Genomic DNA, 57671 nt, shown 5'->3' on the forward strand with positions numbered 1-57671 from the left:
TATTTACTAAGCGTAATTGCTATAGTAGCGATTACTAAAGATAGCTTTGCGCAATACTCACAGGATGCCATCAGGTTTTCCACCTTCCAAACCGGATCAACATCACGTATCAAGGCTATCGGCAACGCAGGTACAGCCATAGGCGGCGATCTGAGCTCGGTAAGCGGTAACCCGGCAGGTTTGGGCTTTTTCACCCACTCGGAGGTGAGCATTACCCCCGAGTATGATAACTCAAAAATAAGCTCCAGCTTTTTTGGTCAGGCAGGCAGCGCAAACCGTAACGATGTAAACATGAGCAACGCCGCTATCGTGTTTTATCAGCAGCTTAGCAGCGGCAGGCGCGACAAAAGCAAAGGCTGGTTAAGTATCAATTATGGCGCAGGCTACAGCCGTACCAATAATTTTTATGAAAACGTGGGTTACGGCGGTACAAACCAAACAAGCTCTATTTCTGATTATTATGCCGGTATAGCCAAACGCGAAGTATCCCAATACGGCAGCGTCAATCCCAACGGGCTTGACGGCTGGGCATATGACCATATATTGATCGATAATTTTGGCTCTGCTTCAGATCCAAACTCTTATTCAAGCACCGTGAACGTTCCGGTAAGGCAGTTGGCAGGTATTACCCGTACCGGCGGTCAGTCGGAATTTAACCTTTCATTTGGTGCCAATTATAGCAATAAGCTTTATGTAGGTTTAGGTTTGGCTATTACCGATATCCGGTATAACTCGCATTCCCGGTTTACAGAAAACGGTAATGCTATAATTAGCAACGGCGGTAACCCTACCGATTTTTCATCAACATTTGCTCAGGATCAAAGCACTAAAGGCTCAGGTTTTAACGCCAAATTAGGTATTATATATAAACCGGTACAGGCCGTACGATTGGGCTTTGTATTCACTTCACCAACGTTTTATAACATTGACGATTCATACACCGAGGGACTTGCCACACAATATACCGGCGGAAATAGCTATCGCAATGTATCCGATCAATATCAGTTAAGCTATAACCTGCGCACTCCGCTAAAACTGGCAGGTGGTGCAGCAGTATTTATAGATAAATACGGCTTTATCAGCGGCGATGTTGAATATATTGATTATACCACCACACACTTAAGCAGCAATGACAGCTATACTGCCGATGGCGATAACAGCGATATCAAATCACTTTACCGTTCAACAGTGAACCTGCACGTTGGTGCCGAAATAAATGTAAACAGCCTGGTTTATCTTCGCGGAGGTTACAGCCAGCAGGGCAACCCGATGAAAGATCTGGGTAGCGATATTAAAACAGTGAGCGGCGGTATAGGCGTGCACTTTGGCGCTTATTTTATTGATGCAACTTACGCAAGGGCAACCGGTAACCAAACTATTTTCCCTTATGATGTAGGCGCAACAAGTCCGTTTGCCGATTTGAAGAAAACAAACAACAACGCGTTCCTTACCTTAGGGTACCGCTTTTAACCGTTGAGTCTTTTTTATTGATTACGCTGATTGCGTTGATCTGTTCAGCCTCTCTTTTCGTTATGAAAAGACAGGCTGTTTCATTTAAGCACCATCGTTGCGCCGTTGTTGGTATTGTCACCAACGATAGCGACAAAGTCAAAATGTGCTATTATCTGCGAAATCAACGTAATCAAATAAATCAGTGGTCAAAATCAACGCAATCAAAACAAATCAACGGTCAAAATAGCTAACTTGCCCTTCATAATTTAAATTGACCATGAACAAAAACCTACTAAAAAGTACAGGTATTTTAGTGCTGCTGACCGGTATCTGCTTTAACGCAGTTGCCCAGCAATCGGCCGAAACAAAAGCCTGGGTAGCCAAATCAAACGAGTACACTAAAATCATCATTGATCTGGACAAAAAATACTCGCCCGAGTATGGCTCATCACAAGGCCTGGCAGAATATGATAGTGACATTGCAGTACCTACATTGCAAACTATATTGGCCGAACGTAAGGATGAAGAAGCTGTTGTTGCCAAACTTACCGAAGCCCTTAAAACTGAAAAAAACACTTTTATCCAGCAGGATATCAATATCATTATAACCCATCTTAAATTAGGCTTTCGCCAGCAGGACTTTGAGCTGAGCCGCCAGGTGCCATTTTTAAATGCTTCATCAACTATTTACAGCGGACTGGAAACATTGCTTGATGACCAAACGCCCGAGGCCCGCCGCCAGGCAGCCGTAATGCGCATTCGTAAATATGCAGGATTGGAGAAAGGATATAAACCTTTGGCAACTATTTACAGGGAACGTGTACAGCACCAGATGGCAGGCAAAAACATGATCTATCCGTCAAAACAGCGCATGGAAACCGATCTGTCACGCAATGCAAGCATCGTAAGCGGCATTGCCGAGCTTTGCACCAAATACAAGGTGACCGGCTGGGAACAACCTTACGCTACGCTTAAAAAACAACTGGAAGATTATGATCAATGGGTAAAAGCAAACGTGCTGGTAAAAGCCCGTACGGATTTCCGCCTGCCGCCCGAAGAGTATGCTATGAATTTAGAAGCCTACGGCATTGATATCCCACTGGCAAAAGTAGCTGAAATGGCCCATGCGCTGTTCAACCAGATTCAGGAGGAAATGAAACCCATTGCCGAGCAGATAGCAAAAAAACGCAATCTACCATCAAGTGATTATCGTGCTGTGATCCGCGAGCTTAAAAAAGAGCAGATCCATGGCGATTCTATTATCCCACTTTATGAGCAACATCTAAAAGATATTGAAGGAATCATCCGTGAGCACCAACTGGTAACACTGCCAAGCCGCCCGGCTATTATCCGTTTAGCATCGGCTGCCGAAACCGCACAAAGCCCTGCCCCGCACATGGTACCGCCGCCATTCCTGAACAATACCGGTCAGCGCGGTGTATTTGTGCTACCGTTGAATATGCCTGCATCGCCGGGTGAAAAAGCTACCGATAAATATGACGACTTCACTTTCGATGCCGCATCATGGACTATCATAGCTCACGAAGCAAGGCCAGGGCACGAGCTACAGTTTGACAAAATGGTGGAAGAAGGGGTATCGCAAGCCCGTGCACTATATGCCTTTAACTCAACCAACGTAGAAGGCTGGGGATTATATTCTGAATACATTACCCGCCCCTACATGCCGTTGGAAGGTCAGCTGGTATCGTTGGATTACCGTTTGTTAAGAGCTGCCCGCGCTTTCCTTGATCCTGAATTGCAAGCCGGTAAAATAACCCAGCAGCAGGCACTTGATGTATTAATGAACGATGTGGTACAATCGCGCGCATTTGCCCGCCAGGAAGTTGAGCGTTATACCATTAACGCCCCAGGCCAGGCTAACAGTTATTTTTATGGCTTTACTAAGATGATAGCGCTGCGCAAGGACACTGAAGCCGCATTAGGCAGTAAGTTTAACGCTTTGCATTTCCATGATTTCATCTTATCGCAAGGTATTTTGCCACCGGCATTGATCCGCGAAGCAGTAATGAATGATTTTGTGCCGAAGGAGAAGGCTTTGTAAGTTGGACTTTAGATAGCTCCTTCAGGCGTCACAAATACTCACCGTCATTGCGAGGTACGAAGCAATCCCCTATTTGCAGGTCCGCCCTGTATAGTTCGCGATTGCTTCGTACCTCGCAATGACGGTTATTAATTATTTCTTAGCCTGCTTTAACAGCCATTGCGCTATATCATTCACCGCCTTGTCATTCTCATACCCCGCAGGCAACCTGCCGTTTACATATTCATTGTAAAGCCACGGATCTCCAACAGCTATAACCGTTCCTTTGCCATATTTGGCAGATGCTATAATAGTTGCACCTTCTTTGTTTTTAAGTACAGGTACAGCAGTCCCTATTAAACCTATTGAACAGGCATCCTTCATAAAAACTTTGGTCGCTGTTTTTAGTACAGGGTTATTTTTTACATACATGGCTCCATCTTCAAAATGGGCATCATCAATTACATGGTTTTGCAAATCGTTATTGAAGTGCATCCCGAATTTAGCAGCAAGGTTATTGAAATGCGGCAGCTCTACGTTCACACTGTCGTTCGCCATCATCAATAAAACACCACCCTTTTTCACCCATGCGCTTATCTGCTCAATATCATCCTCCTGGATATAATTAGGGTTTGGACTTTCCTTTTTCGTATCCGGATCAACTATGATATAAACAGACGATCCTTTCAGGTTATCCAAAGTTGGTGCTGTACCAAGCGTATCCAGCTTAGCACCGCGACTTGTAAAAGCCTCGCCAAAGATCTTGAAACCGTTATTATCCGTTTCATCCCAAAGGTAATGGAACCGTTCCGGTTGCCCGCTTGCCCCTTTATGTACTTCGTGATTGAAATAATAATCGAGGGTTACGGTTTGAGCGTTTGCGGCAAAGCCAACAAGGGAGAACAGGGTTATTAATGATGATCTTAGTTTCATAGTAGGTTTATTATTTAGTTAGCTTCTGGTCAATGTTATCACCACAGACTTAACTTTTCTATCTATTTTCCCGGTGTTCAGTTTTTTTAGGTGTAAACACTTGCACTTATTTTCAAAAAAAACAACATTAATAATCAACAAGTTAACTTTAGTAAAAACTACCTCTTTAGCAAAAATAAACACATATCCATTGATAATCAATAAGTTAATTTTTCGCGAGATCAAAAACTGAACACCCTGTTTTTTGAAAAACTGAACACTTGTGTTTGGGTTCGGTTTCGCAGCTTGTTCACGTCCCCTCAGGGTCTCTCGCAGAGGACCCTGAGGTTCACTGCATTCTAAATATCTACCGGGATACTCAGAACAGCGAATCAGCTTGGCGTATACCTCAGGGTCCTCTGCGAGAGACCCTGATGAGACGTTAAAATGATATTTGCCCCTTTGTCATGCTGAGGTACGAAGCATCTTCTTCGCCCTCTATAGCGACCATGCTTGTTGAAGAGGATCCTTCGTACCTCAGGATGACAGTTTTTTTGTAAATTATATCATCGGTAACTTGTTTCAGCACCCCACTTGCTAAGTCTGACGATAACCTTGCATGTGGGGTCCCGAAACAAGTTCGGGATGACGACGTTTTTATTTCCCTACACTCCCCCAAAAATCGAGAACCCGCCATCAACGCAGATCATCGAACCGGTTACAAATGCGGAGGCATCGCTTAACAACCATACCAATGCGCCTTTAAGCTCATCAGCATGACCAAAGCGTTTAAATGGTGTTTGTTTAATTACCAGCTCGCCCCTTTGGGTATAACCGCCTTCGGGTTTGGTGAGCAGGTTGCGGTTTTGTTCGGTAAGGAAAAAGCCAGGGGCCAATGCATTCATCCTGATGCTATCGCCGTAACGATTAGCCAATTCAACCGCAAACCATTGATTGTAGCAATCAACAGCTGCCTTGCCCATATTATAACCAAGTACTTTGGTTATGGCCCTTTTGCTGTTCATTGAAGATATATTAACAATACTGCCTTTACCTGTTTGAGCAATGGCTTCGCCGAAGACCTGCGTAGGAATCAATGTCCCCCAAAGGTTCAGGTCCATCACTTTTTTCATCCCGTCGATGTTCATTTTAAAAATATCCTCATCGGGCTGTAAAACACCTTCGGGCATGTTGCCCCCAGCACCGTTCACCAGGCCATCTATCCTGCCGAAAGCTGCTAACAACTTATCTTTGGCTGCCACCAGTTCGACCTCGTTCATTACATCGGCAACCAGCGCTATGGCTTTACCGCCGGCTTCATTTATTGCGTTTGCGCGTTCTTCGGCTACCTGGGCGTTACGACCAAGGATGCCTACCGCACCACCGGCCTCAACAATGCCGTCAATAAATGCTTTGCCTAATATGCCTGTTCCGCCGGTTACTACAATTACTTTACCCGCTAATGAAAATTGATTATCCACTTATTTATGTTTTCTGTTGATGTATGATTATTTCAGATCAGTTATCGCTATCGCGTCCATATCGGTATAGTCGAGGTTTTCTCCGGCCATACCCCAAATAAAGCTGTAATTTGATGTACCACTCCCCGAATGAATACTCCATGGCGGCGACACCACGGCATCGTAATTATCCATGGTGATATGCCTTGTCTCCTGCCCCTCGCCCATATAGTGGAAGATCTTTTGACCTGCTGGCACATCGAAATAGAAATAAGCCTCCATACGCCTGTCGTGCACGTGGGCTGGCATGGTGTTCCAAACGCTGCCTTCGTGCAGTATGGTTAAGCCCATCACCAGCTGGCAGCTGCGTACACCTTCCAGGTGGATATATTTATTAATGGTGCGTTTGTTTGCTGTTGCTACCGAACCCAGCTCAACTTTAACCGCATCAGCATGGGTAAGCAGGGTTGTTGGGTATACCGCATGCGCCGGCGAGGAGAGCAGATAAAATACAGCAGGTACCGAGGGATCGGCACTTTCAAAAGTTACCGTTTTAGTTCCTTTACCAATGTAAAGACAATCCAGCTTGTTCACTTCAAAAGCTTGTCCGTCGGCTTTTACTACGCCAGCGCCGGCCACGTTAATGATCCCGATCTCACGGCGTTCTAAAAAATAATCGGCACGCAGATTTGGGTAGTTTGGTAATTCGAGTGTTTTGCTTACCGGGTTAGCCATGCCAACAATCATCCTGTCGTAATGCGTATAGGTGCAATTGATCTCGTCAGGCTGTACCTGTTTATCAATCAAAAACCGCTCGCGTATGGTGGTGGTATCGTAGCTTTTAAAATCCGTAGGATGTACGCTGTGTATTGTTTTCAAAGCAAATGTTATTTTAGAAATCTATGGTTAATAAATACAATTCTACAACCTTAAAAAATATTAAAAAAGGTATTCAGGCCTTATTTTCACTTCAACGTTATAGTTTATCTACCTACCTTAGCATTAATAAAAATCGAACTATAACGTTAAAGTAAATATTTAACGGTTAGGATATTGTTTTATTTATTTAAGCTTGTATAATTGAATGCATTAACCGGAGCCGAAAGCTGCGCTACCAATTCAATAACCTGGAAAATAACTAAAACTATGAAACATTTAACAACTTATAAAAATATCATGTTGGTAATTCTTCTTTCGCTTACAACTGCGGGTGTTTCGGCCCAACAGCAGGAGATCACTGCTAAAAGTGCTAAAGCCTGGGTTAAAGACCGTGTTTGGGCCAATGGTTTGAAATTAAAGCTAAACTCATCAACAAATAATGTCGAGTTTGCCAAACAATACGCTGCCAATAAAGCTGCATGGGATAAAGCATTCGAATTTCTTCGCGAACGTAACCTCGAAACTATCGAACCGGGAAAATACCCTTTAGATGGCGATAATGTTTATGCATCTATCACCGAAGGCCCGTCAAAAGAACCGGAACATGCCTTATGGGAATCGCACCAAAACTATATCGATCTACAATATGTGATCAAAGGCAAGGAGAAGATCGGCGTTGCCCCTATTGAAAGCCTTACTGTTACCAAACCTTATGATCCGGAAAAAGACTTTGCCAATTACAGCGGAGATGGTAAATACTTTACCGCCACGCCCGACGAGTTTTTCCTGTTTTTCCCAAGCGATGGTCACAGGCCTAATATGAAGGTTGATGGTTATGATAAAGTGAAGAAACTGGTTATTAAGATAAAGGAGATTAAGTAGTCTGAATCAGAATTTACAGAATTATACAATTAACAGAATTGAAAAGGCCTGCAATCCATATTAGCAGGCCTTTTCATTTATTCTGAAAATCCTTTAATTCTGTAAATTCTGATTCAGACCTGCACTGTTTTCACCAGCTTCCGTACATCAAAGCCCTGCCCTGCGGCTTGTACCAATAACTGGTTATAGATCTGCTCATCAAGCGTTGAGCGCCGGCTCAAGATCCACAAATAGTTACGATTAGGGTGCCCTACCATGGCGTAGCTATAATCGTGGGCCAAAGCTATGATCCAGTACTTACCTTTAAAGGGCCACTGAAACTGGACTTCGAGTTTGGCATTACTCGTTCTATCGGCCACAATTGCGCGCCCTTCGGCAATTTTTATTTTATTTTCTTTTATACAACGATTTTTAACAATAATACCTCCATCAGGTGCCAAACCGTAAGCTGCCGAGGTAAAGGAGCATCCAGATTCAAACCATTGCGGGAAAGCTGCAATTTCAAACCAGGAGCCAACATATTTTTTCAGGTCGACGTAAGGGACTGTTTCAAGTGGCTTACAGCGGGCAGCCTGCAAGGCCAAAGCAGTTAAACCTAATACTACAGAGGTTGCGATGATCTCTTTCTTCATAAAACAATAACGCCCGGTATGCCTAAAAAGTTTAAAACAAAAGCACATTACCAGTATCCAAACGCCATATCATTATTTAATTACCTTTGCGCCAAAGCGTTATTTTGTAATATGCCCGGTAAAACAAACATCAGTATTTTAGGCTGCGGCTGGTATGGCAGCGCATTAGGTAAAGCATTAATTGCCGATGGCATACAAGTAAAAGGATCAACCACTTCTGCCACTAAACTTAACGACCTGGCCGCGATTGATATTGAGCCTTATATTGTAAACTTTTCGCCGGGAGAAGAAATATATAACGCTGATTTTTTTGATTGCGATGTTTTATGGATTGCTATTCCTCCTAAAAGCCGGAGCGGCGAAGGAGCAGTTTTTATAGAGAAAATTAAAGGTATTATCAATGCTATAAAACAGTTTGCTATACAAAATGTGGTATTCATTAGCTCGACAGAGGTTTATGCCGATAGCAATCAACATGTAAACGAAGAAACTGATCCCCAACCCAATACCGAAGCAGGCAAGGTATTATTTGAGGCCGAAAACCTTTTCCGTGCTGAAAATAGCTTTAAAACAACCATTATCCGCTTTGCGGGATTGATTGGCCCCGGTCGCAACCCCGGCAGGTTTTTTGCGGGTAAAAAGGAGATCCCTAACGGGGATGCTCCGGTAAACCTGATCCATTTGGATGATTGTATCGGCATCAGCAAAGCCATATTGGCTAAACAGGCCTTGGGGCATCTTTTTAATGGATGTTCACCCGATCATCCAGCTAAAGCTGATTTTTATACACAAGCGGCCCTTGATTCGGGTTTTGAAAAACCGGAGTTTATTAAAGAGTTGAAGGAATGGAAGATTGTGGAGAGTGTGAATGTTGAGCCTATATTGGGGTATCAATACCAGGTTTTGTTGTAATAACGCAGGTTCAAGCGTCCACGCTTGAATCACCTCCGAAAGTGAGCGTCCACGCTCACGTGCAATAAACAGTAAGCGTGGACGCTTATCTTCTTTTGAATTCAAGCGCAGTCGCTTAAACTTGCAATGTTTTTTTAATACACCGGCGCTTTCGCCTGATACCCCATCAAAAACACCAGCTTTCCGCCGTTCATAATATCCTCATGGGTAATATATTCTTTGGTATAAGGCTTACCATTCAGGCTGATGTTTTGTACATATTTGTTTGCTTTAGATAACCCTTTAGCTTCAATCACAAAGCTTTTACCGCCAGCCAAAACAATGCTCACTTTATCCAGCAGGGGTGCGCCAAAAACATACCGACCATCGGCAGGGTTAACCGGGTAAAAGCCCATCGCCGTAAAAATATACCAGGCCGACATTTGCCCGCAATCGTCATTGCCCGACAGACCATCGGGTTTGTTCACATAAAACTGATCAGCTATCTGCCTTACCAGTTCCTGTGTTTTAGCGGGGTTGCCCGCAAGGGTATACAAATAAGCTACATGATGGTTAGGTTCATTACCATGTGCATACTGCCCTATCAGCCCGGTAACATCCAGCGTTGAACCTTTACCAAAAACTTTTGAATCCATGGTAAACAATGAATCCAGCTTACCTGAAAACGCCTTCTTGCCACCCATCAATTTAATTAACCCCGGAACATCGTGTTGTACCTGCCATGTATATTGCCAGGCGTTCCCTTCGGTATAGTCGCCGCCTATAGCCAGTTGACCGCTATCCAGGTTGGCAAAGGGCCTCACCCATTCGCCGTTTGATTTGCGGCCGCGCATGAGCCGGGTACTTTTATCAAACAGGTTATTATAAAACTGTGAACGTTTAATGAAATATGCATAATCGCCTGGTTTGTTCAGCACTTTAGCCAATTGAGCGGCACACCAATCATCATAAGCAGCTTCTAAAGTACGGGAAACGGCTTCGCGTGGTACGGTGTCTGAGGGCAGATAACCGTAATGCATGTACAAGCTCCAATCATATTTAGGATTTTTGTTGCGTGTGAGCGTATTCTTTATGGCTGCAAAAGCTTTTTGCTTGTCAAATCCTTTGATCCCTTTCAGGGCGGCATCCACAATTACAGGTACCGCGTGGTTACCGATCATGGCAAAGCTTTCCTTGCCCCACAGCGTCCAGATGGGGAGCATACCGGCAACATCGTTGTGCTGTAACATACTCTCTACCATTTGTCCGTCCCTTTCAGGACATATAATAGTATACAATGGATGCGCTGCCCGATAAGTATCCCATAAAGAAAACGTGGAATAAAACACCTTATCGGCCGAGCGGTGTACCAGGCTATCGGCCCCGCGGTACTGACCGTCAACGTCGGCAATATTATTAGGTTGGATCAGGGCGTGGTACAGGCTGGTATAAAAAGCGATCTTCTCTTTTTCTGTCCCTTCAGCCTTAAGTTTGTCGAGGTTAATCTCCCATGCTCGGGCAGCTTCAGCTTTTACCTGCTCAAAGGTTTTGTATTGTGTTTCGGCCAGCAAATTTTTACGGGCACCGGCAATGCTTACGCCGGAGATGCCAACCTTCGCTTCAACAGCCTCATCGGGTTTCAGATCAAAATCCAGCACCAGGCGGCGTTTATTATCCCCATCAATAAAATGATGACCGGTAAACGGGCGGTTAAACATAGCAGTGAAGTATACTTTCTTATCAACCCACTGGCTTGTAAAAGCATAACCACTGATAGTTGTTTTGCTGTCGATCGTGATCTCCCCGTCGGATACATGCTCTATTAATTGTTCCGGACTCTCCACCAATCCGCTTTGCATATCAACAAGCAGGTGGGCCTTACCTGCTTTAGTAAAAGTATACCGGTGCAAACCGGTATGGGCCGAGGCCGTGAGTTGAGCTTTGATATTATTATCGCTCAAAAGCACTTCATAATAGCCGGGCGATGCTTTTTCCTGCCGATGAGAAAATTTGCTTTGAAATTTTTGAGGCTCTTTGCCCTGAAACGGGAATAACAGCACATCGCCCAGATCAACACCTCCTGTACCGCTCAGATGGGTATGCGCAAAGCCAGTGATCACCGTGTCTTCATAACGATATCCCGAGCAATAGTTCCAACCGAAATTACCGGTCTCCGGGCTGAGTTGCACCATGCCAAAAGGTACCGTAGCCCCCGGAAAAGTATGCCCCGTTGCTGATGTACCTATAAACGTGTTTACGTATTTAATCAGCGAATCCAGAGGCTTTTGACGAAAAAACAACGTAGCGAGCAAGGGCTTGTCATGCTGAGTAGGTAAAATCCAGGGACTTTGAGGTGAAAAAATGACATTTGCCCCCTTTGTCATGCTGAGGCACGAAGCATCTTCTTCGCCTTGTATAKCGGCCATGCTTGTTGAAGAAGATCCTTCGTACCTCAGGATGACAAGCGTTTTTTTAATTATGTCATGGGTCGTATTTAAATCCGCGGATTCTGAAGGTGAGATGACATTAGATAAAGGGGCTGTCACCCTGAGCCTGTCGAAGGGTCGCGCACCAAGGCCCTGCCCGCTATGCTTCGACAGGCTCAGCATGACACCCATGTTAATCATGTCACCTTGAGCTTGTCGAAGGGTCGCGCGCAGAGGCCCTGCCCGCCGTGCTTCGACAAGCTCAGCATGACACCCGTTTTCAAATGCCATGGGGACTGCCCCGGCGGATACAGCCGATAATATTAGAAAAACCACAATCAGTTTCTTCATACCCATCACTCTTTATATTCCAACGTTTTCTTCAGCACCACATCTTCGGCCGAACGGGCTATCATTACATCGAATGTGCCGGGCTCGGTCACCAATTTCATTTGGTTATTCCAGATGGCAAGATCTTCTGACTTTATAGTAAATTTAACCGTTTGGGTTTCGCCGGGCTTCAGGCTGACCTTATCAAAACCTTTGAGCGCCATCACCGGGGTAGTTACTGAGTTTACTTTGTTACCGAGATACATTTGTACCACTTCTTTACCCACCATACTGCCGCTATTGGTAACATCTACCGAAACAGTTATCACCTCGTTTTGACCGAACGATGCCGCAGAAACCTGCATATTACTGTATTTAAACGAGGTGTAACTTAAGCCATAACCAAAAGGGAACAACACATCGGGCGAAGAAAAAACATAGTCTTGCCCCGGTTTTTCGGGTGAGCCGGGATTATGATAGAAACCTTTATTGGATGCCACATGATTATAAAAAACCGGGATATGACCGGTTGATTGCGGAATAGACACCGTAAGCCTGCCCGATGGATTCACCTTGCCAAACAGGATATTGGCAATGGCATTACCTCCCCTTTCCCCCGGGTACCATGCCTCCACAATAGCCGGAATATTTTCCTTTTCCCAGCTGATGCTCTGCGGCCTGCCATGCACCAACACCAGGATTACAGGTTTGCCGGTTTTATAAACTGCTTGTAACAGCTCCCGCTGTACGCCATCGGGATTAATATCTGTAACATCATAACCCTCGCCGCAGGTAAAGGGATCTTTAGGCTCGCTTTCGGGTGCGTGGCCATTCCAGCCTACACCCGAGAATACGACGCTGGTTGTGCCTAAAACTACCACCACAGCATCGCTGTTCTTTGCTGCTGCAACAGCTTCGGCAAAGCCGTTTTTATCTGAACCAGACAGGGCACAGCCTTTGGCGTAATTGACTTTTACCTTATTGCCCACCAATTGCTTAATGCCGTTAAGTACGGTTGTACCGGAGCGGCTATCGCGGGTTGAACTGTAATCGCCATATTGAACCTGGTTGGCATTAGGGCCTATTACCGCGAGGGATTTCAGTCTGTTCATATTAAGCGGCAACAGCTGTTTCTCATTTTTGAGCAGAATAATGGATTCTTCAGCAATCTGTTGTGACAGGGCGATGTGATCCGGAGTATGCACCCGTTTTTTTAGCGCCGAAGTATCGGGCAATGTCTTTTCAAACAAACCTGCTTTAAATTTTATGGTAAGGATGCGGGCAATGGCGCTATCAATTTGTGCTTCTTTTACCTTACCTTCCTTTACCAGGCCAATAAGTTTGCCATAAACATCGGGGCTTGGCGCTTCGAGGTCAACACCGGCGCTCAGGCCGATGGGCGCTGCTCCTTCAGCATCTTTAGCAATATGGTGAAAAGTGTATAGATGTTTAAGGCCTTCATAATCCGAAAAAACGTAGCCATCAAAGCCCCATTCCTGCCTCAAAATGGTTTGCAGCAGAAAATGATTGGCATGGGCGGGTACGCCGTCAATTTCATTGTAAGCAGGCATTACCGCATAAATATTTGCCTTTTGCACGGCATCTTTAAAAGGCGGCAAAAACATCGACCGTAACTCACGCTCTCCTACCGATGCCGGGGCAAGGTTTATACCAGCCACCGGGATGCTGTAAGCCGCAAAATGCTTAGCTGTACACATCACTTTATCTTTCCCTATACCGTTTTTTGTCTGTGAAGGATTACCTTGCATACCAATTACAAATGAAGTACCCATGCGGCTTACGAGGTACGGGTCTTCAGCATAACATTCCTCATTACGGCCATAACGTGGATCGCGAATGAGATCAAACAGCGGTGAAAGCGCCTGGTCAACTCCCGATGAGGAAGCTTCATAAGCTATTACCGATCCCATTTTTTCGATCAGCGCCGGGTTCCAGGTGCTGCCCTGTGCTATGGACTGCGGAAAAATAGTGGCCCCTGCAGCTAACTGTCCATGCAGGCATTCGCCGATTTGTATGGGCGGGATACCCAGGCGCGTTTTTTCTTTAGCGTATTTTTTCGCGGCGATGGATAACGCTGAGATATCATTAATATTAGTAAAAGGGCTTTCACAAACGCCATAAGCAATTGGGTTTTGCATAGAGCCTTTTAAGGAGTTCATGCTCATCTGGCCTACTTTTTCTTCCAGCGTCATACGGTTGAGCAGGTCTTTTACCCGCTCAGCTATCGGTGCTTTAGGATCTTTATAAACCTGCGCGCCGGCCGTTTTTATTACAAAAGCAAACGCGATGAGTAAGCATATCTTCTTTTGCATAGATGTATGGTTTGGTGGTTAATTAACTTATAAATGCACAATGAGAACCGTCATTGCGAGGAACGAAGCAATCGCGAACTATACAGGGCGGACCTGCAAATCGGGGATTGCTTCATTCCTCGCAATGACGCTTTTTATTTTTAGTGCATCAAATAAAACTTCGGATAAAGCTTTTCCCCACCCGCAATCTTCAATTCAATCAGGGTTTGGTTTTCATTGGCTTTATCAGCGATGTAATGCCCCCTCAAAGCATACACACCTTTTTTAAGGTGCAATAAGGCTCTTTGCGGTTCAACATATGTATTCATCCCCATTTTTATCACCGGTACCTCATCCAAAAACAAAGCGGGACTAACCTCAAAACCTGTAGTTAGTTCATAATCAGCTTCTTTATCTATCTTAATAAAACCTTTAATTTTCACCCAATTAATCAGGCTCTCGGTAACAGGCTTAACAGGCACAATCAAGTTAGTTTCACCGGTTTCTGCTGGCCTTTCATTTTCCAGCTTGGTTATCTCACGTTCCTTCGTTTTAAAAACCTCATAGGCCATGCCGGGTTTCAGGTTAGCTGCTTTTTCGTGTGCCGGTTTGATGTTCACACGCCTGATGTTGGCCGTTTGGCGAATGTGCTGATCATTCAGTGTCCAGGTGGTAAATGTTCTTAAATCAATGCTGTCGTTTAAGGGCTCATTAATATTTACAGGGAAAGGCACAGCCGGACTATTATTATCCGGCATTTTTCCGTTTAAAGCATAACGTACCTTAGCCCCTTGCAGCAGGTAATTCAGCGTTAATTTAAATCGATTTTTATTAGTAATAACATTATCAATCCCATCAATATCAGGCAGGCGGGCGTTGAAATTCCATAGCTTAAACAGCCCATATTGATTTTTCATTTTCCAGCCAAAACGTTCAATATCCTTTTCATTTTTCGGGCTCCAGGTGAGTTCGGCCACGGCAAGGGCCCGGGGATAAACCATGTATTGCAGGTGTTGTGCGCTAGGCACCTTTTCGTTCCAGATATTGCCTTGTGCACCTAAAATGTATTCGGCTTCGGCATTGGTTAGTTCTTTTGATTGCGGTTCGTAATTGTATACCATTTGCCAGGTAACCGGCGGGTTCCAGCCTATCGGCTCCAGGTCTTCATTGGCTTGCGGGGCATCAAAGTACATGTACGGCAATGGCGTCATTACCACGTGGTGATGCATTTTTGCGGCGGCAATTCCACCGGCCTCCCCTTGCCAGCTCATTACCGTGGCCGATTCGGCAAGGCCGCCTTGCAAGATCTCGTCCCAGCCTACCAGTCGCTTATTTTTTGACAGAAGGAATTTTTCTATCCTTTTGATAAAATAGCTCTGAACTTCTTTTTCACTTTTCAGATGCTCACGTTTCATGAGGGCGACTGCGGTGGGGCTTTTCAGCCAGTCCACCATCTCAGCCTCATCACCGCCAATGTGGATGTATTGGTTCGGGAACAGGGCAATCACTTCCGTCAACACATCTTCCATAAATTTGAAGGTATACTCACTTGGGTCGAGCATGCGTACCCGGTGCTTGGCCCCTGTCGAATCCTGGCAGCCCAGCTGAGGATATGCAAAAATAGCTGCCTCGCTATGGCCCGGCATTTCAATTTCGGGCAGGATGGTCACAAACCTGTCCTGAGCGTATTTGATCACATCGCGGATCTCATCCTTGGTATAAAAGCCATCGCGGCCGTCATCAATCAGGTTATCCAGCTTGCGAAACTCGCCCCGTTTAGCGTAATAACTGATCTTTGAACCTACTTCGGTTAGGCGGGGATATTTATCAATCTGGATGCGCCAGCCTTCATCATCGGTTAAATGCCAGTGAAACGTATTGAGCTTGTAATGCGCCATTACATCAATATATTTCTTCACCTCATCAACTGTAAAAAAATGACGACTTACATCCAAACTTAACCCACGCCAGCCAAAACGCGGCTGATCCGCAATCGTACATGCGCTTACTTTCAATACCAGGCTTTTATCCGTCGGCAACAATTGAATCAATGTTTGTACTCCGTAAAACACACCAGCACCATTACCACTTATACTTACTGATGCCGGGGTTACGTGCATGGTATAAGCGCTCTCCGCATTCGACCAAACATTATTTAACCTGATAGCCGTATTAGCCGGGATCTTATCAAATACCCTCACTGTTGTTTGGAAGCCATAATTTTGATTCAGGTAATCCTGCAGGTATTTGCCTATCGGTTCGGTTTCCTTGTTAACCCCAATCATAGCGTTCTTACCCAAAATAAAACTACCCTGGCCGGCCTTCAGGCTTACCGGCTGCGGGATAATATGAAACTGCGCATTTACTGTTATTACTGATAAAAACAGCGTGGCAGATAGAATAAAGTGTTTTATCGATAATGTTTTCTTCATCTCAGGAGAATAATGAACAAGGTTATACCTTTATAGTGATATTCTTTTTGTAAAGGATCCAAACAGGGATGAAAATGATCAGCACAGTTAAGATAGCCCCGGCCAGCGAAGCATTTTCGGGCGACAGATACGGCACAAACGCATTACTGTAAGTAAACGACCACAAATTGGTTTTGCCCACAGGAATAGCGGCTATCACTGCCGGAATAATGTCGGCCAAAACATATGCAGCAATAGCATTGCGGCCAAAAGCTAAAAACGGAGGCAGCAGGGCTTTATTCCCTTTGATATCAATAAACCAATAGGAAAGCGCCAGGATATTAATGGCCAAACCGGCTGTAAGCAATACGAATGAACTTGTCCATAATTGTTTGTTGATAGGGAAAAATGTATTCCAGATCAAGGCCAGCACGATCAATACAATACCCACGCCCATCATTTTAAACAGATCGGTACTGGTTTTGAATTTGCCCGTTTTAAGCCAGGTGCCGGTGAACACCCCTAATAAACAAGTGGCAACGGAGGGGATTGTTCCCAGTAAACCTTCCGGATCCCAGGTTTTGGATGAGCCCCAGAGGTGATTTTCGGTAAAAACCGATCTATCAATCCAGGCACCTAAATTAGTGGCAGGCTCCAGATTAGGCGTTCCGAATCCAGGTACAGGTACCAGCGTCATCAATAAATAATAACCGATAAGACAGCTTACAGCGATAACTACCTGCGTACGGATGCCGGTTTTAACGTACAGCAAAGCGGTTATTCCAAATACAAGCCCGATGCGCTGCAACACACCGGGAAAACGCAAATGCGTGAATTGAAAATCGTTGATCAATGGTAAACAGACACCAAGGGCTATGATGATTAGCGTACGTCGTAAAATAGATAACAGTAATTTGCTATGGTTTGCCGCCTCCGCCTTTTTGCTTTCCATGGCGTATACAATAGATACACCCACGATGAATAAAAAGAAGGGAAACACCAGATCGGTTGGGGTACAACCGTTCCATTTGGAATGTTCAAGCGGCCAGTAAATGTGTCCCCAATCGCCGGGATCATTCACAAGGATCATGGCAGCTACAGTAAATCCCCTGAAAAAATCCAGCGAAAGTAACCGCGGGCGGTTTGACTTTGTTGTGCCGGTATTTTTGAGAGGTTCCTGCTGATTTATCACCGTTGTTGCCATGAGTTATTATTAGCTGTTTTTCTTATGCGTTTTTAAAATGTATTTAAACTGGTAGGTGCCCGAGCCAATATCCATTTGCATATCGCCGCCCAGCGGTTTGATGTTGGCGATATCTTTATTGGTATTGATATCGATATTACCTTCAGTCACCGGGCCATCAACAGCCGGCAGGGTGACCGTGGCGGTGGTATTTGGCGGCACAATGATATCCAGCGTAAAAATGCCGTTGTCAATGCTCCAAGCCGATTTTACTTTGCCGTAAAGCGTTTCCAGTTCGGCATTGGCATTGGTGAGTTTACCACCAGGATGCGGGAAGATATTTATTTTATGAAAACCCGGAGCACCCTCATCGGTATTGATACCTGCAATAACGCGGTACATCCAGTCGCCTATAGCACCATAGGCGTAATGGTTAAAGGAGTTCATCTCCGGATCTTCAAAGGTACCGTTGGGTTTTATGCCATCCCAGCGTTCCCATATAGTAGTTGCCCCGTTTTTTACGGGATAAAGCCATGAGGGGTATGACTCCTTCATCAACAGGTCATAGGCGATATCGGTGTGACCGAAACGACTTAACACGTGGCAGATGTAGGGTGTGCCTAAAAAGCCTGTTGTAATGTGTTCGTCATAATCCTCAATATTGTTTACCAGCCTTTTAGCGGCAGATTCGCGCAGGTTTTCGGGCAGCAGGTCAAAGTTCAGCGCAAGCACATATGATGTTTGAGTGCCCGAGATCATGCGGCCATTAGGTGTAACGTATTCCGCCTGGAAAGCCTTTTTGATATCGGCCAACAGGTCGGTATATTTTTTAACGTCGTCCTGCTTACCTAATATGGTGGCTGCATTGATCACCAGTTGAGTTGAGTAGGCATAAAATGCCTGGGCTATCAGGTTTTTATCAGTAAGGGCTGCACCGTCCTCATAGTCGGTACCTGCGTAAAATAACCAGTCGCCAAAGTGGTTACCGGTATCCCATAATCCATTACGGGTGTGGCGGGTGATATAACCTACCCAGGCTGTCATGCTTGGGTATTGATTTTCCAATACTTTTTTATCGCCATAAGCCAGGTAAATATTCCAGGGAACAATGGTTGCCACATCACTCCAGCCCGAAGCCGCTGCCGACGCGCTATCCAGCATATTGGGGATCACATAAGGCACTGCTCCGTTTTTATGCTGATCGGCCGAAAGATCTTTTAGCCATTTGGTAAAAAACCCGGCTACGTCCGTATTGAAAGTTGCTGTACGGGAAAATGCCTGTGCATCCCCAGTCCAGCCCATACGTTCATCGCGCTGCGGGCAATCAGTAGGTACATCAATAAAATTACCCTTTTGCCCCCATTGGATATTGTGCTGTAACTGGTTAATAAGCGGATTGGAAGTAGAGAACATACCCGTTTGCGCCATGTCCGAATACATTGCAAAAGCTGCAACATTTGTTGAATCCAACTCGCCTGAATACCCCTCAACCTTTAAATACCTGAAGCCTTGAAAAGTAAAATGCGGCTCGAAAGTTTCAATGCTGTCTCCCTTAAAAATATAAGTATTTTCCTGCTTGGCCGTACGCAGGTTTTTAGTGTAGAAGTTCCCTTTCTGATCCAAAACTTCGGCATGGAATAACCTTACGGTATCCCCTGCTTTGGCTTTCAGTTTAAACTGCACCCAGCCAACCAGGTTTTGCCCAAAGTCAACCACGTGCTCGCCGGCTGGGGTGGTGAATACTTTAAGCGGTTTAAACATTTCATGCTTGCGCACCGGCGGGCCAAAAGTAGCTACCAGATTATCTTTGACAGTATCGATTGTACGTACCGAATCCCAGTTGAGGTCTTTATAAGCAATGGTAGCCCAGCCTTTCTTTTCCTTACGTGCGTCATAAACCTCGCCATCAAAAAATGAAGATGAGCGAATTGGCCCATAAGCTACTTTCCATGTTTTATCGGAATTGATCAAGATCCGTTTGCCATTGGTATAAACCACCTCTAACTGAAAAAGCAAACCGAGCTTGGTGCCGTATACATTCTTTTTACGGTTATAAGTATAGCCCCGGTACCAGCCATCGCCAAGGGTTACGCCAACGGCATTATCACCTTTTAACAGGTCGGCAGTTACATCATAAACCTGGTATTGCAGGCGTTTGTTGTAACTCGTCCATCCGGGGGCAAAGTAGTCGGTACCAATCCGTTTTCCATTAAACTGAGCCTCATATAAACCATGGGCGGTGATGTATAAATGCGCGGCGCGAACTTTATGATCAAGTTTAAATGTTTTCCTGAACATGGGGCTCGGGCCACCGGTAGTATCCGACAGGTAATTATCTTCAATCCATTTAGCACTCCAGTCGGCAGGTTTAAGCAGGCCCATTTTCCAGGAGTTAACCATACTCCATGGAGTAACTTGTTGCAGATTGTTCCAAATGCGTACCTGCCAGTAAACTTTTCGCCGGGAGGCGAGCATCGGGCCGCCATAGTAAACGTGCAGCGATTCGCCGGAGGTAACTTTACCTGATGTCCAAAGCAGTTCTTTCCCTTTTAGTAAGGACACAGCATTGCTGCCTACACGTATTTCATAGGCAATTTGCTGAATGTTACGGTCGCGGGTTATCAGTTTCCAGCCAAGGCGTGGATTAGCTTCATCAACAGAGATGGGATTTATTTTGTACTCACAAACTAAATTATCAACCCGGAACGGCGGGGGAACGGGCGGCGCTTTTTGCGCATGTACAATTACCGGCAGATAAGAAAAAAGCAATATAATGATGCGTGTGCATACCTTTTTACACATACCTTTTTTGGGTTTAATAGTTCATGCTATTAAATATACTTTAACAGCGATATTGTTTTGATATGCACCTGTAATTTTTATTAAGCAGGCCAAAAAAATGATGCGTTCATTGCAATATACAGGTATAAACGTAATATGGCCCGGTAAAAGTTTCAACCGGGCCATGTAACAATATTAATGTTCGAGGTTTGCTTCGTTTAACGGATATTGGAATAACAGACGGATATTGCTGTACGCTGCCGAGTTAATTTGCCATGAATCATTTTTGTATGCACGCTCGCTGGCAGCATGGGCTTTCATTACTTCTGCAGCTTTTCCTGTACGCAAAAGATCAAACCAGCGATGATTTTCAAAAGCAAGCTCAACCTGGCGTTCGTGTGCTATTGCCGCACGAAACCCGTCCTGGCTGCTTACATTTAAATCGGGATTATCATTACCTGCTGATTTAGGTTCGAGACCGGCACGCTCACGTACCAGGTTAAGATATTTGAAAGCATCGCCGCCACCTGTAAATCCTTGCTCGTTCAAACATTCGGCCAGCATGAGGTAAACATCTGCGTAGCGGTAAACAGGGAAATTGTTAGGAGTAATGCCTTTAACAGCTGTTTTTGGCCCTGTAAATTTCTTTATAAATGGTAAATCGATACCATACTCATCTGAAGTAAAATCAATAAGCGAGGCATCTCTTCTTTCATCCCCCTCTTCAAAGGCGTTTACCAAATCCTGTGTAGGGATATTCCATCCGTTTTGCGCATTATTGTCGATAGAGTAACCGGTAACATCTTCATCATAATAATCCCAGGGAATAAATGTGTCAATAAAATCACTGCCCAAACCATTTGTACCCTCAATGTATTGAATTTCAAAGATCGATTCGGGCCCATTCTCCGTGTTCACATTGAAATTGTCGGCGTAGTTAGCGTTAAGGCTATAAACACCTGATGATATCACACTGCGTAAAAGCGGTATAGCCAGGTCAAACTTCTTTTGGGTCATATAAACTTCAGCCAGCATGGTCTCGGCTGTGCCTTTAGTAACCCTGCCCTTATCGGTAGTAGCCGCATATCTTAACGGCAGTTTGGCAATAGCCGCCTGCGCATCTGCAATAATCTGCGTATAAACAGATGCCACCGGCGATTTTGTAGATAGATCATAAGCATCACCTACCGATTTTGGCTCGGTTAGTACCAAAGGCACATCCCCAAACATACGTACCAGGTTAAAATAATTGAACGCCCTTAAAAATAAGGCTTGTCCACCTATGGAATCTGTAGTTGCCGCATCAAGCTTGGCAGCAGGCAAACGATTGATTATAACATTGCACCGGCCTATGCCGGTATAGCTTGTGCTAAAGTAATCCTGCACAATGTCGTTATTATTTAATTCCCGAAATTCATCCAACTCCTCCTTATTGGTGCCTGAACGGTCATAAGGATTATATTCGTACGATGTATTATCAGACCGCATTTCGCCCATTGCCCAAAATGATCCTGTATACAAACCCTGAAGCGGAGCATAAGCACCATTAATAGCCTGAACAAACTGGGCTTTGGTTTTAAAAAAGTTGGCACTGTTTTGAGTATCTGTAGGCTGCAGGTTAAGATAATCTTTTTTACAGCCATAAAAACCAATAGCTGCCAGGGTAAGAAAAAGGTATATGTTTTTTTTCATGGTTTCCGATTCTTAATGTTACTCAATTGAGTTTTCAGTAGTTTTCGTAGAGCTTAAAAAGTTACGTTACAACCTAATGTGTAAATTGCTGAAACAGGATAGCCTGTAAAGTTCACATTGGGCGATAAAGAACGGTTTCCCTGTTGCCCTTCAATACCAACCTCAGGATTGCCACCTTTATAACCAGTTATCAGGATAGCATTTTGAGCGCTAAAGTACACCCTGAAATTTTTGCTGAACTTTGTTTTGAAATTATACCCGAAGTCGATATTCTTCACCATTAGATATGAATTGCTTTCAACCCAGTATGACGGATAAAAATCACGGGCCAAACCGGTATTTGAAGTTGTGGTAGGCAATAAACCAGCCCCGGGCTGCTGCGGCGATCTCCAACGGTTTATAACGCTTTGCTCAACATTAAAAATACCATCCAAATTGGTAGTAAATTGCTTGTACATATCAAATACATGCCCCCCTACCGAGCCTGCAGATATGATGTTCAGATCAAATTGTTTATAACTGAAGTGATTGTTAAAGCCAAATGTAAACTTAGGCCATGGGTTACCGACAGGTACCTGGTCTTTCCCATCAATTACGCCATCACCATTAACATCCTTATACCTCACATTACCTATAGTTTCACCATCAAAATGGGGGTATTTGTCAAGTTCGGCCTGGCTTTGGAATATGCCTTCAAAAATATATCCATAAAACTGCCCAAGCGGCAACCCTACCATTGTAATACTGGTCGGGTTGTCATTCAGGGGCGCGTCATAGATTTGAGGTGTAGGGCCAAGACTTAAAACCTTGTTACGATTAAACGATATATTAAAATCTGTACTCCAGTTAAAAGTCTTGCTAACAATATTTTTGGTGGTTACCGTAAATTCAAAACCGCGGTTGCGCACATTACCTACATTTGATAACGCGTATCCATAACCCGAAGCTAAAGGTACCGGTATATATTGAAGTAAGCGTTCGGTAAAGCGGTTATAATATTCGGCAATTAAATAAACCCGGCCTTTAAGTAATGAAAGATCCATGCCTATATCAAACTGTTTGGTGGTTTCCCATCCTACTTCGGTATTACCAAGTGAAGTAATTGATTTTCCGGGAGCCAATCCTCCTCCAAATGTATAATTGGTTTCATCAACAGTTGGAATATAATCATAGTTGCCTACGCTGTTATTACCCGCATGACCATAGCTGGCAGTAAATTTCAACTGGTCGATAACATTTGTTTTTGGAAAGAACGACTCGTCAGAGATCCGCCAGCCACCTGATACTGAAGGGAAAGTTCCCCAGCGGTGCCCGGGCGCAAACCTCGATGACCCATCGCGGCGGATAGAAGCACTTAATAAATATTTATCCTTAAATGCATAATTTACCCTGCCAATCAATGATAATAACCTCCACTCTTCGTCGCCGGCATCGGCTGTAATAATTGTAGCGGCCCTTACTGACCTAATCACGTCATCCGGAAACCCAGTACCGTAGGTTAAACGATAATGATTGGTTTCCTGCTGTATGGAATAATCGCCCAAAACGGTTAAGGTGTGATCACCCCATTTTTTTTTGTAGGTTACGGAATTTTCGCTTAGCCAGTTAAATGAATTTGATGAGTTAAATGATCCAACGGCTTTAACCTGTGTCCCATCTTTATTTGCTACACGAAACCCACCAAGAAACGACGGGCGGAAGTAATCACCGTTGCTGCTCTGGTAGTCAATACCAAAAGTTGATTTTACATCCAATCCCTTAATTATTTCCCAGTTAACATATGTATTGGCCAGGGTGCGGAATTGTGCGTATTTATTGGTAGTATTAACCAGTTCGCTTACGGGATTAGCATTAAGTGCTGTACCCGGTATATTTTCATTTCCTGCCGAACCTACAACATTAGTGTATGAACCATCAGGTTGTTTTACTGGCGTAAGTGGGCTTTCAAGATAAGCCTGGCTTAATATAGCCTGATCAAAATGGCCATCAGTTTGCTGTAATTTACGCTGACTATAAGTTGGCGCTATACTAAGACCGGCGGTAACATTTTTAAACAGATCAGCATCCATATTGGCTTTTACTGAATATCTTCTGAAACCGGTATTAAGCACCGTGCCCTCCTGATCAAAATATCCTAATGAAAACAAGGAACGCATTTTATCGGTGCCGTTTGATACAGTAACATCATAATTTTGTATAGGTGCATTACGGGTAACGGCATCATACCAATCGGTACCTTTGCCAAGTGCCTTGGGGTTCCTGAAGGCCTCAGGTACCTGATCTGTACTGAAAGCAACACCGTTCACCTTATCCAGGTCCTGCAAAGCTTCAATACGCCATTGTGCATACTGCTCGGCGGTCATCATTTTCAGCTTAGTTCCGGACAATATGGTTTGAACACCAGATGAAGTATTTACGGTAACGCTCGATTCGCCTTTTTTTGCCCTTTTGGTAGTGATCAAGATAACACCGTTTGACCCACGTGAACCGTAGATAGCCGTAGAAGCTGCATCTTTTAGCACGCTGATATTTTCAATATCATCGGGATTAATAGTACTTAAAGGATTAGAATATTGATCAAAGCCCGGAGAGATCGGAAAACCATCTATTACATACAGCGGATCATCACCTGCACCAATTGAGCCGGCGCCACGAATGTTAACTGATACACCACCACCCGGAGTGCCCGTTACCTGGTTTACAGTAACACCTGCAAGCTGGCCGGCCAATTTCAGGTCAAGACTTGCCGCTTTGATCTCTTTAATATTGCCCATTTTCACCGAACCAACGGCTCCTGTTACGTCTTTACGCTCCAGGTTACCGTAGCCTACAACCACTACTTCTTTGAGTTCCTTATTATCCTCCTGAAGAACAACGTTTATGGATGTACGCTTATTTACCGGCTCCTCTTTAGTTTGGAAACCTATAAATGCGAATACAAGCGTACTGTTGTCTTCGGCTGTGAGGGAGTATTTGCCATCAATATTGGTAACCGCTCCTAAGTTGGTACCCTTTACCCTGACATTAACGCCTGGTAAAGGCTGGTTTTTATCATCTGTAACGGTACCACTTATAGTAATAGGCGCTGGTGCCGCATCTGTAGCAACATCCTTTTTATTTACGATGATATTTTTATTGTCGATGACGTAGGTTAAAGGCTCATCTTTAAAGCATTGCTGCAAGGCCTCCTGCAGGGTGGCGTTAGTTAATGATAAATTAACCGGTTTGGTTTTGGATATATCCTTATACCTGTAAAAAAAATAGTAGCCGCTTTGCTTCTCAATTGCTTTAAAAGCCTTATTAAGTGCTATCCCTCTCTCATTCAAGGTTATAGATTGTGAAAAGCTTTTAGCGCTTAGCTGCAGGCAGCCGATAGTTAGTAATAAGACGGTTAATCTCATCGTCAAAAACAGTTTTGAATGTGTACCAAAGGCACTAAATACTTTACCAGTAAAGTTTAAATGCATAACTTCGTGATGTTTGGGTTAAAAAAATCTGTTATTGAAAAGTCAGGAAAGCTTGATCCAATTCATTATGCCGGAAGCGTTGCAGCGCTTCCGGCTTTTCTTTCATTTGGATAAGGGAACTTAGGTTGGAATATTTTGAGAGGTTATCGTCAGTGTTTCTTCATAGATTGGGGTTTAGCAGTTAAAAATCAGTTGCCGGTTATTTTAAGGGGTAACAATTATCTTTTTGTTCTCTATCCTAAAACGCACGTGGCTTAATTCAAGAATGTGCAATACCTGCGATAGTTTCACATCCCTGCTGATCTTACCTACAAACTCATCATCAGGTATTTTACCTTCGTACATTACTTCGGTACCATACCACCTCGAAAGCTGCTTCATAATATCTTGTATGCTTACCCGGTCAAATTCAAAGAAGCCATTTTTCCAGGCTACTGCTTCGTCGGTATCAACATCAATAATTTTAATGCCTTTGTCATTTATAACACCCTGCTGACCGGGTTTTAACATATCAGTTACATTACCGTGTGTTAAACGTACCAATCCTTCAAGCAGGGTAGTTTTAACAGCGGCCTCATCGTTGTAAGCCATGATATTGAAATGCGTACCGAGTACAGCCACATTAATATCTTTAACTTTCACATTAAAAGGTTTCGCTTTATTTTTGGTTACTTCAAAATAGCCTTCGCCGATAAGCTCAACATCACGCTCACTGCCTGTGAATGCCGTTGGGAATTTCAGAGATGAGGCCGAATTAAGCCATACTCTTGAGCCATCGGGCAATACAACCTGGTACTGGCCACCTATTGGGGTGCTGATGGAATTATATGCAACAGGCCCATTTTGCTGATCTTTATCGGTAGTATAAACCACCTGGCCATCCTGCGTTTTATTTATGCTAACGCTGCCAGCCTGATTCAGCAATCCGATCTTAGCCGAATCCAAAATTAATTTGGTACCATTGGCAAGGGTTAAAACCGCCCGGTTATCGCCCGGATCAACATCATGTTTTACAACAGCCTTGTTTAGGGCGGCTAATTGTTTCTGCTCATGTTTGTTATACCAATGATAAATAGCTGTACCCGATACGGCCAATAGTATAACTGCAGCAGCAACATTCCTAAAAAAGTGAAGCTTTACAACTTTTTGGCTTTTGTTAAACACCGGCTCGGCTATAGCCTGCCTGATGTTGCTTAACATGCGGTCTTCCAGTTCCTGCTTTACACCAATTATTTTTTCATCCCATTCGTCGGCATCGCCCTGAAAGCTTTCAAAAAAATTCAACAACTGTTCCTTCTCCGCAGCGGTTGCCTGCCCGGCAAGGTATTTATCTATCAGTTGTAAAAATTCTTGCTTTTGCACAAATATGGTTTTGATAGGGAGAGTAAAAAAAGAGGGGTATCCCCTACTCCAAAATGAAAAAAATTAAAATATTTTTTTCAAGGGCTAAAAGAGGTCTTTCAATACGATCGAGGCAGTATTATTTATCTAAAAGAAACATCAATGCTTCCAAAATAAAAGCTGTTCCCAATGAGCCGCGTAATTCGCGAAGTGCTTTGGTTAAATGATTTTCGACAGTTTTGGTGGAGATATTTAATTGCAGCGCTATTTCCTTATGGCTCAGGCATTCTTCGCGGCTCAGTTTATAAACTTCCCGGCATTTTTCGGGCAGGGTATCAATTACCTGGCTTATCTGCAATAAAAGTTCTTTATGCTCAATGCTGTTATGGGTAGCTGGGGTATGCAAGCGCTCTATCAGGTCGTCAAAAATTTCGCTTTTTACCGAACCCGTTCGGATTTGCCGGTAAACGCCGTAACGTACCGATGCATACAGATATGCTTTGAGTGATATAGAGATCTCCACTTCGGCCCGGCAATCCCAAAGCTTGATAAATAGTTCCTGGATAATATCCTCGCATGCCTGCCTGTCTTTTAAGATATTATAAGCCGCCTTAAAAAGCGATTGCCAGTATCTCCTGTAAATCATGGTAAGCGCCGCTTCATCATCAGCCTTTAGCCGGCCAATGAGCTGCATATCGCTCATCACAATTTTATCAGACATAGTTTATCAATTAAGTTGTCAGAAAAACCAAGGCTAAAATTACTTAAATATTAATTTAATATATTTAAAAAGTAAAAATAGGCTTATACACTAATTATTAAATACTTAACCATGTTTTCTGAGTACTAAATATTAAAAAAAAATACATCAAAGGTTATCTAAAACTGCACAATATCCCATTTGTTACACTCCTGCTAAAAACGAAGCAAAAAAAGAGCCACCCCTCCGGGCAGCTCTTCCACTCTTAAAACACTCACTTTGAAAACAATCAATTCTTCAATATCTCATTCGCCAACACTATTTCTTCATGCGATATAGTATGCTGGCGCCCTTTATAGATCTTAAGGGTTACATCCGCGTTCAATTCCTTTAATATTTTAACGCTATCGCTAACCCGGCTTACCGGTACGTGCGGATCAGGATCACCTGTAGTGATCAGTACCGGTGTATTGTTAAAATCACCTTCATAATTTCCCTTAACCAGTTGCTCTCCTATCAATCCACCAGTGAAAGCGATAATCCCCCCGTACCTGCCGGCGCTACGACCGGTATATTCAAGTGTTAAACATGCGCCTTGCGAAAACCCAAGGAAATAGATATTTTCCTGTGCTATTCCTTTTTGTTTAAGGTCATCAACCAATTCGCCAATTACTTCAAGGGCTGAATCAAGTGCCGGTTGATTGTTTTCAACCGGTGCCATAAAGCTGTAAGGGTACCAGCTATGCTCTGCAGCCTGTGGTGCAAGGATAGCATAATCATCCAGTTCAAGATGATCTTTGAGTGAAATTATACTATTTGCCGACGCCCCGCGGCCATGCAGCATGATGATAGCTTTTTTGGCCTGTTCGGCGGGAACTCCCGCCGAAACAACCTGTTTTGTGTGCCTGTACATAATTAAACCAATGATGGTAATGCTTTTTCCAACTCGCTACGCAGGTTTTCATACTGTGCTGGTAATTTTAAGCCTGTGCCCAATAATTCGGCAGGTTCATCAACCGCAAAACCTGGGTTATCGGTTGCTATTTCAAACAAAACACCACCTGGTTCGCGGAAGTATAATGAGTAGAAATAGTTCCTGTCTATTTTGTCGGTGATATGCAAACCAAGGCTTGCTATCTTTTCTCGGTATTCCATTAACACTTTTTCGTTAGGTACCCGGAACGCTACGTGGTGAACAGAACCTCCTGCTACATGACCGGCAACTTCTCCCGGCACTTCAACCAGGTCAACTATGGCCGCGTTTTCAACCGCATCGGTAATGAACCTGTAACGATTAACATGCTGCTCTAACAAGCGGTAACCTAAAACACCGGTTAATATTTTGGCAGTAGCCTCAATTTTGTTTGATGTAATGGTAATGCTGTGGAAACCTTTGGTAGCATTGGCAGCAGTTACTTCGGGAGTTTCCCATGGTGTGCGGTTATCGGCAGTTTTTGGTACGATAAGCTCAAACTTTAAACCATCAGGATCAAGGAAAGTAAGATACTGCTCGCCAAATTTTTCGGCAGGTTTGTTGTAGATCACATTGTTATCTTCAAACCTTTTCAACCAAAAATCAAGACTTCCTTCTGGTACCGAATAACCAATCTCAGTTACCTGGCGTGCACCGCGTCTGCCGGCTGTTATACCTTCCCAGGGGAAGAAAGTAAGGATAGAGCCGGGAGTACCATTTCCATCGCCATAATATAAGTGATAGGTACCGGGATCGTCAAAGTTTACAGTTTTTTTAACTAACCTTAAGCCCAATACACGGGTATAAAAATCATAGTTCTTTTTGGCATTACCTGCAATTGCAGTGATGTGGTGAATGCCGTTTATAGTGTTTTCCATTGTTTTCCTTGTTTTAAATCTTTTAATACTTGCTGTGTTATTATGATTCAAAATTACGGTCAAAATCGCCGGCGGCACTTGATGTAGGATAAGAAAAACGGGGGTGGCATTTTTTATTGAGATGGCAAATGTTTTATTAAGGAGACCTGTCAGTCTGAGCTTGTCAAAGACTCGTGCGCAGAGGCCTGCCCACCATACTTCGACAAGCTCAGTATGACACCTTTTTTTTACTTGTCAAGGTAGAACTAAGCACCCGCTTCGCTCGTCATAGCGACACTGTTTGTCGGAGGAGACAACGATTTCTTTACCCACCTTTCCTTAAAAAAAGTATATTCGGCTTTACATTTACTTTGATGGTCAAGCTGTTTACATTCCGTAAGTTTTTTAGTTGCATTTCGTTATGCCTGTTTATTGCTGTTACAGCTACTGCACAGGTTAAGGAAGAAGGTATCATTCCCAGGCCGGTTAAAATGGTAAAAACAAACGAAGTTTTTACGTTTAACAAATCAACAACCATAGGGACTGCGCCAAAGATCAACGCGGATAACCTCACGTTCTTCAATACTTATTTTAAATCTGTTGCCGGTTATAGCTTGCCGGTAAGCCATAAACCAAACCCTTTGGTTTATTTAACCATCGACAGTAATTATGTAACCCAACCCGAGGGATATAAGCTTTCTGTTACAGCTAAACAGATCAAAATTGTTGGCCATGACGAAGCAGGTGTGTTTTACGGCTTGCAATCAATAACTCAATTATTAAAAGCAACCAACGGAAAGATAACCATACAAGGCTGCACAGTTACCGACTATCCCCGTTTTGCCTACCGCGGAATACATTTAGATGTAAGCCGCCATTTTTTTAAACCGGAAGCCATTAAAAAGTGGATAGACCTCCTGGCGCTGTATAAGATCAACACTTTTCACTGGCACCTTACCGACGATCAGGGCTGGCGCATCGAAATAAAAAAATATCCTTTGCTGCAAAGCGTTTCGGCTTATCGCGATGAAACCATTATCGGGCATAAAAAGGATAGTCCGCACAGGTTTGATGGTAAACGCTATGGCGGCTATTATACACAGGATGAGGTTAAGGAGATTGTAAGGTACGCCACTCAAAGACATATTACCGTGATCCCTGAAATTGAAATGCCGGGCCATGCCTTGGCGGCATTGGCTGCTTACCCACAATTGGGCTGTACCGGTGGGCCATATAAAACAGCTATCTATTGGGGGATTTTTGATGACGTGTATTGCGCGGGTAACGATGAAACTTTTACCTTTTTACAAAATGTGATGGACGAGGTGCTGCCGCTGTTTCCTTCAAAATACATCCACATCGGTGGCGACGAATGCCCTAAAACCAAATGGAAAACCTGCCCTAAATGTCAAAAACGGATCAGGGACGAACATCTGAAAGATGAAAAAGAGCTGCAGAGCTATTTCATCGGCAGGATGGAAAAATACCTGAACAGCAAAGGCCGGCAAATTATAGGTTGGGATGAGATATTAGAAGGCGGACTTACCCCCGGCGCAACAGTAATGAGCTGGACAGGCGAAGAAGGCGGCATTGCCGCTGCCAAACAGCATCACGATGCTATCATGACGCCCGAAAAATATGTGTATTTAGATTATTACCAATCCCTTTCCCCTTCAGAGCCATTAGCCGGCGGCGGATATACCCCACTAAGTAAGGTTTATAACTATGAGCCCATAACCAGCGAACTCAACGGTGATGAAGCTCAGTATATAAAAGGTGTACAAGCCAATGCCTGGAGCGAATACATGGCCAGCCCTGCACAAGCCGAACGGCAGTTATTCCCGCGAATGCTGGCTTTGGCCGAGGTAGCCTGGAGCCCGAAGGAAAATAAAAACTATCCCGACTTTTTAAAACGCCTGCGATACCAACAGCCATTGCTCAAAAAGCTAAATATAAATGCGGCTGATGTATTTGATGAGATCACCGATTCGGCAACAGAAACAGCTGATCATCAGGTTGCGTTAAGCCTTCAGACAACCCTGCCGGGTAGCAAAATTTATTATACAAATGATGGCAGCACACCGAGCGCAAACAGCAAAGGCTACACAGGTGCTGTTACAGTAGCATCATCAGGTACTATTAAAGCCGCAGTTTTCAGTAACGGCAAACAGCAGGGCCGTACGTATGAAAAATCATTCACCATTCATAAAGCCATCGGTAAAACGGTAACACTTAAAAACCAGCCGCAGGGTGGCTTTAATCCGGGTAATACTTTTGGTTTGGTCAACGGTGTCTTCGGCAGTAAGCTTTATAATGATGGGCAATGGTACGGTTTCAGCGGAGATGATCTGGAAGCGATGGTGGATTTGGGCTCGGCGCAAAGCGTATCGCAATTAGGTATCAACATATTAAAATACCACTGGCAAAAAATGTGGGAACCAACATTGCTTACCTTTGAGGTATCAACAGATGGCAGCAGTTATACCGAAGTTTACCGCCAAACTGATTTCCCGGATAATGGCATTAACGCCGTAAGGGCAAACATCAAAACGCAGCAGGCAAGGTATATCAGGGTAAAGGCAACCAACAAAGCCATTATCCCACCCGGCGAATATATTCCGGGCGCAAAGGCATGGCTGATGGTGGATGAGGTGATTATAAACTGAACCATGATTTTTAGGATTTGAGGATTCTCTTGATAGATGAATCATATCCTTTAATCTTTAAATCAAGCTAATCATGGTTCAGATACTAACTACATCCTGTAATCCTTTAATCAGGTAAATCATGGTTCAGATTTGCCGAACTTTTTTTTATATTTTTATACCAAACACTAATGCCTGCGTTATGTTGAGTAAAATGTTTAATATTTGTCACTAATACTGATACCCCACGTATAACTCAATGAGCAAAGTATTTACTATTACCGAAGGTTTGGAAAACATGGGGGCTTTACGAACGGGCGGTCAGGGCTCTGTTTATAAAGGCCGGCGTTATGGGCCAATTATCACAGCGGTAAAACTCCTGCCCACACCTATTCACACCGAAAGCACCGACGATAAAAATTTTCGCAATTTTCAGAACGAGGTTGAAAAACTAAAAAAGGTAAACGAAGAACCTAACCCCAATGTGGTTAAGATCCTTAATTCGGGCATTACCGAAAGCGGTTCGTTCCCGTTTATCGAAATGGAATACATTGATGGCCCCGATCTGGAAGATCTGCTGAAACCACCTCATGAGGCTATCTTCAGCATAAAAGAGGTCATCAAACTGGCCGACCAGCTGGCTAACGCTTTATCGCACTGTCATAAAGTGTCGGTGAAGCATGGCGACATCAAGAGCAATAACGTAAAGTTCAACGTACACACAGGCAACTATGTATTGCTTGATTTTGGTCTTTCGGCTATGTCTGATGATCAGCGCCGTACCAGTATCCGCCATGCCGGGGCTATTGAATTTATGGCGCCCGAGCAGAACGAAGGTTTAATGTATTTCCAAACGGATGTATACAGCTACGGCATCATCCTGTATGAATTATTGGCCGGACAGGTACCTTTCCCTTTAAAAGATAACGGCGAAACTGCCCGCAATGCTGTAATGCTGGCCCATATGGAGTCGGAAATTCCCGATGTAATGGAGCTGCGCCGCAAAAACCTGCCCGAAAGCTGGTCGGACGAGCAGAAGGAAATGCAAATGCAGGTGCCTGCCTGGTTGCTGAAAGTGGTAGCCAAATGCTTGCAAAAAGATATCACTAACCGATATGCCAACGGAATTGAACTGCAGGAAGCTTTAATGCAGGGCAGCATTGGCGCTATCAGTCCAACACACCCTGATGAATCATGGAACACCGAAGTTTTATTGAAAGAAAATGAACGCCTGCAGGGACTGGTGCTGTATTACCAGGAAAACGAAAATAAGCAACCTGCACAGGTAGTTAACACAACACCTGTTGATCCCAAAGCGGTTCGGATGTCAAAGCCAATCTTCGTTATGTTCATCATTTTGCTTTGCGGTTTTACCGTATTTTCGGCAGTAGTAATGGATAAGTTTGGCGGTCGTATTTATCATGGCGTGGTTAACAGGTTATTTAAACCTTCAAAAAAGCCGGTTGATTCTGCTGCTACAAAAGTCATTCTACCTGCAAAAAAAGACTCGGTTGAGACCAAGCCCAGTGATTTCAGGGACGAGAGCAATATCCCGCCGGAAGTCGATTCAACTGCCGATTCGATATTGCGTAACATACAACGTGCAAAACAACAAAAAGAAGATACCCAATTTTATCGCGACAGCGTGAAAAAAGCTGATACTTCTAACTTAAACTTTTAATGATTTAGCAGATACGAAATGGAACCTAAATCAACATTTTGGAAACGGATAGGCCTTCAGGACTGGTTTTTACCTAACGGTAAACCTTTAAATGCGGAGGCTGTAAAAATAAAAGCGCTTACGCCTGATGATGTGTATTTATACATCATCGAAAAATTCAAAGAGTCGATCAAACAGCTTTCGTTTGCCGACAGGATAGTTTTTTACCACGAGTTTATCATCAGCTTTAACGAGGAAGATTACCAGGACTTTGTGAACAACCGTTCGGGTTTATTCGGGATTATCGTTAACGAATCTGTAAAAAAATTCTATGAGTTGCTGCGCGAACACCAGGAAGTAGGCAAAAAAGTAGAACCATCAAGTTCAAAATGGGTGTTCAGGCTGGTATCCCACCCTGATTACAAACGCGGTGACAAGGGCTTTATAGGCAAACTGCTGCCCGGCACAAGCACCAAAAAGGAAGAGAACCTGCGGGTTACTTTTATTCCGCGCCAAACAGGTGTTGCCCAAACGCTGGATATCAGTAACGAAGTGTTAAAAGGCTTCACCTATTACAGTGAAGGCTACTACGAACTACCTTACGCTAACGATCTCCATTATAACGAAAAGGAAGTATCCAAACCAGGTAATAAAGTATTGGCCCGACTGGAAACTATTATGCCCGACAAGCAATTTGTAGGCCGCAAGGTTGAGTACCTGGTAAAGGATGATGATATTGTGGTATCGGGCAATGATGAGGAAAGGGACGAGCAGGCAGTGTTTAAAGTACCATCGGAGTGGGTGAACACCCCGCACCTGCGCATCAGGCTAAACAAAGCCGATGGTAAGTTTTACCTGGCATCCTTTGGCGAGCGTACCCTGATCAATGAGCTGGAAGTGGCCGGAAGCGATGTAAACTCACCGCAATGGGTGGAGCTGCCGTTCAACTCCAGGATCTTGCTCAATGGTATAGTAGGTATCAACATATTTAAACCCGAACCATAATGTCACAGATATTATCAATAGGGCTACTGGCTGTATGTGTGCTGTTATTGGTAGCTCATTTTATCGACATAAAAAAATCCAGTTAAAACCATGGCAAATAATTTTTTCGGGATAACAGATACCGGTAAGCAAAGGCAAAACAACGAAGATGTTTTTATTGCCGAAAAATCGGGCGATGGTAATTTCATCATAGCCTGTGTGGTTGATGGGGTTGGTGGTTATGCAGGAGGTGAAATAGCTGCCGAAATTGCCCGCGCCACCATCCTGGAGCAACTGCAGTTTATCGCAGGCGATATTATACCGCTGCTTGTAAATACGTTTGCCATTGCCAACCAGCGCATCTACGACGAAAAGGTACAGAACAAAGATCTTGAAAATATGGCCTGCGTACTCACGCTGGCCGTGGTGGATGTGATCAACAATAAGTTTTACTATGCCCACGTTGGCGATACACGTTTGTACCTGCTGCGCGATTACTCGCTGATCAAGATCTCAAAAGACCATTCTTTTGTGGGCTTCCTGGAAGATTCGGGCAGGCTGACCGAAGAAGCGGCCATGGATCACCCTAAACGTAACGAAATTAACAAAGCACTTGGTTTTGCCGGCCAGATCAGTCAAGACCCAGATTTTGTGGAAACAGGTAACTCGCCGTTTTTGCCGGGCGATATCCTGCTCATTTGCAGTGATGGCTTAACTGATTTGGTTGATAAAGGTAAGATCACCGAGATCCTCACCAGCAGCGATAACCTGCCGCAAAAAGGGAAAAGACTGATTGATGCAGCCAACAGCCGCGGCGGTAAGGATAATGTGACCGTAGTATTGGTTCATAACGATAAAGAACGCAAACAGCATAGCGCCACCAAACCGGTAGCTGCCGTAAAAACTGCTGAACAGCCGGAAGTTACCCCTGCCCCGGTAAAAAAGCAGGAAGAACCCGAACCTGTAGTAAAAACAAAAAGTAATGGCGGTACGGTAGCTATACTCACCCTGCTGTGTTTCATTTTTTTAGGCGGATTTATCTGGCAGTTTAAAAAGAATGCAGATCAGGCCGCTATCCCTAAAAAAACGGATACGCTAATGGCGCAGCATATTAAAAATGCTACAGAGCTAAAGCTTCAGGATACCATTAACAAATTAAAAGGCCATACCCTGTTACTTTCAGCGGCCGATTTTCAGCAGCCAATTCTATTGAGTGATACGCTGCATATCAATAAGGACAGCATCTACATCAAAACAAAAGGCACTATTGTGTTTAAAAAAGATTCCACCTACTCGGGGCCTGCTATCGCGCTGGCTGCTAACTGTAAATATGTGGTGCTGGATAGTGTTGCCTTTGATGGTTTCGGTACGGCTATCGTTACGCACAACGATGCTTTGGTGTTAAAAAATGTGCAGTTCAATAACTGTTTAACGCCAGTGCAGGTATCGTACCTGTTCCCTAATAAAAAATACATTTCGGGCAGGTTGTTTGGCAGTATGTTCAAAACCGATTCTGTCCCGACTAAAGCTACCCACTAATAAATGGCCAAGGAAAATCCAAAAGTACCCGGCAGGAGAATGGAACGGCTGTTCCTGCTGCTTACAGGCATATTGCTGGCCGTTTTATTTGTAAGGCTGTACAGTGTATTACAACTTAAGTTTACCGATGTTGATAAGCGACTGAAAGATGGCACCATCGTAAACCTTAACTCGCCCAATACCGCTCAAAACGTAAAAGCCTTACTTAAAAAAGGCTACTACTTTGATGACCCGCGGGATGTGGATTACATCGAAGCGGTAATTGCATCGCGTAAAGCAGCTGGCGAGCTGGTTGATAACACCGGTGAGCTCAATAAACGCAAATACTACGTAAATGCCGATGAGGCTTTTGAAAAAGGCGGCGAAACTTTTAAGAAACGGGTGCTCACCTCCCGCACGCTATTAGGCTATACAGGCGACGATTCAACCCGCTTTGAGCAGGAATTGAAAAGCCCGCCTGCTTTAGGCGCACAAACAGATCTTAACCTCGGCGAATACAGCATTAAAGGTACTATCCAGCATAAAGGCGAGCCCATACCCGGTGTATTGATAAAGCTGACCATGATATTACCACGCGATAGTATTTTTAGCGATGAGGAAACCGGGGCAAAAACCTCATACTCCGAAAATGGATCGGCCTACAAAAAACTATATGTACTTAATGATCAGAAAAAGAAAGTACTGCAATCGTTAACCGCCTTTGCCCGTACCGATGCAGAAGGTCGCTTTGTATTTGCCAAGCTGCCAACAGGTAAAGCTTTTTCTGTATTGCCTATGCAGCCGGGCTTTGAGTTTGGTCGCTCGCAGGGTATTGATGAGCTGGATAAAGACGTAACGTTTAAATTTAACCAGGCTCCGCATAGCATCAAACTGCTCTCCACCCGCGATTTTAATATCCTGAAAAAGGAAGGTGCTTTTATTGTACGTTATCAGGATGAGTTTAACATGTGGTACTGGATCATAGCCGTTTGCTTTTTTGCCGGTTTTATCATTGTACATCTGTTACTCAGCGCCCGGTATCCTAACGCCGATCAGATCATTTTACCGCTTATCATGATGCTTACCGGCATCTCGCTCCTTACGCTGTTAAGCTTGCAGGACCCGCTGCGTGACAGGTTTTTGGCTAAGGATACGCTCATTTACCTGGGTATCGGCATAGCCGGGATCTGTATCATCCAGTTGTTTAACCTGCGTAAGCTTAACCCTGATTCGGGCTTTTACCGTTTGCTTATTTTTAAATGGAGCAGGACTGCAGCCAATGGCTGGCCCTGGGCTATTGTAGCCATGGCCATACTGTTCTCTACCATTTTGTTTGGTACTGGTCCGGAAGGCAGCGGTGTTAAAGTAAACCTGCTGGGTTTTCAGCCAAGTGAAATTGTTAAATATCTCATCGTTATTTTCCTGGCGGGATTTTTTGCCACGAACGAAAAGTTCATCAGTCAGTACGCCAGTTGGAGCAAGCGCTGGTCGTTCTTTTCATTCGCGCTTATAGCTACTGTAATCACCCTGCTGCTGTTTTTGGTTTTGGGCGATTTGGGCCCGGCCATGGTGATCTGTTTTACGTTCATCATCCTGTTCTCGTTTTCGCGGGGCGATTTCCTGTATATGGCAGGCTTTGTGGTGTTGTTTGTACTCACTACATGGTTTTTTGATAATATCTGGCTTAGCGCAGGTATTACCTTCTTTTCGCTTGGGGGCGTTGTATTTTTCAGGCGCAGGAGGCTGAGCGAATCTGCCATTATGGCTTTGGTGGTGATCACCGCGTTTTTAACCATCGATAAAATCCCCGGTCTTGATAAAATCATCCCCGGTCCGGTTGAGCGTTTGGTTGAACGTAAGGCCATTTGGCAGGACGCCTGGAACAACGAAGTTTACGGCGGCGACCAGGTAGCTAACGGCCTCTGGGCTATGGCCAGCGGAGGTTTAAGCGGACAAGGCGTAGGACAAGGTTTTGCCAAAACCATCCCCGAGGCCCATACAGACATGATCCTGCCATCCATCGGCGAAGAATTTGGCTGGGCTGGTATGGCCGCAGTGTTTATCCTGTTTTTGCTGTACCTGCATCGATCAATCATTATAGGCAGGCAAACGGGAATGCCCTTACTGTTTTATCTCAGTGCGGGCATAGGTGTATGTACCTTTGTGCAGTTTTTGCTGATAGCGGGCGGATCTATCGGGGCGTTGCCTTTGTCGGGGGTTTCCCTGCCATTTGAAAGTTACGGCGGTTCGTCATTGGTGATTAACCTGCTGGCAGCGGGTTTCCTGTTGTCGGTATCATCGGTAAGGGGCACAGCTGTACAAATGGATTATATCACCAAGCAGCAGGATAAAAACCTGGTGCCTGCTTTGGCAGCTGCACTGGCCGGCGTTGTATTGCTGATGGTCAATGTATCCCGATATACTACAGATAATAAACAATGGGTCGTAAAACCGTCTTTAGTTGCAGATAAAAGTGGTTTGCGGATGTTCAGCTATAACCCGCGTATTGCGATTTTGATGAACAAGTTGCAGGCCGGTACGATCTATGACCGTAATGGACTTATCCTGGCTACCAGCAAACCTGAGCTCATCGAAAAACAAAAGAATAAACTTAGCGCATCCGGCATGCTGCATTATGATTTGGATTCGGCTATGCACAAGCGTTTGGATAGATTTTACCCTTTTGAAGAACAAATGTTTTTCTGGACGGGCGATCAAAATACCGGAGTTTTCAATGGCAGCACCAACGGTTATTTTGCCGAATATGAGCACGCCGCCGAGCTTCGCGGGTTTCATATGCCTATTACCAATTACAACGTAAAGGCATCACGCTACCAGGAAGACAGGTTTTTGCCACGCGGTATGAAGGAAATGACCGTAGCCAAAAAGGATTACAGCGCATTGGCCAACCTGCTCATCAGCGATATCAACGGCCCTGAAGTAAATGCATTTAAAAATAAAAACCGCGATGTAAAGCTCACCATGGATGCCGATCTGCAAACAAGCATCCAGCAATCCATCGCATCGGATACTTCGCTGTATGATAACAGGGTGTCAGTAGTGATAGTTGAATCTAACACCGGCGATGTACTTACCTCTGCTCAATATCCGTTGCCACCGGTTCATAACTGGGACCAGCTTACCATGCCGCTGGCCGATCAGAATAAACTCGCTACCTGGCTAACCACTACCGATCTGGGCTTTACCTATGCCAGTCAGCCAGGCTCAACTGCCAAGGTTTTAACAGCAATGTCGGCATTTAATAAGTTAGGAATAGCAGCCGCTGATGTAGAGTATCATGTAAGCACCGAAGAACGGATCCGTACCAAAGGCATCGAACCGGACGAAACCGGCATGATCACCATGGAACGGGCAATTGCCAAATCAAACAACGTATATTTTATCAAACTGGCCAACCAGGAACATCTTGAGGAGTACATGGCCACGCTGTACCTAAAAACCGGTATGTTTTTACACGGCGTAGGTGGTTACTATTATAATAAACCGGTACTAAATGTTACCCAGGAAGATAAGTGGCGCGCCTTATGGCGTAAAACCGAATTTAATACCAAACCGCGGTACGATCCTAATAATATCCATAAAACAAGGGCCAAAGGTATTTCGGGCATGGCCTGGGGACAGGGCGAACTGATCGCTACCCCGGCGGCTGTTGCAAGGCTGGTATCCGGCGTGGCCAATAGTGGTGTATTGATGCCTAACAGGTATGCACTAAAAATTGCCGACTCGACAGTGGCGGTAAAAAGTGGTATCAAACTGGCCGATGATCCGCGTTATGCGGCTTTGTTAAAACAATACATGATTGAGCAAAGTGCGCCTAAAACTCCTATATTAGGTATAAAGGTAGCCGGTAAAACAGGTACGCCAGAGCGTATTGTCAGGAACCAGAGTGTTAACGATGGCTGGTATGTTTTCTTTGCACCAAAAGAAAAGGGCAGCGGTTATATAGTGACATGTATCCGGGTTGAGTCGACCCGTGGATCGTCAGATGCGGTGCATCTGGCAGGAAACCACGTGATCCCATTCCTGTTAAAGAAAGGCTATATTAAAAGCATGGAAACGGAAACCACTACCGAAGAATAGTGTTTAAGCAGAAAGGAAAGAGCAAATGGCATTTAATTTATTTAAAAGAAGCGGCGAAAAACAACCCTGGGATGTTAAAAGTTTACGTGAAGCCATATTACGCTTCATAAAAGAATCGTTGCAAAAGATAGAGGGCGGCGAAGGTGGCCATATCAAAGAGTTGAAACTTTTTATAGCCTCAGATGCTGATGATAAGTCTATCTACGAAGGAGCCGTTTATGTGCACGATAAACAGCTATTCAAAAACGAAGTTCAAAAAATAGCCGACGATTTTGCTATCAATTTACCTTCGGACTGGACGCTTGACGTTGAATTTACGGAGCAGTTTCCGGCAGATGCCAGAAGGATGCACGACCTGGACGTAGCTTTTGTCATGAACACCCGTAAGCAGGTTGCCCATAATGCAGCTTCCTTTACAGCCTATTTACGGATCCTGAGTGGTGAGGCCGAAAAAGAAGAATACCTGATCAAAGCTACCGATCCTAAGCTCAACATCGGCAGGGATAAAAAGGCTGTTACCGAAAATGGCTCGTTCAGGCTTAATCAATTGGTTTTTCCGGGAGAAAGCAGGGACGACAGTAATAAATACATCAGCAGGCAGCACGCCCACATTGAATGGGATGCAGAAAGCGAACGTTTCATGATCTTTGCCGATGAGGGCGGTGTCCCTCCCCGAAACAAAACCAAGATCCATATAGCGGCCGATGGCAAAATGATCAAACTTAATTCCACCCAGATAGGGCACCCGTTAAATGAAGGCGACCAGGTGATATTAGGTGAATCGGCAGTGTTTTTATATAGTACGGTGGCAGAGCGTTAGTTTATGTAAGAGAATATATAGAGACGTTAAAAAAATAGATTCATAAAATATTATAGAAAAAAAGGCGTCATTGCGAGGCACGAAGCAATCCCAAACTATACAGGGCGGCTCTGTAAGCAGGGGATTGCTTCGTCGTCCCTCCTCGCAATGACGATATTCTTATACGATTTCAAACAGCTTCCCAATAAAGCTGAACCTAATTCTGTTGATAACACAAATCCCCACTCTCGTAGCTTATTATTAAATTTGAGGATAATTTCCTGATCCGGGAATTGGAGATATAATAACAAGCGTATGGAGTTGGAGCCTTTTCATGAACTCGTCCTTAAATTTATTGAAAATACAAACCGGCCGGTATTTTTAACCGGGAAGGCCGGCACAGGCAAAACCACTTTTCTCCGCTGGATCAGGGCGAACGTTACCAAAAATTTGGCGGTTGTGGCCCCTACCGCAGTTGCCGCCATTAATGCGGGTGGCGTAACCATTCATTCATTTTTCCAGGTACCGTTCGGTCCGCAGGTACCGGTAACCGATCATAACAAACACAGTACGCTGCTCAGGCAGGTAAGCCTCGAAAAATCAAACATATTAAAATGCCTCGACCTGCTCATCATTGATGAGATCAGTATGGTGCGGGCCGATACGCTCGACTATATTGATACCGTATTACGCCAGGTTAAAGGATCGGCACGACCTTTTGGCGGCGTTCAGTTGCTGATGATAGGCGACTTGTTTCAGCTGCCCCCGGTTTACGAAAAGGATTGGCCGGTACTCAGAAACTTTTACAAGGGCCCTTATTTTTTCGACAGCCTCGCGTTTAAACAATTTCCTGTGTTAACCTTTGAGCTTACGCAGGTTTACCGTCAGAAAGACCCGGTATTTGTGGAGATACTCAACAGCATCAGGAACGGGTATGCCAACGGCGAAATGCTGGACAAGCTAAACGCGCATTATAACCCTAACCTGAATGCCAACTGGCTTAAGGATTACGTAACCTTATCTACCCATAACCAACTGGTTAACGAAATTAACCAGCAGCGCCTACTGGAGCTTGATGGCGAAGCGCAAACTTTTAAAGCTACCATAACCGGCGATTTCCCAAAGGAGGCCTACCCTGCCGAAGAAGAACTGGTATTAAAAGTTGGCGCACAGGTGATGTTCATAAAAAATGACAGCTCAGGTAAAAAGCAATATTATAATGGCCGTACAGGGCGCATAGTTGCTATGGGGCCGGGCAACATCCGCTTAAGTTTTTTGGATGATGGTACTGAATTTGAGGTGATCCCCGAAAGCTGGCAAAATGTAAAGTATGCCCTGGCCGAAGATGAGCAAAAGGTAAACGAACAAAACAACGGTTCGTTCAGCCAATACCCGTTGAGGCTGGCGTGGGCTATCACCATACATAAAAGTCAGGGGCTTACCTTTGAAAAAGCAGTTATTGATGTTGATGCAGCCTTTGCGTTTGGGCAGGCTTATGTGGCGTTAAGCCGTTGCCGCTCACTCGAGGGCATGCTCCTGAAATCGCCGGTACGGCCCGAGAATATCCGTACCGATCCGGAGATCATCAGCTTTATGCAAAATGCCGCCATCTCTACACCCGATGAACAGCTGTTGGAAACCACCATCCGGCAAATAGCATTGGAAGAGATGAAGGATATCTTTGATTTTTCGATGCTTACCGGTGCATGGAAACAGCTTAAAACCATTATGCTGGCCAGTGAAATCAGAAACAGCCTCTTATCTGAAAACATCAACAAAACAGACCAAAACTGGGACACGGAAATCAAAAACATAGGCGACCGCTTTATCCGAAAGGAACTCGCAGCCTTACCTGATGATCAACTGATCTGGGATAACGCGCCTTTTATAAGCAGGTTAAAAAATGCAGCTAACTACTTTCTGCCAAAACTAAACACTTTTTCAGAGGCGGTTAATAGTTTCTATACTGCTGTAAATAATACCAACCCTCCGGCCGAGTTTTACGACAGCCTAAATCATTTATTGGTAAACCTGAAGGCGAAAACGGCGGCATTTGTACGCCTGCCTATTGCTACATCAGGCAGGGATGTTTTATCATCGGTACAGGAAGCGGGGATAAGTTACAAGCCGGTATATAAAAACTGGAACCCGAAATCGCTGCCAAAAGAAAAGGAAATCGTTAATCCCGAGCTTTATAAACAACTACTTAACTGGCGTAAGGCAACCAGTCTTGAACGTAAGATCCCCGAACATACATTGGTTTCAGAAAACATGCTGCGGGATATTACTGCAAAACTGCCGAGGTCACTAAACCAGCTTTCGCAGTTAAAAAGTTTCGGGGATGCTAAAGCAACAGATCTGGGCGAACCCATCCTGAAAATGATCAGGAGCTATTTAGGTGAAAACGATTTATTTTCCTAAACCGGTTATTTAAAATCTTGGGATCTCGGGGCCGTTATACGGGTTTTCGAGGGCATTTTTGATCCTCATTAACTGGTATTGGTGCCTCCAGTTATCAGGATAGTTTTTCATGTTTTTCAATAGTTGCTTAACAAAATCGGCAACATGGAGCTGAGTTGAGGCCCTGTCTAATCTTAACTCCTGGGGTAAAGTAACATTACTAAAGTATTCACTCAATTCTTCGTAGCTCATGATGCAAAAGTAAAAAAAGCCCGGCATTTTAATACCAGGCTTTTAAGTTTAATATCTTCGGGTAGCTTAAAACACGTAAAATAAACTGGCCTGAACGTTATTATTTTTAAAATCGTTGTTGATGCTGGAGATATTAAAGTTACCCACTTTTGAGAGTCCGTAAATATATCTTACACCGATACCAAGACCCAGTTTCGACTGAAAACCAATACCTCCGGCCGCTGCCAGGTCAAGTTTTTTGGCAAAATCGCCTGCGCTTAATCCCGAAACATCTTCTTTGGCTTTCATGCCTACCTGCGGACCGGCCTCAATATAAAAACCCGAGTTGGCACGGTATTTTAACAGAAAAGGCACAGAGATATAGGATAGCTTAAGGTTTTGATCGCCAAGTGCACCACCCTTAATTTTTGCACCTTGTGACGAGAATAAAAACTCTTCCTGTATCAGGAAATTATCGGTAACCTTAAACGCAACGGTAGCACCTGCGTGAAAGCCAACCAGCGGATCGGTAGGAAAACTGGCATTGGTAAAGTTGCTATAGTTGGCACCTGCCTTAAGCCCAAATTCAAGACGTGAGAGGATGCCCTGGCTGAAACCTTTAGTTGATACGAGGATTAAACAAGTTAAGATGAGAAGTAGCTTTTTCATAAATTTTTAATTTCAATATTTGAGATAATTTTTTGCGGCCCGAAAGCGCATTTGTTCTTACTTAGCGCAAAGGTGGGCCTATGAAGCGGCCCGGGAAAGGAAAAGGTAACCGAAGCGGGCAAAGTGGTGCCGGAAGCGGAAAAAAAGGATTAAAATATATTTCCTGTCAGCATGAAAAACGCTGTCATTGAGAGATAATGCATTAAACTCATATCCAGCTAATTCTAATTAAAAATCAATCAATTGGCTTTCAGCTTTATGCATTTTGCTTTCCGCTTTTATGTATCAGGCTTTTGCCAGCCAGGCAAGAAACTGGGAGGCCTTGCCCTTACTTACCACAATTTTTTCACTGAATGCGATATTGAGGTTGAGCGACAGCTTACGGGAAAAAAAACTGGAAACGTCAATAATAGCTTTTCTGCTAACTAAAAATTGCCTGTTGGCCCTGAAAAAGTGGCTGCCGCCTGCCTTCTCCAGTTCGTCCAGGTTTTTGTTAGGATAAAAGGTCCTGCCTGAAAAGGTTAATAAATGAGATACCTCGTTGGCAAGGTAGATCAACGCTATATCCTCCAATTTTATCGGGATGATCTTATCTTGGTGATAAACTAATACTGACGATGGCTTGGGTGTTTCCTTTTTGGCCAGCAGTTCCATAAGAACCTCATATTGCGGCGGCTGATGTACCTGGAATACTTTTCTTAACTGACCATAGCGTTCAAGGGCCTGCTGCAGGGTTTGTGTTGTGAAAGGTTTTAAAATGTAATCTATTCCATTTGCTTTAAATGCATCCAGCGCGTATTCATCATATGCCGTACAAAAAATTACGGGAACATCAATAGGCATTGCTGTAAAGATCTCGAAACTTAAACCATCGCCCAGCTGAATGTCACTGAAGATAAGGTCGATATTGTTACTATCTGAAAAGTACGTAATGGCTTCTTTTACAGAATGAAGCTGTATTATAGTTGCCGGTTCAGTGATCAGCTGCGTTATGCTCAGTTCCAGGTCATCGGCTACTACCGGCTCATCCTCTATGATCGCTATATTCATTATTCAACAATTTTATACTTACAGAAAACGCTTCTTTATTTTCATTGATGATAATCTCGTCGCCCGATAATAGGCTATACCGCTCGGCAAGATTAGCCAGCCCATGATGAGTTGAAGTTACATTAAGATTTTTCTTTTTAAGCGTATTGGATACCACGATACGGCCTTCCGAACAAAAAATATTTACAACAAGCGGCGACTGCTGGGTTAGCTCATTATGCTTGATGGCGTTTTCCAAAAGCGGCTGTAATGAGAAAGATGGCAGGTAATGATCATTCAAAATATTGAGCGGTAAGTCGATATTACAATTTAATGCCGAACCAAACCTGATCTTTTGCATTTCCAGGTAGTCGAGCAACAGCGCCAGCTCATCTGCAAGGCTCGAGGTTTTTGCTGCATGATTATAAACAGAGGCCCTTAAAAAGTTAGCGAGGTGAACAATATAATTATCTCCCGCACCGGGATCTTTCCGGTAAAGTGCTTTGATTGTATTAAGTGCGTTAAACAAAAAGTGAGGATGGATCTGTTGTTTTAAAAGCAGATTTGTGGCTTCGGCATGGGCGTTTTTGATTTGGGAAAGCTCCAGATCGGCATGTGACTTATCAGCCTGCAGGATCACAAAATCCTGTAACAGGATAATCACCGTATTAACAAGAATACTGGAAAAAACAAATATCAGCAGATAAACCGGGAAAGGATATAAATTACTTTTGTGCTCAAAATAATCAAACACAGGCGCCAGCATCAGGTATATAGTGGCACTTGCAGTGTAAGTAAAAAAATAACGGTATCGCCTGAGTACTTTTCCCTGGGCGTTGCTTTTGCGTGTGAGTAAAATTAATATAGTTACATTTACAAATGCCACTAAACCTATACCCACGGCGGTCATAACCATATAAAACACTTTGTATAGCGGTATTTCATCCATTAAAAAAATAAAATACAGCGATATGATCGCGGTAAAAGCGAATACAAGAAGCCAGTTGAGCCGGATGAGGCTTTTAATTGGTAATGGCGAAGGCATATAACTCAAAGATAGTTAATCGGCATATGCACCGTATCAATTTGCGCCCGAAGCGGGCAAAAAGGAGGCTGAACGTACTTTTAAATGGTTTAATAAAATTTTTTTGTTACAAACAAGCCAAATGCAAATGGCTTCATACTATACTCATTTTTGATGTGTATCTTTGTTTAACATTATTTAACTATCATTCGCTTGGAGTTTCGCGTTTGCTTTCTTTTATTTATAAGCGTAATGCTGGCATTGTTATCCTCAACTAAAATCCGCAGAATATTATTTATCTGCCTGTTTATCTTTATTTTACCTTCTGCCCTATTGGCGCAAAATCTTTTTTTGCAAAAGGTGGAGATGTGTAATATCACTAATTATTGCATGGACTGCGGTGACGTCAAGGCCAGCTGTGACCAGCTTGCTATTGATTTTGTATCTGCCAGGATCAATAACCGTTACCTGCTGAAAGATGCTACAGGTGCAATAACGTTTCAGGTGATAGTTGATGAACGTGGTTTTAGCTGTGTGCTCAGTCATAATGATGCTACCAAAAGCGCCCTCACCAACGAATTGATCACCTACCTTAACGGCTGTATCTGGAAACCGGCCAAAATAGACGGTAAACCTGTAGCTTCATCGGTAAACGTAATATTTCGCTTTATAAGCGGCGGCGTTTATGGCCAGGTACAAAGGCTTGACCTTACCGAAATGAAACCTCCCGGCGATCCAATCATTTACAATAAGACTGTAACCTACGCCAACCCCTCGTTAAAAAACTACGACTTTACGATATGGACAAAATATAACTCGCCCCTAGTTGATAATATCAGCAAATCAGCAGCTATGGATCAATCAGACCTGTTATGGTATGCTACTGAAAAAGGCATGACCCGTTTTGAGGGTACCACATTTATCCCGGTTAATGAATACAATTCGCCTTTCCAGTCTGATGCCAACATAAAGGAAGTAACCATTGACAGGGATAATAACAAATGGGTTTATTCTGATAACAAGATATTTATGTATGGCAGCGGAGGCTGGCAGCTGTTTGATTTTAAACAGTTTTTGGCAGGCGGGGTAAACCAGGTGCTGAACAGCCGCAACGGCGAATTACTTTTCACTACCCAAAACGGCCTTGTTGTAAAAAGGAAAGATAAAGTAGTTGTGATAAACAAGAAATCGATGCCCGAAATGCCGTCAAGCAATGTGCTTTTTGCCTATGTAGATAGCCAAAAACGACTTTGGATCGGCACGTCAAAAGGCACCATTATGATTGATAAAAGCGTTATCACCTCATTTAACAGCCTTAATAATACCCCGCTAAAAAATGCCAGTATTTCGGGTGCCGTAGAGGATGAAAAAGGAAATGTATACTTCTCACTGGTTGATTGCAATAAGCAATCCGGCGAAAGTGATAGTGATAAAGAAGGTGTAGCAGTATTAAAGTTCAATGGTAACTGGCTTCACTATAACGATAAAAACTCGGGCATGCCTGCCAACCATGTTAATACCATGCTGTATGATAAGTTTGAGCATGTTTTATGGATGGGGACAGATGAATCGGGCATAGTACGGTTTGACCTTAATGATGGCTGGGAAAATTATCACAACAACAATTCACCGCTGCCTGGCTTTACCATTTACCAGATGGTACAGGATTCTAAAGGCATTATTTATGCCACTACTGCCAATGGGCTGTTAAGGATCAGGAAAAAGTCGGGGGCTTAAAACTATATCAACCGCATATTATCCAAATCGTTTAAACTTTTTATAAACAAATCTGCTTACATTTGTTTATGATGCAGTTTGAAAGATACAAAGGGATCCATCCCGGCCTGGTGCTTGAAAGGGAGCTCAAAAAACGAAACCTTAGTCAAAGGCCATTCGCGCTTTCGCTTCCTGAACACCCTCAAACTTTTAATGCTATAATTAAGGGTAAACGAAACCTGAATACAGCGTTAGCACTGAAAATTGAAGCAGCCCTTGCTCTGGAAGAGGGCACTATGATGATCCTGCAAGTGTATCACGACATAAAAAAGGAAAAACAAATTACTTCGGCCCAACCCGATCTTTCAGTCATTCGTAGAGTTATTTTCTGGGATACAGACCTCAATAACATTGATTGGGACAAACATTATAAATATGTCATCAGGCGTGTTTTTGAGCGTGGTAACGAAAAGGAAAAGCAAGAAATATTACGCTTCTACGGAGATGATAAAATAGAGGAAGTTACAGGTAAAACAACTGCATTTCAAAACAGTCTTCCCATAATGTCACATCTAAAAAACCAAAAGTAATGTTACACTGGTATACGGTAAGTAATGTTTTAAAGGAAAGCCTGCTTACACTTATGCGTGCTAAGGAACTGGCTAACTTCCGCTTAGTTGGTGGTACTGCGTTAAGTCTGCATCTTGGTCACCGAATGTCTATTGATATTGATCTTTTTACCGACGAGCCTTATGGTACAGTTGATTTTGAAGCAATAGAATATTTTCTAAAAAAATCATTCAACTATTTAAGCGGAGATTTTGGCATTAACCCTGGCATGGGCAAATCATACATGATCGGAACTGATCAAAATAATGCCATCAAATTAGATATTTTTTATGCTATGGATCCGTTCTTTCAGCCCCTAACTGAGCAAGAAGGTGTCAGAATGGCTACAATTGAAGAACTCATTGCAATGAAAGTAGATATAATTCAGAGGGGCGGAAGAAAAAAAGATTTTTGGGACCTGCATGAATTACTTACCGATTACGATATAAACACAATGATCTCTTTACACGGTAAACGATTTGAGTGGACTCATGACCAGGCTCTTATTATTAAAAACTTTACCATGTTTGATGATGCCAATCTGGAACCTGACCCTATCTGCCTCCGAAACAAGGAATGGGCGTTTATAACTGAAGATATAGAGTACGCAATTGCAAACAGATAGACTGCAAGACTTGTAAAAACTTTTATATCAACACGACTCTCCGTTTACAAAAAACAACGCCCCGGATCTCACCCCGGGGCGCTTCATAGTATAAAATTATACTAATCAACTAAATCTCAATTTATCATTGAGAATCGGCTGGCTATTTCCTGTTGTGATATTAATTCACTCTCCTGAAATCGGCATTAGTGATCTTGATCCCGGTTGTGCCCAGCGTTGAACCACCCGAACGGATCAGCACATAAGCAGTGCCGCTTGTAGGGAAAGATACAACATTACCGCTACCCGCACATGATATCGACGATAACAAACCGTTAAAAGGCGATTTACCGCAGCCATTCCAGGTATTCAGTGCTATACGGGTGCCGCCATCGGCATAGTCGCTTGCTTCAGAAGGTACCGCCCGGCCAACATAAACCTCAAACCAGCAATCGGTAGCGCCCGATCCGGCAACGTTCATATCAATTTTGTATTTCTTATTGGCCCTTACTTCAACAGCCTGAACAATGCCCTGCTGGCCCCAGTTACCGCCGGTTGCTAATACGCTGCCATCGGTGTTTACTTTAAAAGTCACACCATCACCGCGGTGATAGATCTGCCATTTAGTATTATCTATCAGGTTGGTTTTAGGGGTGATTGCATCAATCAAATCTGCAACATTGAAGTAAATAATGGCCTTGCTCATATCCGCATTTACTTCCTGTTTTGACGAGTTGGCAATTTTAATACCCAGAGCAGCTATTTTACCATCATACTTGTTGAGGCTGGCAATTTTTATTTTAGGTGTGATACTACCTTTCATAATATTGTTGTTCAGCGCAACGGTATCTTTTGCATCCAGGGTATAATCTGCAGGGTCGAGCAATACGGTATTGGCCGGCAATGTTCCGGCGGTTATTAAACCGGCAATAGCGCTGTTATCTGTGCTTACATCAACGGTTAACGTTTCAAAATTTGATTCGCCGCCGCGGTATACCGGGATGGAAAAGTTTACCGTACTTTTTGCACTGTCAACCTTAAGTGAGCTTCCGGCCATTACGTCAACAAGGCTATTTGGCTTTTCAGAATCGGGCAGGTATACCTTTACCTCAGGATTTGATTTTACACCGTTCAGGTGCTCCTGTTTGCAGCCTGCAATTCCCAGCAACAGGCACGCTGCCGAAAATTTTACTAATGATGCATTAATTTTCATGAAAATATTTTTTACATTATTAATTTAATCCATTGACAGATCATCGCCCCGAAACAAGGCGATGATCCGATTTATATTTACCAGCCCGGATTTTGCGTCCAGCCTGTTTTTGAAATTTCGGCCTGCGGTATGGGATACCATTCCATTTTGGCAGTAAATACCCTGTCTTCCAGCTTTTTTACAGTATAAACACCGGCACTGGTAATATCAATGCGGTTTACCGGTTTGCTGAAATAGCTCACACCTTTTTTCCACCTGCGTACGTCCCACAAACGGTTATTTTCAAAGCTCAGCTCAACATTGCGCTCGTGCTCAATTGCGGTTTGGTTTAATTGTGCTGCTGTAAGAGCCGGCATTTGCACACGCGCCCTTACTCTGTTTATTGCCTGCAAAGCACTCATTCCATATCCCTGCGGATCAGCATCAGGCCCATAAGCGTTAAACATAGCCTCAGCATAGCTCAGCAAAACATCGGCATACCTAAAATATACCCAGGCGTGATTGGTAGTTGTATTATTGATCAGATCGACAGACTGGTTAACCCATTTCGACAGGTAGTAACCTGTTTTAGTTGCGTTTTGCTTAGGCAAACCACTATTACCGCCAAAATAGGTTTGAATGGCAGTTGATTTGAACGATGCACCATTATAAACAATCGTTGCGGCAAAGCGCGGATCACGGTTAGCATATGGGGCAGCCGCATGAGCCGGATTATTCCAGTCAAACGGAACTGAACCTGTGATAGTGCCCCCTGATTTTACAAGCACTTCGTAATCACCCACCAAATTTTCAGTCGGCGTTAAGCTGTTTCCGTTACTATTTTGAAATACAATTGGAAAGTTGTTGTACTCCATGGCGTTTATGGCACTGTAACGGCGGTAAAAGATCGGCTCGCCCGATGTGGTATTGTTTGCACCAAACAGGTTGGAATAATTGGCATCAAGCGAATAGATACCCAAAGCAATTACATCGTGTGCGGCCGATGCTGCCTGTGCCCAGGTAGTAGTTGAACCATTTGAGGTGAACAGCGGGCTTGCGCCATAAAGTAATGCCTTTGCTTTTAGAGTTTTGACAGCACCATTCGTAATGCGGCCAGCTTCATACCATGAATATGGCGAAAGGTTGGCAGGGATAATAGCAGCGGCCTTATCACACAATGAGGCAATGTATTTAATACATTCATCAACCGAGTTGCGCTGTACGTTTTTCCAGGTGTTGGGGTCTTTGTAATCCAGCGGCTGTTCAAAAATAGGCACGCCACCGTAGCGTTTCACCAACTCAAAATAAAAGTAAGCCTTTAAAAACAAGGCCTCGCCTTCCATAAACTTAACATTGTTGCGGGCGTTATAATAAGTGGTCGAATCTGTGGAGGTAATTTTATCCTTGATGTAATTGATATCAACCTTATCCTTGTTTTTAAGGTAAAGATTTGCCTGGCGGATGCCTTCAAAATTACGGGCCCAAACATCATTGGGGTTATTGTACTGATTCCAGGTACCGTAATTGAAAGCTTGCACACGTTCAACCGAATTGGTAGCTTCCGCTTCGTCGGTAGCAGCATCAAGGTCAAGATCTCCAAAACCATCAGGCAGAAAACTGTATGTGGTCCACATCTGTTGCTGTACATAGGTATAGTTTGAGTACAGCTTATCGGTGGTAATGTCGGCCTTAATGGTTTGTACCTCCAGGTAATCATGCTTACATGATGAGTAAAGCAGCGTACCCAGGGCCAGCATTGTTATGATATATCGATTTCTTTTCATTTCCTTGTAAATCAAATTTTAATACTACAATTTCACTTTCATACCAAATGTTACTGCTTTTACTAAAGGATAGCCCATGGAAAGGCGCTCGGCTTCAAGCCCTTCTATTTTATCCCAGGTAAACAAGTTGGTGCCATTCACAAAAACCCTGATGGCGTCAAGCTTCTTTAAAAAACCACGTTGCGGTAATGTATAGCCTAACTCAACACTGCGTAATTTCAGGAAGTTACCGTTGCGCATCCAAAAATCAGATTGCTGATCGTTATTTGGATTCGACAGTGTTGATAACCGTGGCGAGGTAGCTGTTGCAGCGTTTTGAGGCGTCCAGCTATTTGCCGAAAACTCAGAGATATTATTATTGAATACAAATGGGTGGGTATAGGTATAAGCAGAATTAAGCAAGCTTACGGTACGGTGTAATACGCCCTGCAGGTAAGCATCAAAATCAAAACCGGCATATTTAAAACCAAGGTTAAAGCCCATGGTAATTTCAGGCAATATTGAATATTTCATTGGCACCTTATCATAATCATTGATGATGCCATTACCGTCCTGATCTTTAAATTTCAGGTCGCCGGGTTTTACGTTGGTGTATGATGAGGTAACAACACCCGATTTTAAATTGCCGTTGGCATCAAAATCCGACTGCTGGTAAAAACCTGTATACACGAGGCCTTTCATTTGGCCAATAGGATAACCCTGGGTATACAAATAGTTATATGGCTGCGGATCTTCTGAGCGCTTAACTATTTTGTTACGGGCGTATGCAATTGAACCACCTACATAATATTTGAATTTGTTATCATTTTGCTCATATTTCAATGATGCTTCCAAACCTTTGTTATGTACTTCACCGGTGTTGGCATATTGCAGGAGAAAGCCTGTATAATCGGGTACACTTGCTGTTGGCACCTCAAGAATACCTGTACGTTTTTCGGTAAACACATCTAAAGTACCGGAAAGATTTTTCCATAAGGTGAAGTCTAAACCAATGTTAAGGGTTGTCTTTTTCTCCCATGAAAAATCAAGATTAGCAAACGGCCCTTCAACTAAACCGGTGTGAAGCGTATTACCGGTGCCGGTGATCCAACCGGGTAAAGTTGTTAAAGCAAACTGTTGATAAAGGAAACGATAAGCTTCATTGATATTACCAACAGTACCGTATGATGCACGAACCTTCAGAAAGTTAATGGTTGAGTTATCTTTCAGGAAATCTTCTTTAGATACTATCCAACCCAAGCCCAAAGCAGGGAACCAGCCGTAGCGGTGACCAGGGGCAAAATCAGCAGAGCCGTTGTACGAACCCGAAAGGTCAACGATGTACTTTTTATCATAATCGTAAGTTACATTACCTGCAATACCTTGCGTACGTACCTGGTAAACAATACCGTCGTGCGTATAACCTTGTCTGCGGCCCTGGATCATACCGGTAAAGGTTGATTTGCCAAAAGTGCGGTCATAATCAAAGCCCACCCTTACGGTTGTACGGTTCCAGTGTGCGCCCCCACCGTCACTGCTCGACTGGCTGATAGGTGTTACAGGGGTTGAGCCGTAAATTGCATTTCCCTGTGCATCCTGGCCGGTAATCTCGTATGAGTTTACCGAGAATTGTTTTTGATAGATACCTACGTACTGGTTTGCAAACGATACCTCGCCTTTCAAATCAAGACCTGGAGTTAGCTTATCCAATTTTTGCACGAAGCTAAAATTGGTTTGCAGGTTGCGGGTATGCGACTGGTAAACCCCATTTTGCTGTAAAAGCTGAATAGGGTTAAATTTATACACCGAGCTGTTGCCCCATGTACCGTTAGGGTTCTTAACAGGGAAAGCAGCCGCCGGGATTGCCATAATATTATTGAACAACTGGTCGGCGGTAAAGCCAGATGGTGTATTCCTGTCTTCAGTAATACCGCTGATGTTAGCTGTCACTACCAGGTTTTTGTTAAGCTGCAACTCGATATTTGCCCTTAAATTCAACTTGGTGTATTTGGCGTTGGTACCAAAATCTTTATCAATGATATCGGCATTTTTATACAGGCCTTCAAAGTTGGTATAGTTCATCAGCACAAAAAATTTAGCCGTGTTATTACCCCCGCGAAAGCCGAAGTTATAATCCTGGATAGCTGAATTTTTTTTCAACAGCTCATCATACCAATTCACATTTGGGTGAAAAGGATCGTTGGCCGTTTTATACAGCTCAGGATTTGCGTATTTGATGGGCAAACCGTCGTTGGTAAGTGCGTTGTTATAGTTTGTGGTATAACCGTAAGCGTCCATTACTTTCGGCAAATCGATAGGACTTAGTATGCCGTACTTGCCGTTTACAAATACTTGTGTTTTATTGAGAGCCGCGCCTTTTTTTGTACGAATGCTTAATACACCCGAGCCTCCTTCAAGTCCGTAAACTGCCAATGCAGCGGCGTCCTTTAGTAGGGTAACCGATTCAATTTCATAAGCCGAAAGACCGCTGATTGCACCCATATCAACCTGAAAACCATCAAGATATATCAACACCTGGTTACCCTGAAGATTCCAGCTGCTCACTCCTCTCATATAAAAGGTTGGGTTATCATAGCCAGGTTCGCCAGATCCGGTAACAACAGTTAAACCGGGGATGCGGCCTTGCAATGTATTAAGCAGGTTACCAGAGGTCATTCGGGTCAGATCTTCGCCTGAGAGGGTGAAAACCGCACCTGTATTACGCCATGATTTATCTATTCTTAAGCCGCCGTCAACAAAGTCTTTATATGAGCTTGCCTTTTTTATAGTGTCGGCCGGTGCCGTACCTGCGGTTTGGGCGTTAGCCGCCGAAAAACTGCAGAACGCAAACACCCAGGCCAAAAAGTTTTTATAATCTTTTTTCATTGTTTCTCACTAATTGTTAATGTTTAAAAGCCTGTTACCAACCTGGATTTTGTCCGTCCCAGCTACTGTTACCTAAATACCTTAAACTGATCTCGGTACTTGGAAAGGGAACATAATAATATTTGGCAGGGAACACCCTTGTAACAAATGGCACAGTTGTCCATGTGCGTTTTAATTGCCCGCCAACGTTCCTGGCGGTTGTTTGAATACCGTGTAATACAGTATTCAATACAGTTTTGGCTTTTAACCAGCGGTTCAGGTCGTTATAGCGATGTCCCTCGTAAGCAAACTCAATAGTTTCCTCATTTTGAACCGCGTCCCTGAACGCATCAATAGTGGCCGGGCTTTTATCAGGCATCCCGGCACGTTGCCTGATCTTGTTCAGATAAGTTGCAGCTTCGGCGCTTGGGCCCTGGTATTCATTAAGTGCTTCGGCATAACCAAGGTAAAACTCTGCCAGGCGGAATACCGGCCATGCGAAGTGGTTATCGGTCATGTTATCAACCCTTGCAACAAATTTATAGGTTTCGGTAGCGTAACCGTCCACACCGGCATCACTGCTGGCCAGGTTGCCATCAGTACTGTAGTCACCTTTTTTGTAATAGGCAAGGATACCACGCTGGCTGCTGTAATATTTGCCATCATAGGCAATGGTTTGGTAAAAACGGGGGTCGAGGTTCCAGGCTGTAACGTCGGCTGGTAAATCTGCACCGGTAGCGGGCATGGTCCATTTAGTTCCGTCACGTTTTTCGTATTGCTGAATGAACTCGATAGGCACGTTATTTTTTACACCCCATTGGGCCAAACGCAATTTTGACGACAGGTACTGCCCCCAGGCAGATCCATCGGCCCAGGCATTGGCGCCCGGAACCTGGTTTGAAGTATTCACCAGTATTAACTCCTGGTTAGCAAACACGTTCCATACCGACTCATAATCGCCTAAAGTAGCATAGGTTTCGCCGGTTGTTTCAGACTTACCCGTGTTGTATAGGGAAACACCACCGGCGGCGGCATTATCTAACACATCTTTAGCAGCTTTGGCAGCCCTGTTCCAGCGTTCTTTATCATAGCTGGCATAAGCCAATACCGTATCGCGGCTGTCATTAAACCTCGCCCCTGATACCTCACCTTTCATACCGGCAGGTGTGTTATACAACGGGCTTGCAGCATAAAGTAAGATCCTTGCTTTTAAAGCGAGCGCGGCCAGTTTGGTCACCCGGCCAAAATCGGCACTCGGACGCGTTGCCGGCAACATCGATACTGCCTGATCGCACCATTTAACCACGCTGTCAACAACTGATTGAACGGAACTGCGCGGAATGGCTATTTTCACTGTACCATCAAGCGCTTTGTTTACTATTGGCACACCACCATAATACCTAAACAATTCATAGTGCTGCATAGCGCGGCAAAACAAAGCCTGACCTTTGGTATCGGTTTTCCATGCATTATCAGCGTCGGCTACTTTATCAATATTCTTTAATACCAGGTTAGCCTGCCTGATACCTTTGTAGTGCCAGTAAAAACCCGCTCCGTTATCCTGTCCAAAGCCATAATCGCAATTGTTATCGGCACTCATGTTACCGGTAATGTATGAGCCTGTGTTAATGGTATTTGAAGCCCAGTCATAAGCCGGGTGGATAATGTATAGCTGATCAGTAAGTGCTTCGGGGCGGCAGCCATCATAAGTTTCAGGGAAATAACCCCTTACACACAACATATACATCTGGGCCACCGCATATTGAGCCTGGTTGCGGGTATCAAAAATGGTATCAACCGTTACCGCACCTCCCTTAGGCTTTTCAAGAAAAGTTTTTTTACAGCTTGTTGAAAGCATACTGCCTATGAAACAAGCCACAAGCAGTAAAATAATATTTGTTCTTTTCATCATTGCTATATTTTATGATTAAAAATTAACATTAACGCCTACGTTATAGGTGCGGGTAAGCGGATAACCGATGTAACCCAGGTTTTCCGGATCGCCCCAGATCTTGTTAGGCGACCAGGTATACAGGTTATATCCGTTGATATAAAAACGGGCAGAGCGGATCCCCACTTTTTTCAAAAGCTCGGGTTTGATCGAATAACCTATTTCCATGTTTTTCAACCGTACAAAAGCAGTGCTCTTCAAAAAGAAGGTGTTGTAGGCGGCATCCTGGTTATAAGCTGCAATAGGAAAATCGATGCGCTCGCCATGATCATAACGATCCTGGGTAAAC

At 43.9% G+C, this 57671-nt stretch carries 38 protein-coding genes (2 of these 38 cut by a window edge); 14 read left to right on the forward strand and 24 right to left on the reverse strand.

The window, feature by feature from the left end; genetic code table 11:
- Window positions 1–1470, forward strand: the 3' portion of a protein-coding gene (locus AC1DUD_RS23655) for an OmpP1/FadL family transporter (protein ID WP_477379001.1). The gene continues 12 nt to the left of window position 1, outside the view; only the last 1470 of its 1482 coding nucleotides appear in the window; its start codon lies off the left edge, out of view; the stop codon is at window positions 1468–1470.
- 259 nt (window positions 1471–1729) lie between these two features.
- Window positions 1730–3514, forward strand: a complete 1785-nt coding sequence (locus tag AC1DUD_RS23660; RefSeq protein WP_477379003.1) for a DUF885 domain-containing protein — start codon at window positions 1730–1732, stop codon at window positions 3512–3514.
- A gap of 132 nt (window positions 3515–3646) precedes the next feature.
- Here AC1DUD_RS23660 and AC1DUD_RS23665 read toward each other — a convergent pair whose 3' ends face one another.
- The 3 genes from AC1DUD_RS23665 to kduI form a co-directional block, all read right to left on the reverse strand.
- Entirely contained in the window at window positions 3647–4426 is a 780-nt protein-coding gene (locus AC1DUD_RS23665) for a DUF4350 domain-containing protein (RefSeq protein ID WP_477379005.1), read from the reverse strand.
- A gap of 644 nt (window positions 4427–5070) precedes the next feature.
- Window positions 5071–5886: an SDR family oxidoreductase gene (locus tag AC1DUD_RS23670; protein ID WP_477379007.1), complete on the reverse strand. Its 816-nt coding sequence runs from the start codon at window positions 5884–5886 to the stop codon at window positions 5071–5073.
- 27 nt (window positions 5887–5913) lie between these two features.
- Window positions 5914–6744, reverse strand: coding sequence for a 5-dehydro-4-deoxy-D-glucuronate isomerase (kduI, locus tag AC1DUD_RS23675; protein ID WP_477379009.1), 831 nt, complete (start codon window positions 6742–6744; stop codon window positions 5914–5916).
- Window positions 6745–7011: 267 nt separating this feature from the next.
- Here kduI and AC1DUD_RS23680 point away from each other — a divergent pair, with 267 nt between their 5' ends.
- Window positions 7012–7626, forward strand: a complete 615-nt coding sequence (locus AC1DUD_RS23680; RefSeq protein ID WP_477379011.1) for a NanQ anomerase/TabA/YiaL family protein — start codon at window positions 7012–7014, stop codon at window positions 7624–7626.
- Window positions 7627–7739: 113 nt separating this feature from the next.
- Here AC1DUD_RS23680 and AC1DUD_RS23685 read toward each other — a convergent pair whose 3' ends face one another.
- A complete protein-coding gene (locus AC1DUD_RS23685) occupies window positions 7740–8258 on the reverse strand; it encodes a lipocalin family protein (protein WP_477379013.1) in 519 nt (172 codons plus the stop codon).
- 18 nt (window positions 8259–8276) lie between these two features.
- Here AC1DUD_RS23685 and AC1DUD_RS23690 point away from each other — a divergent pair, with 18 nt between their 5' ends.
- Window positions 8277–9170, forward strand: coding sequence for an SDR family oxidoreductase (locus AC1DUD_RS23690; protein ID WP_477379016.1), 894 nt, complete (start codon window positions 8277–8279; stop codon window positions 9168–9170).
- 134 nt (window positions 9171–9304) lie between these two features.
- Here the strand turns inward: AC1DUD_RS23690 and AC1DUD_RS23695 are convergent, their stop codons facing one another.
- The 11 genes from AC1DUD_RS23695 to AC1DUD_RS23745 all read right to left on the reverse strand — a co-directional run bounded on the left by AC1DUD_RS23695 (window position 9305) and on the right by AC1DUD_RS23745 (window position 29643).
- Entirely contained in the window at window positions 9305–11575 is a 2271-nt protein-coding gene (locus AC1DUD_RS23695; protein ID WP_477379018.1) for a GH92 family glycosyl hydrolase, read from the reverse strand.
- Window positions 11576–11931: 356 nt separating this feature from the next.
- Entirely contained in the window at window positions 11932–14238 is a 2307-nt protein-coding gene (locus AC1DUD_RS23700) for a glycoside hydrolase family 3 N-terminal domain-containing protein (protein ID WP_477379020.1), read from the reverse strand.
- Between the two features lie 140 nt (window positions 14239–14378).
- Window positions 14379–16649: a beta-N-acetylhexosaminidase gene (locus AC1DUD_RS23705; protein ID WP_477379022.1), complete on the reverse strand. Its 2271-nt coding sequence runs from the start codon at window positions 16647–16649 to the stop codon at window positions 14379–14381.
- Window positions 16650–16671: 22 nt separating this feature from the next.
- Entirely contained in the window at window positions 16672–17832 is a 1161-nt protein-coding gene (locus AC1DUD_RS23710) for an acyltransferase family protein (protein ID WP_477379025.1), read from the reverse strand.
- Window positions 17833–17841: 9 nt separating this feature from the next.
- Window positions 17842–20613: a family 78 glycoside hydrolase catalytic domain gene (locus tag AC1DUD_RS23715; RefSeq protein WP_477379027.1), complete on the reverse strand. Its 2772-nt coding sequence runs from the start codon at window positions 20611–20613 to the stop codon at window positions 17842–17844.
- A gap of 174 nt (window positions 20614–20787) precedes the next feature.
- On the reverse strand, window positions 20788–22284 hold the full coding sequence (locus AC1DUD_RS23720; protein WP_477379029.1) for a RagB/SusD family nutrient uptake outer membrane protein: 1497 nt from the start codon (window positions 22282–22284) through the stop codon (window positions 20788–20790).
- A 53-nt stretch (window positions 22285–22337) separates the two neighbouring features.
- Entirely contained in the window at window positions 22338–25685 is a 3348-nt protein-coding gene (locus AC1DUD_RS23725) for a TonB-dependent receptor (protein WP_477379031.1), read from the reverse strand.
- 270 nt (window positions 25686–25955) lie between these two features.
- Window positions 25956–27113, reverse strand: a complete 1158-nt coding sequence (locus tag AC1DUD_RS23730; RefSeq protein WP_477379032.1) for a FecR family protein — start codon at window positions 27111–27113, stop codon at window positions 25956–25958.
- A gap of 118 nt (window positions 27114–27231) precedes the next feature.
- The gene (locus tag AC1DUD_RS23735; RefSeq protein ID WP_477379033.1) at window positions 27232–27813 is read right to left on the reverse strand and encodes an RNA polymerase sigma-70 factor; all 582 of its coding nucleotides are present in this window, start codon (window positions 27811–27813) and stop codon (window positions 27232–27234) included.
- Window positions 27814–28081: 268 nt separating this feature from the next.
- Window positions 28082–28705: an alpha/beta hydrolase gene (locus AC1DUD_RS23740; protein WP_477379035.1), complete on the reverse strand. Its 624-nt coding sequence runs from the start codon at window positions 28703–28705 to the stop codon at window positions 28082–28084.
- A 2-nt stretch (window positions 28706–28707) separates the two neighbouring features.
- Window positions 28708–29643 (reverse strand): ring-cleaving dioxygenase, encoded by a 936-nt coding sequence (locus tag AC1DUD_RS23745; protein ID WP_477379037.1) that lies wholly within the window; start codon window positions 29641–29643, stop codon window positions 28708–28710.
- A 353-nt stretch (window positions 29644–29996) separates the two neighbouring features.
- Here AC1DUD_RS23745 and AC1DUD_RS23750 point away from each other — a divergent pair, with 353 nt between their 5' ends.
- From AC1DUD_RS23750 to AC1DUD_RS23780, 7 genes are all read left to right on the forward strand, one after another.
- On the forward strand, window positions 29997–32288 hold the full coding sequence (locus AC1DUD_RS23750; protein ID WP_477379039.1) for a glycoside hydrolase family 20 protein: 2292 nt from the start codon (window positions 29997–29999) through the stop codon (window positions 32286–32288).
- Between the two features lie 238 nt (window positions 32289–32526).
- Window positions 32527–33948, forward strand: a complete 1422-nt coding sequence (locus AC1DUD_RS23755) for a serine/threonine protein kinase (protein ID WP_477379042.1) — start codon at window positions 32527–32529, stop codon at window positions 33946–33948.
- A gap of 18 nt (window positions 33949–33966) precedes the next feature.
- Window positions 33967–34932 carry a hypothetical protein gene (locus AC1DUD_RS23760; protein WP_477379044.1) on the forward strand — a complete coding sequence of 322 codons (966 nt, stop codon included), beginning with the start codon at window positions 33967–33969 and terminating at the stop codon, window positions 34930–34932.
- Between the two features lie 90 nt (window positions 34933–35022).
- A complete protein-coding gene (locus tag AC1DUD_RS23765) occupies window positions 35023–36450 on the forward strand; it encodes a PP2C family protein-serine/threonine phosphatase (protein ID WP_477379046.1) in 1428 nt (475 codons plus the stop codon).
- A 3-nt stretch (window positions 36451–36453) separates the two neighbouring features.
- Entirely contained in the window at window positions 36454–40530 is a 4077-nt protein-coding gene (locus AC1DUD_RS23770) for an FtsW/RodA/SpoVE family cell cycle protein (RefSeq protein ID WP_477379048.1), read from the forward strand.
- Between the two features lie 25 nt (window positions 40531–40555).
- On the forward strand, window positions 40556–41350 hold the full coding sequence (locus tag AC1DUD_RS23775) for an FHA domain-containing protein (protein ID WP_477379050.1): 795 nt from the start codon (window positions 40556–40558) through the stop codon (window positions 41348–41350).
- Between the two features lie 294 nt (window positions 41351–41644).
- On the forward strand, window positions 41645–43750 hold the full coding sequence (locus AC1DUD_RS23780) for an AAA family ATPase (RefSeq protein WP_477379052.1): 2106 nt from the start codon (window positions 41645–41647) through the stop codon (window positions 43748–43750).
- A 9-nt stretch (window positions 43751–43759) separates the two neighbouring features.
- On the opposite strand, the gene AC1DUD_RS23785 is transcribed toward AC1DUD_RS23780, so the two are convergent.
- The 4 genes from AC1DUD_RS23785 to AC1DUD_RS23800 form a co-directional block, all read right to left on the reverse strand.
- Window positions 43760–43981, reverse strand: coding sequence for a DUF6965 family protein (locus AC1DUD_RS23785; RefSeq protein ID WP_147446062.1), 222 nt, complete (start codon window positions 43979–43981; stop codon window positions 43760–43762).
- A gap of 66 nt (window positions 43982–44047) precedes the next feature.
- Window positions 44048–44629 carry a porin family protein gene (locus AC1DUD_RS23790; RefSeq protein WP_477379055.1) on the reverse strand — a complete coding sequence of 194 codons (582 nt, stop codon included), beginning with the start codon at window positions 44627–44629 and terminating at the stop codon, window positions 44048–44050.
- Window positions 44630–44914: 285 nt separating this feature from the next.
- On the reverse strand, window positions 44915–45679 hold the full coding sequence (locus AC1DUD_RS23795) for a LytR/AlgR family response regulator transcription factor (protein ID WP_477379057.1): 765 nt from the start codon (window positions 45677–45679) through the stop codon (window positions 44915–44917).
- Window positions 45654–46703: a sensor histidine kinase gene (locus tag AC1DUD_RS23800; protein ID WP_477379059.1), complete on the reverse strand. Its 1050-nt coding sequence runs from the start codon at window positions 46701–46703 to the stop codon at window positions 45654–45656. Before AC1DUD_RS23800 ends, AC1DUD_RS23795 begins: the two co-directional genes overlap by 26 nt.
- 369 nt (window positions 46704–47072) lie before the next feature.
- Between AC1DUD_RS23800 and AC1DUD_RS23805 the strand changes: the two genes are divergently transcribed.
- From AC1DUD_RS23805 to AC1DUD_RS23815, 3 genes are all read left to right on the forward strand, one after another.
- Window positions 47073–48419: a ligand-binding sensor domain-containing protein gene (locus AC1DUD_RS23805; RefSeq protein ID WP_477379061.1), complete on the forward strand. Its 1347-nt coding sequence runs from the start codon at window positions 47073–47075 to the stop codon at window positions 48417–48419.
- Between the two features lie 68 nt (window positions 48420–48487).
- Window positions 48488–48988 carry a helix-turn-helix transcriptional regulator gene (locus tag AC1DUD_RS23810; RefSeq protein ID WP_477379063.1) on the forward strand — a complete coding sequence of 167 codons (501 nt, stop codon included), beginning with the start codon at window positions 48488–48490 and terminating at the stop codon, window positions 48986–48988.
- Window positions 48988–49632 (forward strand): nucleotidyl transferase AbiEii/AbiGii toxin family protein, encoded by a 645-nt coding sequence (locus AC1DUD_RS23815; protein WP_477379065.1) that lies wholly within the window; start codon window positions 48988–48990, stop codon window positions 49630–49632. Before AC1DUD_RS23810 ends, AC1DUD_RS23815 begins: the two co-directional genes overlap by 1 nt.
- 160 nt (window positions 49633–49792) lie before the next feature.
- On the opposite strand, the gene AC1DUD_RS23820 is transcribed toward AC1DUD_RS23815, so the two are convergent.
- The 5 genes from AC1DUD_RS23820 to AC1DUD_RS23840 all read right to left on the reverse strand — a co-directional run.
- The gene (locus AC1DUD_RS23820; protein WP_477379067.1) at window positions 49793–50824 is read right to left on the reverse strand and encodes a DUF1735 domain-containing protein; all 1032 of its coding nucleotides are present in this window, start codon (window positions 50822–50824) and stop codon (window positions 49793–49795) included.
- A gap of 77 nt (window positions 50825–50901) precedes the next feature.
- Window positions 50902–52587 (reverse strand): RagB/SusD family nutrient uptake outer membrane protein, encoded by a 1686-nt coding sequence (locus AC1DUD_RS23825; RefSeq protein WP_477379069.1) that lies wholly within the window; start codon window positions 52585–52587, stop codon window positions 50902–50904.
- A gap of 24 nt (window positions 52588–52611) precedes the next feature.
- Window positions 52612–55452, reverse strand: coding sequence for a SusC/RagA family TonB-linked outer membrane protein (locus AC1DUD_RS23830; protein ID WP_477379071.1), 2841 nt, complete (start codon window positions 55450–55452; stop codon window positions 52612–52614).
- A gap of 34 nt (window positions 55453–55486) precedes the next feature.
- The gene (locus AC1DUD_RS23835) at window positions 55487–57343 is read right to left on the reverse strand and encodes a RagB/SusD family nutrient uptake outer membrane protein (protein ID WP_477379073.1); all 1857 of its coding nucleotides are present in this window, start codon (window positions 57341–57343) and stop codon (window positions 55487–55489) included.
- A gap of 15 nt (window positions 57344–57358) precedes the next feature.
- On the reverse strand, window positions 57359–57671 hold the 3' portion of the coding sequence (locus tag AC1DUD_RS23840; RefSeq protein ID WP_477379075.1) for a TonB-dependent receptor. 3218 nt of this gene lie beyond the right edge of the window; 313 of the gene's 3531 nt are visible here — the last part of the coding sequence; its start codon lies off the right edge, out of view — the gene reads right to left on this strand; the stop codon is at window positions 57359–57361.

The sequence above is a fragment of the Mucilaginibacter sp. P4_A11 genome (assembly GCF_056402535.1).

Coding starts and splice junctions, on each gene's coding strand:
- AC1DUD_RS23735 (WP_477379033.1), bottom strand. CDS start 27,813: ATGTCTGATAAAATTGTGATGAGCGATATGCAGCTCATTGGCCGGCTA.
- AC1DUD_RS23685 (WP_477379013.1), bottom strand. CDS start 8,258: ATGAAGAAAGAGATCATCGCAACCTCTGTAGTATTAGGTTTAACTGCT.
- AC1DUD_RS23725 (WP_477379031.1), bottom strand. CDS start 25,685: ATGAGATTAACCGTCTTATTACTAACTATCGGCTGCCTGCAGCTAAGC.
- AC1DUD_RS23830 (WP_477379071.1), bottom strand. CDS start 55,452: ATGAAAAAAGATTATAAAAACTTTTTGGCCTGGGTGTTTGCGTTCTGC.
- AC1DUD_RS23785 (WP_147446062.1), bottom strand. CDS start 43,981: ATGAGCTACGAAGAATTGAGTGAATACTTTAGTAATGTTACTTTACCC.
- AC1DUD_RS23800 (WP_477379059.1), bottom strand. CDS start 46,703: ATGCCTTCGCCATTACCAATTAAAAGCCTCATCCGGCTCAACTGGCTT.
- AC1DUD_RS23700 (WP_477379020.1), bottom strand. CDS start 14,238: ATGCAAAAGAAGATATGCTTACTCATCGCGTTTGCTTTTGTAATAAAA.
- AC1DUD_RS23810 (WP_477379063.1), top strand. CDS start 48,488: ATGATGCAGTTTGAAAGATACAAAGGGATCCATCCCGGCCTGGTGCTT.
- AC1DUD_RS23760 (WP_477379044.1), top strand. CDS start 33,967: ATGGAACCTAAATCAACATTTTGGAAACGGATAGGCCTTCAGGACTGG.
- AC1DUD_RS23790 (WP_477379055.1), bottom strand. CDS start 44,629: ATGAAAAAGCTACTTCTCATCTTAACTTGTTTAATCCTCGTATCAACT.
- AC1DUD_RS23665 (WP_477379005.1), bottom strand. CDS start 4,426: ATGAAACTAAGATCATCATTAATAACCCTGTTCTCCCTTGTTGGCTTT.
- AC1DUD_RS23770 (WP_477379048.1), top strand. CDS start 36,454: ATGGCCAAGGAAAATCCAAAAGTACCCGGCAGGAGAATGGAACGGCTG.
- AC1DUD_RS23740 (WP_477379035.1), bottom strand. CDS start 28,705: ATGTACAGGCACACAAAACAGGTTGTTTCGGCGGGAGTTCCCGCCGAA.
- AC1DUD_RS23765 (WP_477379046.1), top strand. CDS start 35,023: ATGGCAAATAATTTTTTCGGGATAACAGATACCGGTAAGCAAAGGCAA.
- AC1DUD_RS23660 (WP_477379003.1), top strand. CDS start 1,730: ATGAACAAAAACCTACTAAAAAGTACAGGTATTTTAGTGCTGCTGACC.
- AC1DUD_RS23715 (WP_477379027.1), bottom strand. CDS start 20,613: ATGTGTAAAAAGGTATGCACACGCATCATTATATTGCTTTTTTCTTAT.
- AC1DUD_RS23745 (WP_477379037.1), bottom strand. CDS start 29,643: ATGGAAAACACTATAAACGGCATTCACCACATCACTGCAATTGCAGGT.
- AC1DUD_RS23690 (WP_477379016.1), top strand. CDS start 8,277: ATGCCTAAAAAGTTTAAAACAAAAGCACATTACCAGTATCCAAACGCC.
- AC1DUD_RS23815 (WP_477379065.1), top strand. CDS start 48,988: ATGTTACACTGGTATACGGTAAGTAATGTTTTAAAGGAAAGCCTGCTT.
- AC1DUD_RS23805 (WP_477379061.1), top strand. CDS start 47,073: ATGGACTGCGGTGACGTCAAGGCCAGCTGTGACCAGCTTGCTATTGAT.
- AC1DUD_RS23755 (WP_477379042.1), top strand. CDS start 32,527: ATGAGCAAAGTATTTACTATTACCGAAGGTTTGGAAAACATGGGGGCT.
- AC1DUD_RS23720 (WP_477379029.1), bottom strand. CDS start 22,284: ATGAAAAAAAACATATACCTTTTTCTTACCCTGGCAGCTATTGGTTTT.
- AC1DUD_RS23780 (WP_477379052.1), top strand. CDS start 41,645: ATGGAGTTGGAGCCTTTTCATGAACTCGTCCTTAAATTTATTGAAAAT.
- AC1DUD_RS23820 (WP_477379067.1), bottom strand. CDS start 50,824: ATGAAAATTAATGCATCATTAGTAAAATTTTCGGCAGCGTGCCTGTTG.
- AC1DUD_RS23705 (WP_477379022.1), bottom strand. CDS start 16,649: ATGAAGAAAACATTATCGATAAAACACTTTATTCTATCTGCCACGCTG.
- AC1DUD_RS23795 (WP_477379057.1), bottom strand. CDS start 45,679: ATGAATATAGCGATCATAGAGGATGAGCCGGTAGTAGCCGATGACCTG.
- AC1DUD_RS23775 (WP_477379050.1), top strand. CDS start 40,556: ATGGCATTTAATTTATTTAAAAGAAGCGGCGAAAAACAACCCTGGGAT.
- AC1DUD_RS23710 (WP_477379025.1), bottom strand. CDS start 17,832: ATGGCAACAACGGTGATAAATCAGCAGGAACCTCTCAAAAATACCGGC.
- AC1DUD_RS23825 (WP_477379069.1), bottom strand. CDS start 52,587: ATGAAAAGAAATCGATATATCATAACAATGCTGGCCCTGGGTACGCTG.
- AC1DUD_RS23750 (WP_477379039.1), top strand. CDS start 29,997: ATGGTCAAGCTGTTTACATTCCGTAAGTTTTTTAGTTGCATTTCGTTA.
- AC1DUD_RS23835 (WP_477379073.1), bottom strand. CDS start 57,343: ATGATGAAAAGAACAAATATTATTTTACTGCTTGTGGCTTGTTTCATA.
- AC1DUD_RS23680 (WP_477379011.1), top strand. CDS start 7,012: ATGAAACATTTAACAACTTATAAAAATATCATGTTGGTAATTCTTCTT.